This is a genomic window from Enterococcus sp. FSL R5-0957, assembly GCF_038008005.1.
GTDB lineage: Bacteria > Bacillota > Bacilli > Lactobacillales > Enterococcaceae > Enterococcus_B > Enterococcus_B faecium.
This window is the reverse complement of sequence record NZ_JBBOYG010000001.1, coordinates 1,642,557-1,692,500: the sequence shown is the minus strand read 5'-3', so window position 1 is coordinate 1,692,500 and position 49,944 is coordinate 1,642,557. Positions and strand designations below refer to the sequence as shown.

47 protein-coding genes, 2 tRNA genes and 3 pseudogenes (1 of these 52 cut by a window edge) are annotated in these 49,944 nt (G+C 37.1%); 34 read left to right on the top strand and 18 right to left on the bottom strand.

The features are described 5' to 3' along the window. From MKX69_RS08160 to MKX69_RS08120, 9 genes are all read left to right on the top strand, one after another. A tRNA-Gln gene (locus MKX69_RS08160) sits at positions 1-30 on the top strand; it begins 42 nt to the left of the window's first position. A gap of 17 nt (positions 31-47) precedes the next feature. After that, positions 48-132 (top strand) — tRNA-Leu (locus MKX69_RS08155). 254 nt (positions 133-386) lie between these two features. After that, a complete protein-coding gene (locus MKX69_RS08150; protein WP_025478811.1) occupies positions 387-1,262 on the top strand; it encodes a PRD domain-containing protein in 876 nt (291 codons plus the stop codon). 103 nt (positions 1,263-1,365) lie between these two features. Beyond that, positions 1,366-2,130, top strand: a complete 765-nt coding sequence (locus MKX69_RS08145; protein ID WP_341009729.1) for a carbohydrate deacetylase — start codon at positions 1,366-1,368, stop codon at positions 2,128-2,130. Next, positions 2,117-3,559, top strand: a complete 1,443-nt coding sequence (locus tag MKX69_RS08140) for a PTS transporter subunit EIIC (protein ID WP_341009727.1) — start codon at positions 2,117-2,119, stop codon at positions 3,557-3,559. Before MKX69_RS08145 ends, MKX69_RS08140 begins: the two co-directional genes overlap by 14 nt. A 13-nt stretch (positions 3,560-3,572) precedes the next feature. Beyond that, positions 3,573-4,901 (top strand): family 4 glycosyl hydrolase, encoded by a 1,329-nt coding sequence (locus tag MKX69_RS08135; RefSeq protein WP_445666852.1) that lies wholly within the window; start codon positions 3,573-3,575, stop codon positions 4,899-4,901. 12 nt (positions 4,902-4,913) lie between these two features. After that, complete coding sequence (locus MKX69_RS08130) at positions 4,914-5,372, top strand: PTS glucose transporter subunit IIA (protein ID WP_002288815.1); 459 nt, start codon at positions 4,914-4,916, stop codon at positions 5,370-5,372. Positions 5,373-5,663: 291 nt separating this feature from the next. After that, on the top strand, positions 5,664-6,965 hold the full coding sequence (locus MKX69_RS08125; RefSeq protein WP_002318967.1) for a PTS sugar transporter subunit IIC: 1,302 nt from the start codon (positions 5,664-5,666) through the stop codon (positions 6,963-6,965). A 26-nt stretch (positions 6,966-6,991) separates the two neighbouring features. After that, positions 6,992-7,252, top strand: a complete 261-nt coding sequence (locus MKX69_RS08120) for a diacylglycerol kinase (protein WP_341009721.1) — start codon at positions 6,992-6,994, stop codon at positions 7,250-7,252. 998 nt (positions 7,253-8,250) lie between these two features. Here the strand turns inward: MKX69_RS08120 and MKX69_RS08115 are convergent. Then, positions 8,251-9,486 (bottom strand): annotated as a pseudogene (locus MKX69_RS08115) (glycosyltransferase). A gap of 574 nt (positions 9,487-10,060) precedes the next feature. On the opposite strand from MKX69_RS08115, the gene MKX69_RS08110 reads away from it, so the two are divergent. After that, complete coding sequence (locus MKX69_RS08110) at positions 10,061-10,888, top strand: helix-turn-helix domain-containing protein (RefSeq protein WP_002288821.1); 828 nt, start codon at positions 10,061-10,063, stop codon at positions 10,886-10,888. A 272-nt stretch (positions 10,889-11,160) separates the two neighbouring features. Here the strand turns inward: MKX69_RS08110 and MKX69_RS08105 are convergent, their stop codons facing one another. Beyond that, positions 11,161-11,931 (bottom strand): DeoR/GlpR family DNA-binding transcription regulator, encoded by a 771-nt coding sequence (locus tag MKX69_RS08105; protein WP_002288823.1) that lies wholly within the window; start codon positions 11,929-11,931, stop codon positions 11,161-11,163. A gap of 217 nt (positions 11,932-12,148) precedes the next feature. Here MKX69_RS08105 and ulaG point away from each other — a divergent pair, with 217 nt between their 5' ends. The 8 genes from ulaG to MKX69_RS08065 all read left to right on the top strand — a co-directional run bounded on the left by ulaG (position 12,149) and on the right by MKX69_RS08065 (position 18,426). Continuing rightward, on the top strand, positions 12,149-13,216 hold the full coding sequence (gene ulaG, locus MKX69_RS08100) for an L-ascorbate 6-phosphate lactonase (protein WP_341009718.1): 1,068 nt from the start codon (positions 12,149-12,151) through the stop codon (positions 13,214-13,216). A 17-nt stretch (positions 13,217-13,233) separates the two neighbouring features. Then, positions 13,234-13,695: a PTS sugar transporter subunit IIA gene (locus MKX69_RS08095; protein WP_002307029.1), complete on the top strand. Its 462-nt coding sequence runs from the start codon at positions 13,234-13,236 to the stop codon at positions 13,693-13,695. 19 nt (positions 13,696-13,714) lie between these two features. Continuing rightward, positions 13,715-15,199, top strand: a complete 1,485-nt coding sequence (locus tag MKX69_RS08090; RefSeq protein ID WP_341009715.1) for a PTS ascorbate transporter subunit IIC — start codon at positions 13,715-13,717, stop codon at positions 15,197-15,199. A 42-nt stretch (positions 15,200-15,241) separates the two neighbouring features. Beyond that, entirely contained in the window at positions 15,242-15,541 is a 300-nt protein-coding gene (locus MKX69_RS08085) for a PTS sugar transporter subunit IIB (protein WP_002299656.1), read from the top strand. A gap of 14 nt (positions 15,542-15,555) precedes the next feature. Continuing rightward, a complete protein-coding gene (locus MKX69_RS08080) occupies positions 15,556-16,194 on the top strand; it encodes a 3-keto-L-gulonate-6-phosphate decarboxylase UlaD (RefSeq protein ID WP_341009712.1) in 639 nt (212 codons plus the stop codon). 4 nt (positions 16,195-16,198) lie between these two features. Then, positions 16,199-17,059, top strand: coding sequence for an L-ribulose-5-phosphate 3-epimerase (locus MKX69_RS08075; RefSeq protein WP_341009710.1), 861 nt, complete (start codon positions 16,199-16,201; stop codon positions 17,057-17,059). Beyond that, a complete protein-coding gene (locus tag MKX69_RS08070) occupies positions 17,049-17,759 on the top strand; it encodes an L-ribulose-5-phosphate 4-epimerase (RefSeq protein ID WP_341009708.1) in 711 nt (236 codons plus the stop codon). The genes MKX69_RS08075 and MKX69_RS08070 overlap by 11 nt, the downstream gene beginning before the upstream one ends. A 232-nt stretch (positions 17,760-17,991) precedes the next feature. Continuing rightward, positions 17,992-18,426, top strand: a complete 435-nt coding sequence (locus MKX69_RS08065) for a GNAT family N-acetyltransferase (protein ID WP_341009706.1) — start codon at positions 17,992-17,994, stop codon at positions 18,424-18,426. Between the two features lie 96 nt (positions 18,427-18,522). Here the strand turns inward: MKX69_RS08065 and MKX69_RS08060 are convergent. The 4 genes and pseudogenes from MKX69_RS08060 to MKX69_RS08045 form a co-directional block, all read right to left on the bottom strand. Further along, positions 18,523-18,823, bottom strand: a pseudogene (locus tag MKX69_RS08060) (hypothetical protein). Positions 18,824-18,878: 55 nt separating this feature from the next. Next, a complete protein-coding gene (locus MKX69_RS08055; RefSeq protein WP_341009704.1) occupies positions 18,879-19,064 on the bottom strand; it encodes a hypothetical protein in 186 nt (61 codons plus the stop codon). 28 nt (positions 19,065-19,092) lie between these two features. Further along, entirely contained in the window at positions 19,093-19,287 is a 195-nt protein-coding gene (locus MKX69_RS08050; protein ID WP_002289063.1) for a hypothetical protein, read from the bottom strand. A 77-nt stretch (positions 19,288-19,364) separates the two neighbouring features. Further along, complete coding sequence (locus tag MKX69_RS08045) at positions 19,365-20,324, bottom strand: IS30 family transposase (RefSeq protein ID WP_000222573.1); 960 nt, start codon at positions 20,322-20,324, stop codon at positions 19,365-19,367. 170 nt (positions 20,325-20,494) lie between these two features. On the opposite strand from MKX69_RS08045, the gene MKX69_RS08040 reads away from it, so the two are divergent. From MKX69_RS08040 to MKX69_RS08010, 7 genes are all read left to right on the top strand, one after another. After that, positions 20,495-21,787, top strand: a complete 1,293-nt coding sequence (locus tag MKX69_RS08040; protein WP_000122610.1) for an ISL3-like element IS1251 family transposase — start codon at positions 20,495-20,497, stop codon at positions 21,785-21,787. Positions 21,788-22,039: 252 nt separating this feature from the next. Beyond that, a complete protein-coding gene (locus tag MKX69_RS08035) occupies positions 22,040-22,933 on the top strand; it encodes an IS30 family transposase (protein ID WP_341009701.1) in 894 nt (297 codons plus the stop codon). Between the two features lie 172 nt (positions 22,934-23,105). Continuing rightward, a complete protein-coding gene (locus MKX69_RS08030) occupies positions 23,106-23,564 on the top strand; it encodes a PTS sugar transporter subunit IIA (protein WP_341009699.1) in 459 nt (152 codons plus the stop codon). A gap of 12 nt (positions 23,565-23,576) precedes the next feature. Further along, the gene (locus MKX69_RS08025) at positions 23,577-23,876 is read left to right on the top strand and encodes a PTS sugar transporter subunit IIB (RefSeq protein WP_002288285.1); all 300 of its coding nucleotides are present in this window, start codon (positions 23,577-23,579) and stop codon (positions 23,874-23,876) included. Between the two features lie 72 nt (positions 23,877-23,948). Continuing rightward, positions 23,949-25,310: a PTS galactitol transporter subunit IIC gene (locus MKX69_RS08020; protein WP_341009697.1), complete on the top strand. Its 1,362-nt coding sequence runs from the start codon at positions 23,949-23,951 to the stop codon at positions 25,308-25,310. A 21-nt stretch (positions 25,311-25,331) separates the two neighbouring features. Beyond that, entirely contained in the window at positions 25,332-25,592 is a 261-nt protein-coding gene (locus MKX69_RS08015) for a hypothetical protein (protein WP_002288318.1), read from the top strand. A gap of 13 nt (positions 25,593-25,605) precedes the next feature. Beyond that, complete coding sequence (locus MKX69_RS08010; RefSeq protein WP_341009694.1) at positions 25,606-26,358, top strand: class II aldolase/adducin family protein; 753 nt, start codon at positions 25,606-25,608, stop codon at positions 26,356-26,358. A 93-nt stretch (positions 26,359-26,451) separates the two neighbouring features. Here the strand turns inward: MKX69_RS08010 and MKX69_RS08005 are convergent. From MKX69_RS08005 to celB, 4 genes and pseudogenes are all read right to left on the bottom strand, one after another. Further along, a pseudogene (locus tag MKX69_RS08005) lies at positions 26,452-27,057 on the bottom strand (alpha/beta hydrolase). 55 nt (positions 27,058-27,112) lie between these two features. Next, the gene (locus tag MKX69_RS08000; RefSeq protein WP_341009692.1) at positions 27,113-28,087 is read right to left on the bottom strand and encodes a ring-cleaving dioxygenase; all 975 of its coding nucleotides are present in this window, start codon (positions 28,085-28,087) and stop codon (positions 27,113-27,115) included. 303 nt (positions 28,088-28,390) lie between these two features. Beyond that, on the bottom strand, positions 28,391-29,110 hold the full coding sequence (locus MKX69_RS07995) for a GntR family transcriptional regulator (RefSeq protein ID WP_002294363.1): 720 nt from the start codon (positions 29,108-29,110) through the stop codon (positions 28,391-28,393). A 126-nt stretch (positions 29,111-29,236) separates the two neighbouring features. Beyond that, positions 29,237-30,508 (bottom strand): PTS cellobiose transporter subunit IIC, encoded by a 1,272-nt coding sequence (gene celB, locus MKX69_RS07990; RefSeq protein ID WP_002294365.1) that lies wholly within the window; start codon positions 30,506-30,508, stop codon positions 29,237-29,239. 151 nt (positions 30,509-30,659) lie between these two features. Here celB and MKX69_RS07985 point away from each other — a divergent pair, with 151 nt between their 5' ends. The 4 genes from MKX69_RS07985 (at position 30,660) to MKX69_RS07970 (ending at position 33,802) form a co-directional block, all read left to right on the top strand. After that, the gene (locus MKX69_RS07985) at positions 30,660-32,057 is read left to right on the top strand and encodes a glycoside hydrolase family 1 protein (RefSeq protein ID WP_341009689.1); all 1,398 of its coding nucleotides are present in this window, start codon (positions 30,660-30,662) and stop codon (positions 32,055-32,057) included. 80 nt (positions 32,058-32,137) lie between these two features. Further along, entirely contained in the window at positions 32,138-32,578 is a 441-nt protein-coding gene (locus MKX69_RS07980; RefSeq protein WP_002289467.1) for a universal stress protein, read from the top strand. Positions 32,579-32,725: 147 nt separating this feature from the next. After that, entirely contained in the window at positions 32,726-33,052 is a 327-nt protein-coding gene (locus tag MKX69_RS07975) for a PadR family transcriptional regulator (RefSeq protein ID WP_002289468.1), read from the top strand. After that, on the top strand, positions 33,053-33,802 hold the full coding sequence (locus MKX69_RS07970; protein ID WP_341009686.1) for a permease prefix domain 1-containing protein: 750 nt from the start codon (positions 33,053-33,055) through the stop codon (positions 33,800-33,802). A 79-nt stretch (positions 33,803-33,881) separates the two neighbouring features. Here the strand turns inward: MKX69_RS07970 and MKX69_RS07965 are convergent, their stop codons facing one another. Both MKX69_RS07965 and MKX69_RS07960 read right to left on the bottom strand, forming a co-directional pair. After that, positions 33,882-34,337, bottom strand: coding sequence for a Spx/MgsR family RNA polymerase-binding regulatory protein (locus tag MKX69_RS07965; protein ID WP_002289471.1), 456 nt, complete (start codon positions 34,335-34,337; stop codon positions 33,882-33,884). A 426-nt stretch (positions 34,338-34,763) separates the two neighbouring features. Beyond that, the gene (locus MKX69_RS07960) at positions 34,764-35,039 is read right to left on the bottom strand and encodes a hypothetical protein (protein ID WP_341009685.1); all 276 of its coding nucleotides are present in this window, start codon (positions 35,037-35,039) and stop codon (positions 34,764-34,766) included. Positions 35,040-35,332: 293 nt separating this feature from the next. Here MKX69_RS07960 and thiD point away from each other — a divergent pair, with 293 nt between their 5' ends. Beyond that, positions 35,333-36,148, top strand: a complete 816-nt coding sequence (gene thiD / locus MKX69_RS07955; RefSeq protein WP_341009683.1) for a bifunctional hydroxymethylpyrimidine kinase/phosphomethylpyrimidine kinase — start codon at positions 35,333-35,335, stop codon at positions 36,146-36,148. 204 nt (positions 36,149-36,352) lie between these two features. Here the strand turns inward: thiD and cls are convergent, their stop codons facing one another. Continuing rightward, positions 36,353-37,804 carry a cardiolipin synthase gene (gene cls / locus MKX69_RS07950; RefSeq protein WP_341009681.1) on the bottom strand — a complete coding sequence of 484 codons (1,452 nt, stop codon included), beginning with the start codon at positions 37,802-37,804 and terminating at the stop codon, positions 36,353-36,355. 340 nt (positions 37,805-38,144) lie between these two features. Between cls and MKX69_RS07945 the strand changes: the two genes are divergently transcribed. Together MKX69_RS07945 and MKX69_RS07940 are read left to right on the top strand one after the other, a co-directional pair. Next, a complete protein-coding gene (locus tag MKX69_RS07945) occupies positions 38,145-40,811 on the top strand; it encodes a cation-translocating P-type ATPase (protein WP_341009680.1) in 2,667 nt (888 codons plus the stop codon). 362 nt (positions 40,812-41,173) lie between these two features. Beyond that, a complete protein-coding gene (locus MKX69_RS07940; protein WP_341009678.1) occupies positions 41,174-41,926 on the top strand; it encodes a class I SAM-dependent methyltransferase in 753 nt (250 codons plus the stop codon). A gap of 21 nt (positions 41,927-41,947) precedes the next feature. Here MKX69_RS07940 and MKX69_RS07935 read toward each other — a convergent pair whose 3' ends face one another. Then, positions 41,948-43,102, bottom strand: coding sequence for a hydroxymethylglutaryl-CoA synthase (locus MKX69_RS07935; RefSeq protein WP_341009675.1), 1,155 nt, complete (start codon positions 43,100-43,102; stop codon positions 41,948-41,950). Positions 43,103-43,286: 184 nt separating this feature from the next. On the opposite strand from MKX69_RS07935, the gene MKX69_RS07930 reads away from it, so the two are divergent. Next, positions 43,287-45,728: a hydroxymethylglutaryl-CoA reductase, degradative gene (locus MKX69_RS07930; protein WP_341009672.1), complete on the top strand. Its 2,442-nt coding sequence runs from the start codon at positions 43,287-43,289 to the stop codon at positions 45,726-45,728. Positions 45,729-46,056: 328 nt separating this feature from the next. On the opposite strand, the gene MKX69_RS07925 is transcribed toward MKX69_RS07930, so the two are convergent. The 3 genes from MKX69_RS07925 to MKX69_RS07915 all read right to left on the bottom strand — a co-directional run bounded on the left by MKX69_RS07925 (position 46,057) and on the right by MKX69_RS07915 (position 48,029). Further along, on the bottom strand, positions 46,057-46,761 hold the full coding sequence (locus MKX69_RS07925; RefSeq protein ID WP_341009670.1) for a hypothetical protein: 705 nt from the start codon (positions 46,759-46,761) through the stop codon (positions 46,057-46,059). A 154-nt stretch (positions 46,762-46,915) separates the two neighbouring features. Next, a complete protein-coding gene (locus MKX69_RS07920) occupies positions 46,916-47,161 on the bottom strand; it encodes a hypothetical protein (protein ID WP_002289275.1) in 246 nt (81 codons plus the stop codon). 16 nt (positions 47,162-47,177) lie between these two features. Next, positions 47,178-48,029: an aldo/keto reductase gene (locus MKX69_RS07915; protein ID WP_002319269.1), complete on the bottom strand. Its 852-nt coding sequence runs from the start codon at positions 48,027-48,029 to the stop codon at positions 47,178-47,180. 165 nt (positions 48,030-48,194) lie between these two features. On the opposite strand from MKX69_RS07915, the gene MKX69_RS07910 reads away from it, so the two are divergent. Then, positions 48,195-49,199 carry a nucleoid-associated protein gene (locus MKX69_RS07910; protein WP_341009669.1) on the top strand — a complete coding sequence of 335 codons (1,005 nt, stop codon included), beginning with the start codon at positions 48,195-48,197 and terminating at the stop codon, positions 49,197-49,199. A gap of 240 nt (positions 49,200-49,439) precedes the next feature. On the opposite strand, the gene MKX69_RS07905 is transcribed toward MKX69_RS07910, so the two are convergent. Continuing rightward, complete coding sequence (locus MKX69_RS07905; RefSeq protein WP_002323408.1) at positions 49,440-49,796, bottom strand: YxeA family protein; 357 nt, start codon at positions 49,794-49,796, stop codon at positions 49,440-49,442. Positions 49,797-49,944: the final 148 nt, after the last annotated feature.

Genomic DNA, 49,944 nt, shown 5'->3' with positions numbered 1-49,944 from the left:
CATGCGTTGGTTCGAATCCAGCTACCCCAGTTATTATTTTTAAATTTGCCGGCGTGGCGGAATTGGCAGACGCGCTGGACTCAAAATCCAGTGTCCGTTGAGGACGTGCCGGTTCGACCCCGGCCGCCGGTATAATTATCAATATAGCAACTTTCTTATAGAGAGTTGCTATATTTTTTTTGTTTTTATGTAATTACCTCCAAATCAATTCGATACAAGTATTATCATAAAACGAGTAAAAAAGATATTGATAACGCTTTTATTATGTGTTAAACTATTTTTGTAAATTATGTAGGGTGCTACTATTCAATTAGGCACGACCTAAGAAAGGGTTCTTTCTTAGGTCGTTTTTTGTCTTTAAAAATTGTTTGGAGACAAAAATATGTATGAAGGAGTCTGCAAGTTGTTTTGTTTTATCATATAGAGGAGGTGAATTAACGGTGTATGTGATGAAAAAGCTGAATCATAATGCTGTATTGATCGATGACGATGGAATAGAAAAAATTGCGATGGGGAAAGGGATTGGCTTTTCTGCTAAAGTGAGTAAGCCATTTGATGTTGAGGATGCTGACAAATTATTTGTATTAGATTCTAAAGAAAAGATCAAACGATTCAGTGAGATAGTCTCGCAGATTCCAATCGAATTTATGGATTTTGCGGAAGAAGTGATTGAACTGATAACAGCTAGGATCTCCTCTCCATTAGATTCAAATATCTATATTACATTGACAGATCATATTTATTTTGCTATTCAACGAAAAAGAGAAGATAGAGATGTCACAGCAATTATGTTGCCAGAAATGAGATTCCTTTATCCAAATGAATATGATATAGCAATAGAAGTGGTCGAGCGAATCAATCATCGATATCAAACCGAGTTAGGGTCAAATGAAGTAGGATTCATCACTATGCATATCATTAATGCTGAGCTAGGAGAGCCTAATAGTTTAAAGAGCTTAAAAATAGTAGAAATGACGACCACGATTTTGTCCCATCTAGAAAAATCCTATTCAAACGTTTATGATAAAGAATCACTGACTTATCATCGCTTAATGGTTCATATCAAATTCCTGGTTAAACGCTTGATTTATCAGGAAGAAACGCCAGTAGAAAATATTGGTTTTTTTACTGAAACATTTAAACATAGCAAAGCGTATTGTACAGCACTAAAGATTAAAGATATCATCGAACAGCCATTTCAACTTGCCATTCAAGAAAATGAAATCATCTATTTGGCAATTCATCTAGCACGAATCTATTAAAATAAGGGCGTAACTATCTATAGGCGCAACCAAATGACACATAGTAAATGGACTATGATTATTTGGTTGCGCCTATTTTAGTAGAAAAAAGAAGGAGAATGAAATGGGAAAAGTGATTTTTAATTCGGATGATTTTGGCTATAGCCATGGTGTGAATTATGGGATTATGGATGCTTATCAGCGAGGAATTTTGACATCAACTACATTGATGGCAAATATGCCGGGTTTCGAGCACGCTGTGAAACTAAGAAAGGAAATGCCTAGGCTAGGTGTAGGAGTCCATTTAACATTGACGTGTGGCAAACCACTTCTCAAAACTGTCGATACTCTTATCGAAAGCGGAGAGTTCAGATCCTTATCTTATTATCAGCATCCATTTAACATTGACAAAGATCAACTGTATCAGGAATGGAATGCTCAGATTCAAAAAATTTATCATGCGGGGATCATACCAACTCATTTAGACAGTCATCATCATACTCATACTTTGGATGAAAATCAGGAGGTAGTTGTTACATTAGCAAAAAAATATGATTTGCCGGTTCGGAGCAACTTTGAACGAAAAGATGAAGTTCGTCATGTCGATTATTTTGAGCCTTGTTTCGATGTCGTAGGAGAAACTGATGAAAAAAAACGACAAATCAATACGAGTGTGGAAGAATATTTGGCAAGTTTACTCATGATATTGAGAGAAGATAAAACGATCGAAGTCATGTGTCACGCAGCGTATTTGGATCAGGAATTGTTAAATGGTTCAAGTTTTGTGTATCCTCGTACCCACCAAGTCGAATTTTTAATTCATTCAGCATTTTCTCAAAAATTGAAAAATGATTCTTTGATTGAGTTAGTAACATATGAGGATATTTAATAGAGGAGGAATAAAAATGAATGTTAAATCAAATGTGCAGAAACTTGGAAGAGCGATGCTACTTCCAGTTGCAGCGATGCCATTTGTGGGATTGATCATGCGTTTATCAGCTGATGATATGCTGAGCATCCCAGTAATCGGTGCAGCTGGAAATGCCGTTTTTGGAAACTTGGATATCTTATTTGCTATAGGAGTTGCAATCGGTTTTGTCAAAAATAAGGACAAAGGAATACCTGCACTTACTGGTTTTTTAGCGATTGCTACCTTGAAAAAAGGCTTAGAAATTATGGACCCAGAAGTGAATATGGGGATTTTTGGTGGAATTATTTCCGGTTTAGTAGCGGCATGGACGTATAATCGCTTTAAAGAACAAAAATTACCAGTAGTTTTTTCTTATTTTGCGGGCGAAAAATTCCCATTGACTATGGTGATGATTCTACAAACAATCGCAGCTGTTTTTTTGGGCTTTATCTGGCCGCTCATCCAAATTGGGATTGATAATTTTGCAAAACTGCTCGTTGATATGGGGGCATTAGGTGTGGGGATATTTATGTTTTTGAATCGTTTGCTGATCCCCTTTGGACTGCACCATGTGTTGAATACGTATATTTATTACGATTTAGGAAGCTATACATCTCCTAGCAAGGAAGTTTTCAGAGGAGAGATGACACGCTTTATCAACGGAGATCCTCAGGCTGGACTGTTTTTATCAGGTTTTTTTGTAGTAATGATGTTTGGTATACCAGCTATATGTCTAGCTATCTATAAAGCAGCTTATAAAGAAAATAAAGAGATGGTCAAAGGAATCATGGGAAGCGGTGCAGGAACTTCATTTATTGCAAATATCACTGAGCCTGTTGAATTTAGTTTCATGTTTCTTTCTCCTATGTTGTACGTGATCCATGCACTTTTTGCCGGTTTAGCAGGGATTGTCTGTTACTTATTCAATATACGAATTGGTTTTACATTCGGAGCATGTATTGTTGATTATCTCATCAATTTTCGAATCGCTACCAATGCTATTTTGATTCTTCCAATCGGAATTTTCTTTTTTGCCTTGTATTACGTTACTTTTTATTATTTGATCAATAAGAGAAACATTCAGACATTAGGACGTGAAGCTAAGGCAGAGTTTGGCAATGAAGTAACCTTAGAAGAAACAGAGTTAGGGTTAGCAAGTAAAAATTATGAATATATGGCAACAAAAATGCTACAAGCGTTTGGAGGAAAAGCCAATATCCTGGATGTCTATAGTTGTAATACACGCCTACGGGTAGAGGTAGTGGATCCCACCATGGTCGAGGAACAGCGAATCAAGCAATTAGGGATAAGCGGGATCATTAAACCAACTGAAAAAAATTATCAAATTATCATCGGCTTAGAAGTGACTTATGTTATGGCAGAATTCAATAAATTATTAGAAGAATAGAAAGGAAAAGATGATGATGAAAAAACAGATTATCACTATAGCTGGAGGCGGGAGTACGTATACACCAGGAATCGTTCAAGCCATTTTGAACAATGAAAAACGGTTGCCATTATCTGAAATACGTTTATATGATATTGATGAAGAAAGAAATATGGATATGTACTTGATTGTTAAATTTATGCTGAAAAGAAAAGGTTTTTCAAATATTCGCATTCGTGCAACGGATGATCCAAAGCTTGCTTTTACAGGATGCGATTTTGTTTTCTCACAAATTCGTGTTGGAGGATTGGAGATGCGAGAAAAGGACGAAAAGATTCCACTTAAACATGGATTAGTAGGACAAGAAACGTGTGGACTCGGAGGATTTACTTATGGGATGCGCTCAATCAAAGGTTTATTGGAAATTGTCGATCATATACAAGACTATGCCCCCAAAGCATGGATTTTGAATTATACAAATCCAGAGTCGATCGTTTCTGAAGCTGTTCGTCGTAAATATCCGAATGTAAAAATGATTAATGCCTGTGATATGACTATTTCAATTGAAGAAACGATTGCAGTGAATTACGGTTATGATCGTAAGAATTGGATCGTTACGTATTATGGTTTAAACCACTTTGGCTGGTATACATCGATTTATGATAAAGAATTGCAACGAGAAATTATGCCAGAGATTATTGAAAAACTAATAACAAAAGAAATGCAAGTCGCCGATTTTAATATAGGAGACAAAACTTGGCAAAAAACCTTTCAAATGATGTCGGTCATCACGAAAAATTTTCCAAGTAATATCCCGAATAATTACTTAGAGTATTACTTATATCCTGATATGGTCGTTGAGCATACTGACAAAGAGTATACACGTGCTAATATGGTCATGGATGGACGAGAGAAAAATACCAAAGAAATGGCTGATAAAATACGCCGCGGTATTGTGGAAGAAGTATTGAACTTTAATTTTGGGGAGCATGGACAATATATCGTCGATATAGCTATTTCCTTGTTGAATGATGATCGTCGTCGCTTTATGCTAATCGTTCCTAATCAAGGGGCGATTCCGAATCTACGGTCAGATGCAGTTGTTGAAATACCGGCATATGTTGGTGCAACTGGTGTGGAGCCAATTACACTAAGAAAACCAATCAGTGATTTTCATAAAGGATTGATGGAGGCACAAGTTGCAGCAGAGAAGTTACTAGTAGATGCTTACTTTGAAGGTTCTTATCAAAAAGCTTTACAAGCATTTACATTGAATCAAACCGTACCAAATGCCAGAGTCGCAAAAAAAATACTAGATGAAATGATCAAAGTAAACAAAAAATATTGGCCAGCATTAAAGTAGAGGTGATAAAAAGTGCATTTCTTTAAAACAAGAAACATTCTAAAAGCTGTAGCTAGTGGTCAAATTATTCCATTAACAGCAGTAAAAGACGAGGTCTTTTCTTCAAAAATGATAGGAGTTGGATACGCTATAACGAATCATGATGGATATATCCATGCGCCAGTTAAAGGAATAATCGATAATATATTTCCTACCCGACATGCCATAACGATCGAAAGTGAATCTGGCAGAAAAATACTGATCCATATGGGTTTAGATACGGTTGAACTCGAAGGAAGTCCGTTTCAGATACGGGTTGAAAGTAACCAGGAGGTAAAAGAAGGGACACTGTTAGCTATTATAGATTTGAAGAAGTTGGAGCAAGCACAAAAAGATACGGTGATCATTGTAGTTTCTCCAGGCATTTTTGAAGGAAATTTATTAAAACAAAACCAAGAAGTAAAGATTAAAGATAGTTGTTTTGAATTTTAGTGTACGATGAAAAAAGTTAAATAGGGTGATATTTATGGGTGAATTTACAAAATTTTTTTGAAATGATATGTTTCAATCACTAGATTTAATCATTTTGATTTTTGTTAATTATCGAATTTTTTTGTTGCTCCTATGATTTAGAAAACTTATTTTCAGGATTCTTAAAAATAAATTTGATTATTTAAGAGAATATATTGAAATAAAATTTCTTAATTATATAATTAGTTATGAACATTCTTTGCGTTGTCATGCAATGAATGGTTCATATTTTATTGAAAAGGAGTGGTTTTAGTGGAAAAGCTGATGAAATGGGTCGAAGAGAAACTTGTCCCACCAATGGCAAAAATTGGTACACAGCGTCATTTATTAGCAATTCGTAATGGGGTTGTTTCAACATTGTCATTGATTTTGATTGGGACATTTTTTATGGTCTTTATCAATTTACCGTTTCCTGGATGGAATGAATTTATTGCCCCTTATTCGGCAACGATTGTTTTACCCTTTAGGATGACGATGGGATTGATGGCTATTTATGCAACTTTTGTTATGGGTTCGGATCTAGCTAAATCATATGGATTAGATAGTGTGACAGGTGGTATATTATCTTTAGGAACGTTCTTTATGTTACAAGTTCCTGTAAACGTTTTAACTCCTGAAGAGGCACCTCTTGGCTGGGTCTTACCTATGAGTTCTTTGGGAGCATCTGGGATGTTTGCGGGGATCTTATCTATGATTTTTGCAGTGGAAGTATATCGTTTCTTTAAAAATCGAAATATTACTATCAAAATGCCAGAACAAGTGCCACCTGCTGTTGCCCGTAGTTTTGAGGCATTGATTCCAGGTGCAGTCATTTTAACAATTACTTGGCTGATTCGAAGCGTCGCGGGCTTTGATGTAAACGCTGCCTTATTATCGTTATTCGAGCCTTTAACCAATATTTTAGGGAATAATTTGCTTGGTGTTTTACTACCAATGTTTTTGATCCATTTGTTGTGGTCATTTGGTATCCATGGCATGAGTATTGTAGGGGCTGTTGTTCGTCCAATGTGGCTGATCATGTTGGATGAGAATGCAAAGGCATTGGCAGATGGTACAGCTGCCACCCAATTACCCTATATCGCTCCTGAACAGTTTTATCAATGGACGGTAACAATTGGTGGTGCAGGAGCGACGATCGTGGTATCTGTTTTGTTTATATTCTTCTGTAAATCAAAATTCTTGAAAGAGGTTGGTCGTTTTTCTATTATTCCTGGTATCTTCAATATCAATGAGCCCATGATTTTTGGAGCTCCTATGATGTTGAATCCTTACATGTTCATCCCGTTTAACTTAGTTCCTTTAGTTTTGACTATTATCAGTTATTTTGCAGTCAAATTAGAAATGGTCAATAGATTTACTGTTTTGCCAACATGGACATTACCAGCTCCAATCGGCGGTTATCTTTCAGCAGGAAATGACTGGCGTGTTGTTATCTTGATCATGATCAACACATTGATAGCATTTATTATCTATTATCCATTTGTAAAAGCTTATGATAAAAAGATGCTGTCAGATGAACAAAGTCGTGGAGAAAACGAAGTCCAAACTGTCTAAGTTTGGTTTTTAGAAGGTGGGAAACAATGTATTGGCTGATTTTATTTTTTGTTTTTATCTTTTTATTAACGGCTAGTCACCTTATATTGAATATGCTAGCTACATATCATATTCAAATCAATCGATGGATTTGGGCACTGGCATCATTTTTGATCGTGATTCTTCCAAAGATCATTGTACCGCATATGAATGTTTTGTTTTCATGGGGGACATATGTACTTTGTGAAATTTTTGCTATCAATTTTATGATCGAGCAGCATAGGTGGTTTGTCACATCGAAGCTTTAAATGTTCTAAAAGTGGTTGTGACAGAAGTGGTTAGCTTCAAGAAATAAGAAGAAATTTACGAAAATTGCTTCTTAAATTTTTGTGAAATTTTGGCTTATTTTTCGTTTGGTTGAACTTATTACCGCAGATGCAAGCTTTTGACCACCGTTTATTCGGAATATGGGACTGTGACAAGACTTTTGTCACAGCCCTTTTTTACATAAAGATTATTATTGTTTTAACTGTTTTGGCAGAAAGAAGGAGGCAAAAATGAAAATTTTATCAGCAATGGATTTAGAATTAGTAGATCTACTACCAAAGTGATCAAGTCAAATATAGATTTGGGAGCTTACAACCATATAGTAGGGGCTGCAGTATGGTGTATGAATGGTAATATGTATGATGAGAGTGTTTATTCAAATCATGAAACGTGTATAGAAATAATTGCGCTGGGAATAGCAATCAGTCATGGTGAACGTGACTTTTAGTGTATCGTTGCTGACGACATAGAACATTCTGACATGATCTACTCAATATGTGGGGATTGCTGGCAGTTTATATAGGAGTATGCATCGGATTGCGAGATCATTGTCTCAACAGAAGAGGGAGGTTGATTATCAAAGATAAAGTGGTAAATCCTACATTTGATTTAGTAATTGTTGAGGGGACTAGCGGCACAAATCTCTACAAAGCGATGCTTCTAGATCTATATGACACATTTTAAGAAAATGTATTTGCCTAATTATTATGGTCTTTCTTTTGAAGAAACGTTGAGATGATCCAACCAGAGAAAGGTGTCAAAGAATTTGACTAAGAATAAATGGCAGACGCTACCTATGCTCATTTGGATAGCGTCAGATCTTTTATTTTAAGGATGATTTTGTGTTTTTTAGACACCGTAATTTAAGTAACTCTAACTTTTCAATCCACTATTTACTTTTTTTGTATTTTCACTGTCGGGGTCTCGAATAGCGAAATTACTGATGAGTCTCTATTAAAAAAGCTTTTTCTACTTGAAACTATATTGGGTGGTTGCTCAGGAAGGTTTCGATTTCTTGAATTGCTTGTTGTGGACCATTTATTGGAAAAACGGCTTGCAGCGTGCGTGCCTGCTGACGAATCTTGGGTGAAGAAACTTCGCGCAGAGCAATCTACAGTTTTCTTTCAGTCACTGGTTTTGTGAGGGCGATTGCGTTTCCGTATTTTACACAATAGTCAATATTACAGCTTTGCTCAAATTGCATCCCCACACCGATAAACGGTTTGCCGGATTCACAGGCAGTTTGGACGGTCCCTTCCCCGCCGTGGATAAAAGAAAAATCAATGAATTCATGCAAAAGATGACTAGACAGATATTCTGTTATTAAAAGATCTTCTGAGTCAGATTGAATGTCATCAAGCAGATAGTCAATAGGTGCAATAACCGCTAGATCCGGTTGTTTTTGTAAGAAGAACAAAATTTTGCGTAACATACGCGGATTGCCTGAACTACCCATTGCGAAATAGATAATACGTTTTCTTTCTTGTTGCTTTCGCTGTATAAAAGTTAGCACTTCTCCAGGCAAGGAAGTACTGAGCTTAGCAAAAATTGGACCAACGATTCGATAATTTTCCGGCAACTGTTCTTCTTCCAAAAATAGTTTAGGCGTTGTGATGAGATTTAGATCAGCATCCATCATTTGTAAACTTGTTTTTGGTAAAGGAAGCATTTCTCTTTGTGCAGCGTGTTTGAAGGCATTGGGGATCCATCGGGTATTTACTATACGCTTTTTTGTCCAGTGCCAAAGGGGATTGCTTAAAGGGCCGAAGAAACGTAACTCGTGGGGCATCAGCGCATGCTCTGATTGAAAAAAAGGTTCACTCAAAACATAGGGTTTAACATATACTAAAGGAATCTTTTTACTGCGGGCCGATAAAAAAATTGTCACATTCGAACCTGTTACAATCAGTCGAGGCTCAAACTTAGCAATCAGACTCTGTTCACTAGTGATACGAGAGGCAACCATTTCTTTGGTAAAAGGGTTTTTAAGTGTACGCAACTGGTCAAATTTTATGATTTGTTCTTCTTGTTTTTTCGTAAGGGTCGGCGCTAGTAAATGATACTCAAAGCCACTTTCTGTGATCAAAGGAGCAAAAGTTTTAGAAAAGCCAAAAAATACACAGTAATAACGGTCTTTCATAGCTTTGGTAACCTCAATCATTCGTGTTGTCTCAGCTAAATTGAATACTGCAGGAGCAAAAAGAATTGTCTTCATGAAATCCTCCTTATTGGAATGAGTCTATCCCTTCGTTTCTTACTAGTATACTAAAAAACACAGCGTTCGAGTAGCCTATGTATATTTTGAATATTAAACTGTCTCTCGCTGTTTTCACAACTTCTAAATTTAAATTTTGTAATCAAGTTGAAACTCCAATTTTCAAAAAAACACGCAACAATTTTTTGATCGATTTATATGTTGTGCCAGATAAATACGAGAAGTTGTGTCATTAAAAATAAACATGATGATTGAGAACATAAAAAAATAAAATAATTATATTAATTGATAGGTGTGCTGTCGTCATTATACACACGTAAGAAAGAAATAGTTATGTTTAAAAATATTCTTAGACTTTCTCGCCATGACAATTTTCACTATGTGTTATAACTGTAAACGATAATTATTCAGATAACACAAAAAGAAATCAAGGAGCAGATACGCCAGTTGTTTAATTTGAATATTATTTTAAAATTAAAATTTTTATTCTGTTCTAAACATTTTTGGTTGTTTAGAACTTTTTTTTGTGTATGATATAAAGGAGAAATAATTTTTTAAAGGGAAGGAAATTGTTTTGATTAAAGTAGATGGAGCATTACTAAAAGAATACCGAAAGAAAAAGGGGTTAACACAAGTACAATTAGCAGAAGGCATTTGTGAACAAGCAACTGTCAGCAATATCGAAAACAAGAATATGTCGCCAGGCATCAATATCTTAAGTGCGCTTTGCAAAAAGCTGAATGTCGAGATCTCCGATATATTAGTAGAAACAGAAGAAGACAAAATCAGGAAAAAAATAAATGAGATTCAATCATTGAATTCTGTATCAAAATACCAAGAATCTTATAAAATTTTACAAACGATCGATCAGGAAAAAGTAAGTAATTCTGATCTTTTAAATCAAATTTTATTTTATCAAGGACTGCTTGATCATCTTTATGCGAAAAAACCAGATGCAGCATTATTTTATTTTAATCAAGTGTTGGAACAAACGACCGAAACAGATATCCATCACTTACAAGCAGCTGCAAACGTGGCAATGATCTACTTGTCAAAAGGAGAATTAGATTTTGCGAAAGTTTATGTGGAGCGTACACTTAAAATATTGAGTGAGACTGATTTTGATAATCTGATGGTCTGCATTGTATATTATGATATCGCCACCTATTACCGTAAAATCGAGGATTATGATAAAGCAATCCAATTATGTGAGAAGGGTATTGAGTATAATAAGAAACATAAATCGACTTATGCATTGGAATACTTGCTTTATGAAATTGCTTCTTGCCATAAGCAATTAGGAGAAGACGATTATTTAGAAAGATATATGGACGCAAAAAAAATAGCGCGTTTCAACGGAAATGATTACGCGGTAAAGGTGATTGAAAACGACCTGAAATAAAGTGGTTGTGAAATCAGTGTTCTGATTTGAATACCGTTTATTCGAAAAAAAGAGGTGTGACTTTTGTCATACCTCCTTTTTTCGATATTGTTTGATTCCTATTTAGGCAACATATAACGGTTATAAAAGAAGCAATAGATTATGATGGTATCGATTGGATGGATACATCTTGGGATTCCTTTATCAATTTGAGCGTAGCGTATTTTTCATTTATCGATAAATTTGTTATTCATTTTTTTGATAATCCTATTTACATATTTACGTCCTGGTTCTTAAAATGAATCTACTTGAATGGTTTTTATCCCCGTATTTCTGATCTCCTCTAATACTTTTTCAGAGCAAAATTTATCAGTGATCAAATAATCAAAGACTGAAATATCAGCAATCTTGAACTTTGATGTCAGTCCGATTTTTCGATGATCAGCGACTAAAATCTTACATTTGATTGTCTTGTTGACCATCATTTCGTTGATCGTTGATTCATTTAATATCTTTGTTGTGACCCCATGTACTACATCGACTCCACTACAGCCAATGATACAAATGTCTGCATTGACTGAAGAAATCGTATTTAATGCGATGTCGCCCACTAGTGCTTCTTTTGGAAAGCGCATCTCTCCACCAGTTAAAATATAACTACAATTATCTTTGTGCGGAGAGTAATTGATTTTCACGTTGTTTGTAATGACTGTCAAATGGTTAGATTGAAGAAAATCCAGTGTTTTCAACGCAGTCGAGCTAGAATTGATAAACAGCGTATCATAATCGTTAATGTATTTACTAGCTTCTCTGGCAATCGCTTGTTTAATCCTTTCAGGACCAGATTGATCAAAATCAGTCTGGTTTTTGTAATTATAAGAACAATAACCGTAATTGCGTATGATCTCGTTTTTTTCTTCTAATAAATTTAAATCTCTTCGTATCGTACTAATAGATACATCAAGGGATTCAGCTAATTCGAAAGTTGATAGTTGTTCAGTCTGCTGAAGCAGTTCCAAAATTTCTTTTTGACGTTTTTCAATATTGACAAGTGAGTTTTTCATGACTTTTGCCTCCTGAGGGACATCTTGATCCATGGATTTATTTGACTAGTTGTTCATTTAAACATTCATATCTGTCTTTATTATACTGAAACAATCATTGATTGCTGAAAGAAAATCATATAAAAAATAAACGGTCATATAAAAGGGTTCTCATGGATGCTGATACACATTAATATTTACTTGTAAGTTGGAACAACGATATGGGGGGAGCAAGCAAATGAGTAAAACTGTCAATGAAGTAACAAAAGAAAAGTGGTTAGTAGAAACATTTCCTGAGTGGGGCACATACTTGAATGAAGAAATCGAAACAGAAGTAGTGGATCCTGGAACTTTTGCTATGTGGTGGCTAGGCTGTACGGGAATTTGGCTGAAAAGTCATGAAGGAACGAATATTTTATGTGATCTATGGTGTGGGACGGGAAAACGTAGTCATGGGAATGGCATGATGAAAAAAGGCCATCAGATGATGCGTATGAGTGGCGTTCAAAATATGCAGCCTAATTTACGTACTCAGCCTTTCGTAATCGATCCTTTTGCGATAAAAAATGTAGACGCTTTAATCGTTACACATATCCATTCCGATCATCTAGATATCCATACAGCCGCAGCAGTTCATCAAAATTGTCCTGAAGCAACATTCATTGGGCCAAAAGAAGTGGTTCGCACGTGGCAAAAATGGGGGATCCCTGAAGAAAAAACGATTATCGTGAAACCAGGTGATGCAGTCAAAATCAAAGACATCAATGTAGTAGCTTTAGAAGCGTTTGATCGGACAGCATTGGTCACTTGTGAAGATCCAGAAGAGGTATTAAAAGGAAAAATGCCTCAGGAGATGGATCAAATTGCAGTAAACTATTTATTCGAAACATCAGGAGGGAATCTTTATCATGCAGGAGATTCACATTACTCCAATTTATTTGCCAAACATGGTAATGAACACAAAATCGATGTCTGTTTAGGGGCCTATGGTGAAAATCCACGCGGTATAACAGACAAAGTTACTTCTGTTGATATGCTGCGCATGGCGGAGTCATTGAACGCAAAAGTAGTGATTCCTGTCCACTACGATATTTGGTCTAATTTTATGGCTGATCCAAAAGAGATCACTGAAATTTGGAAATTCAAAAAGGATCGCCTGAAGTATGGATTTAAACCTTATATCTGGCAAGTAGGCGGGAAATTCATCTATCCGACAAACAAAGATGATCTTGAGTTTAATTTTTATCGAGGATTTGAAGATGTCTTCTCGATTGAAAATGATACACCGTTTCCGTCGTTTTTATAAGAAAGAAGGGGAGTTTCTTGCTGAAATACTTTTTTGACCATCAATTGATTCATTACCCAGATAAAGAAATCACGGATTGGCGTGAAGCTATCGCCGAAAGCTGTCTTGTATTGATCGATAAGGAAATTATTGATGAAACGTATGTGGAGGAGATCATCCATTGTGTAGAAAAATATGGGCCTTATATTGTGATTGCACCTCAAGTAGCCATGCCACATTCTTCAGAAAAAAGTGATGGTGTTTTTGGAACAGCTATTTCATTTACCAAGTTGAAACAGCCAGTCCGTTTTGAAAGTGAAGATGAGAATGAGGAGAAAACGGCTAGTTTGTTTTTTACACTCGCAGCAAAAGATCCAGAAGAACATCTAGAAAATATCCAAAAATTATCCGAATTATTAATGACAGATGGATTGGTTGAGCGTCTCATCTCTACGAACTCCATCGATGACTACCAAGTTGTGATGGCGGAATATAATTAATTGATAGAGGAGAAAAAAGATGGGGGAATTTTTGTTAAGCATTTGGACGTATTTTGCAACAAATATCTTGACGCAGCCAGCGTACCTGATTGGTTTTATCGTGTTATTAGGCTATATTTTGCTGAAACGCCCGCTTCATGAATGCATCGCTGGATTCTTAAAGGCAACGGTCGGTTACTTTATTTTGACTGTTGGCTCTGGTGGTTTGGTCAATAATTTTCGGCCAATCTTGGTTGGACTAAAGGAACGGTTCAATTTGGATGCCATGGTTACAGATCCTTATTTTGGACAAAATGCTGTGGATGCTGGATTAATGGAGACATTTGGCCGTACCTTTGGAGATGTGATGATTTTATTACTGATTGCATTTGTTTTAAATATCTTATTAGTCCGTTTTCAGAAATATACGAAACTGCGTTCCGTTTTCACTACCGGAAACGTTCAGGTTCAACAAGCAGCTACCGCTTTTTGGATTTTACTGTTTTGCTTTCCTGATCTAGGTAGGATACAAGTATTGATTTTTATGGGACTGATTTTAGGTTGTTATTGGGCAGTAGCTTCTAACTTAACAGTAGGAATCACGCAGGAATTGACAGAAGGTGCCGGATTTGCAGTGGCACATCAGCAAATGTTCGGAATCTTTATATTTGCAAAATTAGCTGAGTGGATGAAAAAGCGGGATGAAAAGAAAAATAGATCAATCAAGCAAGACAAAAAAATCGAAGATATCAAATTACCAGGATTCTTGTCGATTTTCAATGAGAATATGGTTGCTAATTCGTTACTCATGCTATTTTTCTTTGGGATCATTCTGATTGTACTAGGCAAAGATTATTTGATTCAAGCGCAATTCATGCAAGAAGGGCAGAGTTTCTTATTCTACATTATGACGACTTCTTTAAATTTTGCGGTATATCTGGCGATCTTGCAATTAGGTGTTCGGACATTCGTCGATGAACTAACTCAATCTTTCCAAGGAATCTCAAACACGATTTTACCAGGAGCTGTTCCAGGAATTGACGTAGCTGCTACTTTTGGCTTTGGTTCGCCAAATGCTGTAACGATTGGGTTCTTGTTTGGTGCTTTGGGACAGTTTTTGATGATTGGTTTACTGATTTTATTGAAATCACCAACGATCGTCATAGCCGGTTTCATTCCGTTGTTCTTTGATAATGCCGTTATAGCAGTTTATGCCAATAACCGAGGTGGATTCAAAGCCGCTTGCCTGTTCCCGTTTCTTTCAGGAATCATACAAGTAGGCGGTTCAGCATTATTCGCTACATGGATTGGGATGTCAACATATGGTGGTTATATCGGGATGTTCGACTGGGCAACAGCTTGGCCATTGTTTACAGTAATCATGAAAGTCCTAGGTTATGCTGGAATTGCCGTAGTTGTCATTGGTTTATTGGCTATTCCGCAGTTACAATATCGGAAAAATCCTGAGGGTTATTTTTTGATTGTAGAAGACTATGACACATATGCAGAAAAGCAGAGAGTATAAAAGAAAATCTGATTAGACAACACTCATAATGGAGGGATTAAGATGAGAATTTTAGTATCGTGTGCAAATGGATCAGGAACAAGCTTGATGATGATGAGAAGTGTGGAAAAAGCAATGAAAGAACTAAACGTACCAATTACCAAAATCCATCATTGTGCCATTTCAGAGGGAAAAAGTTCAGCTGGCCAATACGATGTAGTTTTTACGCCAGTCAATTTTTTGAATATGTTTACTCAGGCAGAGAAAAAAGGAGTTACAGTTATCGGTATCAAAAATGTGATGTCAGCCAAAGAAATCAGTGAAAAATTTGCTGAAACAAAGTGGTACCAAAAAAACAAGTAAAGGAAGGAACTAAGATGAGCAGGCCGAATTTGCAAATTGCGTTAGATCACAATGACTTAGAACATGCATTAGGAGATGTTATGAAAGTTGGTGATGTAGTAGATATTATTGAAGTGGGCACAATTCTTTGCTTACAGGAAGGACAAAAAACGATTCGCTGTATTCGCAGTATGTTCCCAGATAAAAAACTAGTCGCTGATACGAAATGTGCAGACGCTGGAGGAACAGTGGCGAGTAATGTTGCAAAAGCAGGAGCAGACTGGATGACAGTCATTTGTTGTGCAACGATTCCAACTATGGAGGCAGCACAAAAAGAAATAGGTGAATTGCAAGTAGAACTCTACGGCAATTGGACTTTTGAACAAGCCATGGATTGGCATAACATCGGTATCCGGCAGGTAATCTACCATCAAAGCCGTGATGCGCTGTTATCTGGTGAAACTTGGGGTGAAAAAGATTTATCGAAGATCAAAAAACTGATTGAACTAGGCTTTAATGTTTCTGTAACTGGTGGATTAAATCCACACACATTACACTTATTTGAAGGGATCGATGTGTATACCTTTATCACTGGTCGTGGTATTACAGCAGCAAATGATCCGATGAAGGCCGCACAAAACTTCAAAGATGAGATCATTCGTATCTGGGGGTAAGGAAATGGCTCAAATTGGGATTTATGAAAAAGCGTTACCCAAAGATATTTCATGGAAAGAACGTTTTTCCCTTGTAAAAGAAATGGACTTCGATTTTATCGAGATGTCGATTGATGAGACGGATGAGCGGTTAGCACGATTAGATTGGTCTGAAGAAAAGATAGCTGAGCTGAGAGAAGAGATGTTCAGCTCCGGTGTACGTATCCATTCGATTTGTTTAAGTGCGCATCGGCGATTTCCGTTTGGTTCTGCTGATCCAGAAAAGAAAAAAGCAGCGAAACAACTAATGAAAAAAGCAATCCATTTGGCGCATAATCTAAGCGTCAAAGTAATCCAAATAGCTGGATACGATGTTTATTATGAAGAGAAATCAATGAATTCCAGAGAAGACTTTATCGAAGGAATAAAAGAAAGCGTAAAGGAATCTTCTAAATATGGCATCATTCTTTCCGTGGAAATCATGGATGATCCATTTATGAACTCCATTTCAAAATTTTTAGAAATCAAAGAACAGATTCATTCACCTTTTCTACAAGTATATCCAGACCTAGGCAATTTGTCCGCATGGTCGGAAAATAATCCGGCTCGAGAACTTGAGAAAGGGATCGATTATATCACTGCTATCCACTTAAAAGATACTTACCCTGTAACAAAAGAATATTCAGGCCAGTTTCGTGATGTTCCTTTTGGTAGCGGTTGTGTTGATTTTCTTGGATTATTAAGACATTTGAAACGTCTAGATTATGATGGAACATTTCTGATTGAAATGTGGAGTGAAAAAAGCCAAGACTTTCGAAGAGAAATCCAGCAGGCAAAAGACTACTTAAGTTCTAAATTGAAGGAGGCTGGCTATGATGTCTTGTGAAGAAAAAATTGCAGCAATGAAGCAACGTGTCCTTGAAGCAAATCTGGCATTGCCGCGATACGGATTAGTCAAATTGACTTGGGGCAATGTGAGTGAAGTGGACCGTGAGCTAGGAGTCATCATCATTAAGCCAAGCGGTGTCAGATATGAATGCATGCAAGCAGATCAAATGGTGGTAACAGATTTGTCGGGAAATATAATAGAAGAAGACAGCTTAAAACCATCTTCAGATCTCCCCACACATGTTGTTTTGTATCAAACTTTTGAAGATATAACTGCTATTACTCATACTCATTCCACGCACTCCGTCATGTGGGCGCAAGCAGGACGCGATTTGCCAGCTTATGGCACGACTCATGCTGATGCTTTTTATGGTAAGGTTCCTTGTACACGCCAATTAACGAAAGAAGAAGTAAGAGAAACTTACGAAGTTCATACAGGGAATGTGATTGTCGAGACGTTTAAGGAAAGAAAATTAGATCCAAACGAAGTCCCTGGAGTACTTGTCTATGGACATGGACCGTTCACATGGGGGGATTCACCTATGAAAGCAGTAGAAAACAGTTTGATCTTAGATGAAATTTGTCTGATGGCCAAAGAAAACGAGCTGATCAACCCCAATATATGTGAAATCCCGCAATATTTACTAGATAAACATTATTTTCGCAAACATGGAAAGTATGCATACTACGGGCAATAGAGATGCTAGGGTAAGGGTAGAAAATTAAAAGATAACACTTGATAGAGAGAAACAGAGGTTGTGAAGAAAATTTATCACAACCTTTTTTATTTATCAAAAAGGATGCATTCTAAAAGGAAAGAGGAATTTTAAGGAATCGAGAGAATCTTTACAGGAGAGTTATATGTGATAGATTAAATAGTTAAAGAATTGTATTATTAGAGGGAGAATTGTATAAGAAAGGAAGAAAAAAATGAATATTGATTCCCTTATGATCGATGAGATTTCTGAATTATATAAGAGCGTTGGTTGGACGAATTACACAAAAGACACTGCAAGGTTAGCTAGAGCATTTGAACAATCTGAATCTCTGATAAAGCGTAATGGGGAAGGGAAGATTATCGGAATCGTTCGTTGGATCACTGATTTTGCGACGATCGCATTTATTCAAGATATCCTCATTCATCCGAGGTATCAGCGCCAAGGAATAGGCAAAGTGCTTTTGAATGAAGCTTTGGAGAAGATCACTAGTTATGGACCAGTCCAAATCGAATTATTGACAGATGATACTGAGAAAAAAAAAAAATTTTATGAATCAGTAGGATTTGTTCAAGTAAAGGAAATGGGTGGTATTTCTTATGTCATAGATACTAGAAGAAAAAAGGTGCTTTTTGGTAATGACAAATAACATATAATAACGTACAAAAGAAAAAATTCTAGCTTAGTTCTTTAGAAAAACAAGAGGATAGACTTAGTATCACTCAATCTATCCTCCAATGCTCAGCTATTTTATTTTTTTACTCACCTCTTTATCAAATACAATTTTTTGCAAATTCGAACTAATATAAAAAATGAACACATGATTTTTTTTTTAAAGCAAATGCTATGCGATAATTTTTTTTATTAATTTTGACTTTCATCTCGTATATTCCTTTTGCCGAACGAGTACGCACTGGCTTTATACGAAAAAAATTATGCTCCAAATACTCTGTCACTTTGTGGGAAATTGCTTCTTTATACATGAAATGTTCTTCTTGTGGAAATTGCTTAAGTAGTTCACTATCAAATTCAACAGTATAATCCATGTTTTATTTCCTTTCTATACTGATACATTATAAAAATAAACAATTTTATAAGTCTCTATATTTCATGATGAATGACAAGTATATTTGATTCATCTTGATATAGCTCTACGAAATCTCCAATTCCAGGATACATATTGAAATAATCATATGGTATACAAACATTTATTTTTTTTTCAATTGTCAACACTGCGTCTTCTTCTTCTAATTCTATAATCTTAGCAATTTGTACGTCGCTTTTCATGTGTGATCTTCCTTTCTATACATTGGATTTACTTTTCGATGATATCTACAACAGCTTTGCCACAAGTCAGTTCTTTTTCTAGCTCGTTCTTTATTTTTATGGCACATGGTTTGGAAAAAGGAGCAGCTTCTTTCCATGAACCAAGTAAAGGATATTCGTTACTGATACCTTTCACATATTGTTTGTTTTTGACGCCTTTTGTTTTTACTTCTACATAATACATTTGATCCTCTTCTTTCGGCTCTATACTTTTTGATGTTGGTGGATGACACCAGCATCTTTTTTATTTTCTCTTAATTGTCAAATTAAGTTAGACAAATCATCAATACTTACGTAACTCAAAAATACTTCCAAAGGTGTTCGATAATTCAGTGATTTTCTAGGAATATTATTTCGTTTCGATGCGACAGATTGAATAAAAGATTCATCTACTGAATTGAAATCCATAGATTTCAATAAACCATCTCTACGTAACAATCCGTTAGAATTCTCGTTTAGGCCTCTTTGAGACGGCGTTCCTGGATCAGCGAAATAAATGGCAATATCATTGGCATTACTGATCTGTTTCCAATTTGAAAATTCCTTTCCACAATCAAAAGTGATGGATTTGAATAGATTTTTCGGTACAGATTCAAACCAATGATTTAATTTGTTTTCAATATCAATCGCTTGTCTACCACACGGTTTCAATGTGATGATAACTTTTGATAATCGCTCAACTAAGGTAATTACAGCACTTTTATGTTTCAAACCTACGATAGTGTCACCTTCAAGGTGACCAAACTCATTTGAGAATTGGCTATAATCTTTTTCACGTTCATGAATAGAGCGACGGAAAGCTTGTTTTCCACGTCTTTCTTGATGTCCATTTGGTTTACGCTTGCCTTTCATCGGTAAGTCAGAAGGATTAAATAGCCCCTTTTTGAACATACGATAAATGGTACGAGCAGAACAACGAATAGGAAACGCTGCACGACCAACAATCACATCGGGTGTCCATCCTTGAACAACCTTTCTTTGAATATATTCTGATTGTTCCTCAGGTAAAACAAGCGGGCGTCTACCACAGTTTGATTTGTTTTTCTTATACTGTTGATAGTACTCTAAGGCTGATTTTCCTTGCTTGAAGAACAGGTATACTTTATGGATCGTTTGTCTTGAACGATTCAAGCAATGCGCAGTTTTCGCAACAGATTGATTTATTTTGAAATAAGACTCTATCATTACAAGTTCATCCGTTGTAAGATGGGTATAGGTCATTTGTACTCACTCCTTATAATTCTTTGGACGGAACTATTTTGAGTGTAGCACAAATGACTTTTTTAGTTGTCTAGCTTAATTTTACAATCGGCGTTCCAAAACATATAGAAAAGACACCTTGAAATCCTTTAGAATTAATTTGGCGAACCAACCCAAAAGGAGGAATCAAGATGTCTTACACTCACCTTATCAAAGAAACATTAGATATTCTAGACTTATCAGTTACTTTTAACGAAAATTGTCTCACAAAAGAAAAATACAAAGGGCAAATCTGTCATATTTATCGTGGAAACTTGATTTATACAGCCCAAGAATGCATCCACTGTAAACACCAGATTGCTTCAGATATTGTGCGTTGGGGTACAACAACCGTCCGGTTGTTAATGAACGATGTTTCTGAATACCGTACCTACCTCGAATTGAAAAAGCAACGCTTCAAATGCAAAGCTTGTCAGCGGACCTTTGTCGCAGATACTTCTGTTGCGAAAAAACACTGTTTCATCAGTGAGAAAGTCCGCTGGTCTGTCGTGACTCGTCTGAAAAAAAATACCTCAATGACAGAGATCGCCGCTCAGAAAAATCTATCGGTCTCTTCTGTTTACCGTATTATGAAGCGATTTTATCGTCCGTTGAATCCTTTTCGGACACCGTTACCTAAGGTACTTTGTTTTGATGAATTCAAATCAGTTCGGGGTGTTTCAGGTGCTATGAGTTTCATCATGATGGATGGACAAACACAGCGCTTATTGGACATTGTCGAGAACCGACAACTGCCTTTTTTAAAACGTTATTTTAGTCATTTTTCACGAGAAATTCGTGAAGCGGTCGAATGGATCGTGATTGATATGTACGCTCCTTATGTATCGCTCGTTAAAAAGCTGTTTCCAAAAGCACAGCTGATTATTGACCGGTTTCACATCGTCCAACATATTGGTCGTACCTTTCGCAATCATCGAATCAAAGAAACGAACCAACTATTAAAAAGCAAAGAACAAAAACACTATCAATTAGGTAAGCAATTAAAAAGATACTGGAAACTTCTTCAAAAAGATGAACGCAAGCTTGATTATACTCGACGCCTTTGGCGACCTGGCTTCAAAGCTCATTTAACAGAGACCGATATTGTGGATCGCTTACTGAAAGGGAGCCCTGCTTTGCGTGTAGGCTATCAGTTATATCAAGACTTTCTTTACGCTGTAAAGGAACGAGACTACGTATCGTTTGAAGAACTACTTACCAATAATATCATGCTTCCCGAAGGCTATCAGACGACCTTGAGAACGTTCCAGAAATTTCTGCCACAAATCAAAAATGCTTTACAACAAAGTTATTCAAATGGCCCACTTGAATGTCTGAACAACCATATCAAAGTGTTAAAACGAAATGCATATGGCTTTCGTAGCTTTTATAATTTCAAATTGCGCATCATGATTCGTCATGGCAACGCATTGATTTTCAACTAAAAAAGATCAAGAGGAACTGATCCACTTGATCTCCAATTATTCTAAGATTTCTCTTTACCAACATCATTTGACAAAGAGCCCTTCTTTCTTGCTGTTTTTAGTTAATATTCAAATATATGTAAGTGAAAATGATTATGTATCTATATCTTTATGATACGCGAATTGTAAAATTAAGTTAGAAAAATAAAAAGGCATTTATGGTACACTCAAATTGTATTTCCGACGAAAGAAAACAAAGGAGTGTAACCATAAATGACCTACAAACATCTTACCATAGACGAACTGACAATGATAGAATCATATTATCTTCAACATAATAAGCCGGTTGAAATCGCTAACCGAATGGGACGTGCTATACAAACTATTTATAATGTAGTCAATAAGTTCAAGCAAGGTAAGACTGCTCTTGATTATTGGCACCAGTATAAAGAAAATAAGAAAAAATGTGGTAGAAAAGTCATTCAATTACCTGCTCATGAAGTAGATTACATTAAAGAGAAAGTCACTCTTGGTTGGACGCCTGACGTCATTATCGGGCGAAAAGAAAGACCTGTTTCATGCGGTATGAGAACACTTTATCGTTTATTTTCTAAAGGAATATTTGATATTGACACACTACCGATGAAAGGTAAAAGAAAACCCAATGGCCATCAGGAAAAACGGGGAAAACAACAGTATCAGCGCTCAATCCATGATCGACCTGATAATTATCCTGATTTCAATTTAGTTGAAAGATTATCTAAAGTCATTATCACGATTAAACCCAACGGCCGTAAGGCATTAGATATTGAAACTGCCCTTAATCAATGGTTTTCTCGCTTCCCTAAAAACTTCTTTAAATCTATTACGTTTGACTGTGGAAAAGAATTTTCTAACTGGAAAGCCATTAGTAACCAACATGATATTGATATATATTTTGCGGACCCTGGAACACCTTCTCAACGCCCATTAAACGAGAATTCTAACGGGATTCTGCGTCGTAATGGACTGCCGAAATCAATGGATTTTAGAGAAGTGAATCAGACATTTATTTCCAGTGTCAGCAATCAACGTAATCATATTCCAAGAAAATCATTGAATTACAGAACACCAATCGAAATATTTTTGAGCTATGTACAAGAAGCATTTTATTCTAGCTTAATTTGACAAATCATATAGATAAACGATTTTATTTTCAAGTAGATCAAATTTAACAAAATAAATTTCTTTTGAAAGCGTTTACAAAACAAACTAACAGAAATATAATGTTCTTGTAAAACAAATATGAACTTAGTAGAACAATAAATTAACAAACTTAATCAAAAAGGAGGAAGTTGGAATGAAATATAAAGAGATGTTCGTTCCTAGTTTGATTCAATTAGCGGTAGAAGTAAAAAATAAAGAAGAAGCTTTTTTAATCGCTGCACAACGATTAGAAAAAATGGGGTACGTCAATGAGAATTATTTGAATGGACTGATTGCAAGAGAAAGAGAATTTCCTACTGGATTGATTACTAAGTATTTAAATATCGCGCTGCCACATTCGGAATGTGAATATGTCGAAAAGCCATTTGTTTTTGTTATGCAGCTGAAGATCCCAATTTATTTTTATCAAATGGGGGATAATCAGGAAATGACTGTAGAAAATCTATTTTTTTTAGGAATCAAAGAACCAAAAGAACAAGTAGGATTACTTCAAGCGTTTATGAATTTATTCATGGATGAAACATTCGTGGAAAATTATAAGAAACAAGAAACACCGCAAAACATATACGAACTTATTACAAATTATATTTAGGAGGAAGAAAAAATGAAAAATCGGCTAATTGTCGCATGTGGAAGTGGAGTAGCAACGAGTCAGACAATCGCTAGTAAGATCCAAAGTATGTTAGAGGATGACGGCATCGCATTTCCTGTAGAAGCAGTTGATTACAAATCGATTCAAAATGAGCTTCTAACTGCTGGAATCTATGTGTATGTCGCACAACCTGATGAGGAAGTACTTGAACAAGCAAAAGATTTGGGTATTGAAGTATTTCCAGGAATTCCATTTTTAACTGGAATGGGTGTAGAACCTATTTATGACAGTATCAAAGAGTTAGTACAGTAAAGGAGGATTGTTGGATAAAAAAGTTGGTTCATAGTTTTATTTACTATATTTCGAAAGAAAGAAGGTTTATTTATGGAAGTTTTCCAAACCATTATCAATTATGTTTTGAACTTAGGATCAGCCATTTTTGTTCCCCTGATTATTTTGATACTTGGATTGTTGGCAGGGATGAAATTAAAAAAAGCATTCATGTCTGCTTTGACTTTAGGGATTGCTTTTAGCGGAATGTCTATGGTCATTGGCTATATGTCTAACGCAGTAAGTCCAGCATCAGAAGCATTAGCTAAAAATACGGGAATCAGTTTGCCTGCACTTGATCTTGGTTGGACAGGTGCAGCAAGCATCACATGGTCGTGGAGTTATGCTTTTATATTTTTTACAGTAACGATTGGGGTCAATTTTGTACTGTTACTTTTTAATTGGACGAAGACGTTAAATGTTGATATGTGGAATGTTTGGGGGAAAGCTTTAACTGCTTATTTAGTTTATTATGTTTCCGGTAGTTTGGCTGCAGGCTTTCTTACTGCAATGGTCCAAGTTATATTGGAATTAAAGCTTGGTGATATGTTTCAAAAACATATACAAGATCTCACAGGGATTCCATTAGTAACAGTGACTCATTTTATGACATCTGCCGCTGTCTTGTTGCTGCCTTTCAATATGATCATGGATAAAATTCCTGCTTTAAATAAACGAGCGGATACGAATGCATTGAAGAAGAAAATTGGGATCTTCTCTGAAAACTCTGTAATGGGATTCATTATTGGATTGGGGCTTGGCTTTGCTGCTGCGTATGGCGTTTCAGGTTCTCTTAATCTAGCGATCCAAACAGCTACAGCATTAAGTTTGTTTCCTATGATCTCTAAAATGTTCATGCAATCTTTGTCTCCTCTAGCAGACGCTATGTCAGAATTTATGAAAAAGCGGTTTAAGGATCGTGAAGTATATATCGGATTGGACTGGCCGATATTAGCTGGTCGTTCAGAAATTTGGGTTACTGCTATTTTACTTGTTCCTGTGTTTATTGGTTATGCCATTATTTTGCCAGGAAACCAAGTATTGCCATTAGCAGGGATTATCAACTATTCGATTGCGGTCGGCGGATTACTTTTAACAGGAGGAAACTTGGCTCGTATGCTGATCTTGGGAATCATCACTATGCCTATTTATTTGTACGGGGCCACTTACCTTGCGCCAATACTCAGTGATTTAGCAGAAAAAAGCGGAGCAGTCGAGGAAATCAAGAAAGGACAGTTGATCACATGGTCATCCATAGAAGGGCCGGAGTTCAGGGTTTTATTTGCGGAGGCATTTAATAGGAATATTCTCGCTATTGTAGGATGCGTGATTTTTCTAGGACTGTTTGTTCTACTTTATAAATATATGATAAAAGCGAAAGTACCGAGTGAACGTTATGCTGAACTACAAAAATAGCATTGAAATGGTGGAAAAGTAATGAAAAGAGAAGAGACAGATAAAATAAAATGGACAGTCGCTCTTTGTGGTACACTTCTGCTATTTTTATATGGACTCTTTACTCAGAATATCATCATCAATCTATTGGTCATTTTTTTCGCACTAGTGATCTATAAATATGGAAATCACGTTTTATTCAGAGAGTACGATGAAAAAAGAAAACGGAAAATAGAAGAATCAATGAAAATAAAAGAAGCTACCAAAGAAATATTGAGAGAAAAAAGTTTTATAAAAAGATAATGGAGGGGTCATTATGTCAGACGGACGTATGTTATTTGAGAGAGAACGACAGGACATGGCACGTATCGTAAGAGTGATTTTCGAAAGGAAAAACACAAATGTCGCAGGAGGGAATTTTTCCTTTAAAACCACTGATGATCAAGGGAAAGACTACATCATCATGACGCCGACCATGATGTCAGAAGCCTATCTAGGAGAGATTTCTCCTGCACAGGTTCTAGTAGTAGAACCAAGAACGCGTAGAATCGTTGACGGTGTCGGTCATTTAACTCGGGAGATCAATATGCATGAAGCGATGTACGATACTAATCCAGCTATCAAAGCTGTCCTACATGCTCATGCGCCTAATGCAATGTTCTGGGCGACTACTGGGTTGCCTATGCCTAATTTGACAGAAGCCACAGCTAAAGTAAAAGAGATTCCTGTCATGGACTTTGAGCCTAATTGCTCTGAAGAACTTGCTGAATTGACAAGCGACTATGTAAAAAAACAGCATCTCGAATTACCGCATATGTTGCTGCTCAACTCTCATGGCGTATTGATCAACACAGGTGGAGAATCAGGAATCGAAGCTATCCATAAAGCACTGCAAATCCTTGATACAGTTGAATGGAATGCAGAAATTGCCTACAAGCAGACGATTTTTCAAGCATTAGGGATTACTGACGGTTTTTATTCAAAAGGTGAGAAAATCGGGGTATTGGAAGAGTTGAAACATAAAACGGCTATTTATAATAAATCTGTTATTGCAGCTGGTGGAGACTAACCTATCTGACACAAAAAACTACGACTTTCACAAAATCTGATCCAGATCGATATCTGCTTCAGGTTGTATTATGTAAGTCGTAGTTCTTTTCTTTTATTTAGTTAAGAGGTGGTCTGTCCATTCCCTCGCTTGCTCGATTTCGTCCATCGTCAACTGATGACCTGTTACAGTTAGCTGAATAGTCACATTTGCTTGGCGTGTTTCGAATTAATCGGCCAATTCTTTAAAGGAAGCAAGGGAAACGATTGGATCGTTATCACCATAAGAAAGCCAGACGGTTTTATCCTCTAATGTGGAACGGCTTTGATGAACACCTAGAGACATCGGATGGAAAAACAACCCTTTATTTAGCTCGGTCTCACGCTCCAATAATAAATGAGCAGCGATGTTTGCGCCATTTGAATAGCCGACAAGCAGCCAATCACTTAACGGTATCTGTTCTTTTTCGCTGATTTCTTTGATTTTTTCATGGAGTTTATCTGTTTCTTTTTCCAAACTGTCCAGGTCGAATTGATTCAATCCATTACGCTTGAAAAAACGATTCATCCCATCTTCTTGGACCGTGCCACGAAAAGAAAGCAATGTACTGTTTGGTGCAAGAAAGTGAGCGATATCCAGTAAAGAATGTTCATCGCCACCTGTGCCATGAAGTAAGATCAAATGCTTGCCACTTGTTCCTTTTTCAAAAATGTAGGTCATTTTGTTCCCTCTTTTCTGTTTCTATAGATGCAAAAAATGAAGTAGCATGAAGAGATTATTCACGTTTTTTATTTGCATCACTTGTATCGAAAGGACGGACATAGGCTTCAATGGCTTCACGACGTTCTTCTAAGAATGGAGGAAGAGATAGTTTTTCTCCTGCTGATTCTGCTGGTTCATCTTCAAGGAATCCAGGACCATCAGTTGCTAATTCAAACAGTACGTGATGAGCGGCTAGGAAGTACTCAGATTGGAAATAGAAACGATCGACGAAACCAGAATTTGGCAATTCAATCTTATTGATTACTTGAATCCAGTATTCCAATGCTTCTTTGTCTGCTACACGCAATGCTAAGTGATGGATATTTCCAAATCCTTCGATTGCTTTTGGCAAGTCTGTCCGTTGTTCAATAATGATGCTTGCACCATTTCCGCCTTCACCGATTTCAAATAAGTAGAAATCTCCTGAATGGTCTGTTTCTTTGAATCCTAAGATTTTTTCAAGAATCAAGCGGATATGCTCTAATTGACTGACACGGACAAAGACAGGTCCAAGTCCTGTGATCGCAAACTCTGTCGGTACATTGCTGTTTTTCCAAGGAATGCCAGCTGCTACACCTTGATTATTTTCGTCAGAGATCAATTGATAATACTGATTATCGAAATCTTCAAATTCGATATATTTTTTGCCGAAACGTTCATTGATTGCTGAATGAGTAACGTCATATTTTTCAAAACGTTCCAACCAAAAGTCTAATGCAGCGTCACTTGGCACACGGAAAGAAGCACGAGAGATCGTATCTGTTCCTTTTTTTCCTTTTGGCTGATTTGGAAAATCAAAGAAAGTCATATCTGTTCCTGGCGCACCAGTATCGTCTGTAAAGTAAAGATGGTAAGTTTCGATGTCATCTTGGTTAACTGTTTTTTTGATTAAGCGCATTCCTAAAATATCTGTAAAAAAGCGGTAGATTTTTGTTGCGCTAGATGTCATTGCTGTGACGTGGTGAATTCCTCTGATTTGTGTATCCATGATAAATTTCCTCCTACTAACTTACAAAAAGTAAGTAGTTGATTTAGACATAGTATAGAGGGTGCATCTCTATTTTGCAATTAATTTGTCTTCTAAAGTATCAGGAAGGAATCAAGAATGGAAAAGAGGAGGGACGGATCAATAAAATAAAAAGACTTACGACTAGCTGTATCGATTTCAAAAAAACTAGCTTTAAAAAGCTAACTTTAGAATCATTACGGGTGGTCATAAGTCTTTTTATGCTGAGTTATTTTTTCATTTGTCACGTTCTCTTGGTAAACGGCTTTTTCACAACCTCTTCATTTAAGTTGAACGCACATCCAGCACAGAATAGTTCCGAACATCAAATCGGTTTCGGCTGGAAGAATATTCAATCGGCTGTCCATCTTTGAGATAGACGACTTGCTGAACTTCCAGTACAGGATCGTTTTCTGCACAGTTCAAATATTGCTGATCATATTCATCACTTTTATCTGCAGAAATAGCACGATAAGCCCCTGCAAAATGGACATTCAATTCTTGATGAAGATGATCATAGATAGAGGCTAACAAATGTTCTTTTTTTAAACCCGGCACAAGATGGACTGGCATAAAGGTATGCTCTAAAACATATGGCTCGCCATCTAAGATCCTTAACCGGTGAATATTGTAGACAGGTTGCTCGGCATCGATCATCAATCGTTCTTGGATATATTGATTAGGGAATTCAACATCAAAATGAATGATTTGACTCTTCAAAGAACGATGTCTGCGTTTCATTTGGAGACTCAAACCTTCATACTCGTTAGCGGGCGATGTGTCTTTTTGCATAAATGGATGATTCAAGATTTTCGTTCCTGATCCTCGCTGCGAATAGACAAGTCCTTCCATTGCTAAGATATTGATGGCTTTTTTGATTGTCATCCGGCTCGCACCAAATTCTTTGACCAAGTCCACTTGATTAGGCAAAAAACTATCGGGAGGATACTCTTTTGAACGGATACGTTCTCTTAAAATATTTGCGATTTCTTCGTATTTTGGCACGTTATTCACCTCTTCTAGAGTATAACGAAAGATTATGCTTCCGACAACTCGAAGTAGCATCTGGAACATTGTTTATTCGAAAAAAGAGGTCGTGACAAGTTTTTGTCACAACCCCTTAATGATCTATTAAGCAATATCTAAATCTGGTTGTTTATCTAGTACTTTCAGGAATGGGTACCAGATAAAGGCAACGATGACAAAGTCGATGACTTGCAGCATACCACCAAGCCATGAATTTGTTGCTAAGACACCGCTTGCAATGATTGGCACAGTCCATGGAACAGAGACGCCAGTTGGTGCAGGGACAAGTCCAGCAGCCATTACCAAATAATTGAACGTCGTTACGATTAGAGGTGCCACAACCCAAGGAATAAGGATTGTTGCATTCAATACGATCGGTAGACCGAAGATCGCTGGTTCATTTACATTGAAAATACCAGGTGCTAAAGCTAATCGTCCAACATCACGATACTGTTTCTTTTTAAGAACAAAGGCCATCAATAAAACGACAGCTAAAGTCATTCCAGAGCCACCAATACCAACAGTGAAGGTTTCCATGAATGGTTTTGTGATGATGTGTGGTAATTCTTTTCCATGTTGATAAGCTTCTAAGTTATCAAGCATCAGTGTATTCCAAATCGGGTCCATTACAGAGTTGACGATGATTTGTCCGTGAAGTCCGAAGAACCATAAGAATTGGACAAAGAACAAAGCAATCAATGTTGCAGGTAAACTACTTCCCAAACCAGTTAATGGTTTTTGGATCACTTCATAAACGACGTCATGTAAGTTAGCATTGAAAATACCAGTCATCACAGCATTGATTACTAAGAAAATAGTTAGTGTCACTACAGCAGGGATCAAAGCGGCAAATGATTTTGTTACTGCAGGCGGAACTCCATCAGGCATTTTGATCTGCCAGCCGCGTTTCGTGATTCTGCAGTAGATTTCTCCAGCCAAGAAAGCAGCGATCATTCCAATGAACATTCCTTTTGCGCCAAGACGATCAAGTGAAAGCACACCAGTCACATCTTCACCGCCAGCGGTTTTCATTGCAAAAGGCGTAAGAATCAAGAAGCTGGCAAAAGACACGGCACCACCGAAAATACCTTCAACGTCATAAGATTTTGATAAATAATAGCCGATACCAAAAGTAACAAAAACCGACATGATGCTCATTGTTGCATTTTGCCCGTTACCGAATAAGTTCGATAAAGTTCCCTTTGTTGCGTCACTGAAAAAAGGCAAGTTATTGATAACGACAACGATCGAACCGAACATCGTTAAAGGGAAGGAAAGCATGAAAGCATCCCGCAGCACTGTAAGGTAACGATTTTGCCCTAATAAATTAGCTAAGGGCATGATTTTCTCAGAAAGCTTGTCCATAAAACCGTTCATTTTTATTCACCTCAAATTTATTTGCAATCGATTACATACAAAGTATAACGCCAAAAATTTTAAATGTCTAGTCATTTTCATAAAAAGTATTGATTTATTTTTTAGGGTTCGTTATGATTACGGTATCAAGAAAAAAGAGAGGAAGTAAAAAATGAAAACCTACACATTCCCAGAAAATTTTTGGTTGGGTTCTGCTGCTAGCGGACCGCAAACAGAAGGAAGAGTAAGTGATGATGGTAAAGGAGAAAATATTTGGGATCATTGGTATGAATTAGAGCCTGAAAAATTCTTCGATCAAGTAGGACCTGAAAAAACTTCGCAAGTTTACACAAAATACAAAGAAGATGTTCAGTTAATGAAAGAAACTGGCCATAACACATTTCGTACATCTATCCAATGGAGTCGTTTGATTCCAGAAGGGACAGGTGAAATCAATCAAAAAGCTGTTTCTTTTTATCGAGATTATTTTACTGAATTGCTGGATAATGGTATTGAACCTTTTGTGAACCTTTACCATTTCGATATGCCACTACCACTGCAAGAAAAAGGCGGATGGTTATCAAGAGAAACGGTCGACGCTTATGTTTCTTATGCAGCAGCGTGCTTTGAACTGTTTGGAGATCTGGTCAAAAAATGGTTTACTCATAATGAACCAATCGTACCTGTAGAAGGAGGCTACTTGTATCAATTCCACTATCCAAATCATATCAATATGAAAGAAGCGGTCCAAGTAGGCTATCATGAGAATCTAGCAAGCGCAAAGGCAATCAAAGCCTACCATGAAGGCGGACATGATGGTGAGATCGGAATCATCTTGAATCTGACACCAAGCTATCCGAGAGATGAAACGAACCCAGAAGATGTAAAAGCGGCGAAGATCGCTGACGCATTCTTCAACCGATCATTCCTTGACCCTGCAGTGAAAGGAGAGTTTCCACAAGAGTTGATCGAAATTGTCAAAGAATTGGCTATAATGCCAGAGATCCATGAAGGAGACCTAGAACTCATCCGTGAAAACACGATTGACCTGCTAGGAATCAATTACTATCAGCCTCGTCGAATCAAAGCAAAAGAAACTCCAATCAATCACGAACATAGCCCCATGCCAGATGATTATTTTGATAATTACGACATGCCCAATAAAAAAATGAATCCATATCGTGGATGGGAAATTTACGAAAAAGGAATCTATGATATTTTAACGAATACAAGAGAAAACTATGGTAATATCAAATGTTATATTTCTGAAAATGGGATGGGGGTCGAAGGAGAAGAACGATTTGTTAACAGCGAAGGAATTATTGAAGATGATTACCGGATCGAGTTTGTTACGGATCATTTGAAATACGTCCATCAAGCAATCCAAGAAGGAACCAATTGTGTGGGTTACCACATGTGGACATGTATGGACAACTGGTCTTGGACAAATGCTTATAAGAATCGCTATGGCTTTATCGCTGTTGATTTGGCACAAGACGGTAAACGGACGATCAAAAAATCAGGTTGCTGGTTTAAAACGGTCTCTGAAAAAAACGGATTTGATGCCTGATATTTTTTGATAAAACGTTCACAAATTGTTTGTTCTAACACTGTAATCGTGCTACACTAACAGTGAAGGAGGCGTTTACAATGGTAGATACTTATCGTAATATTTTAGTAGCAATTGATGGTTCTGAAAAGGCAGAAAAAGCATTTCTTGAGGCAATTACGATTGCCAAACGAAATCAGGCAACGTTGCACATCCTGTATGTCAATGAAGTAACAGGCAATTACTTTGGTGATTTTGCATTTGTTACAACAAGCCTTCAGGAAGAATTGGATGAGGTTGCGGAAAACCAGATGAAAGAACATCGAAACTTGGCAATTGAAAAAGGCCTGACAGATATCGAGACATATGTTCTTTACGGTTATCCAAAGACACTGATTGCTAATTTCCATGAATCGAAAGAACCAATCGATCTGATTGTCATGGGGGCGACAGGTCTGAATGCGGTAGAACGTGCACTAGTAGGTTCCACTACTTCCTATGTAGTCAACCACGCATCATGTAACGTCATGGTTGTAAAATAAATAAATTAAGGGAACAGAAAGCAAAAAAGCATAACGCTTCTTTTGCTTTCTGTTCCCTTTATTTTTTTGTAAAAAACTACTTTACCTGATGAAGTAATCATGCTATTCTAATTACAACGACAGATGGAGTAATATGGAGGAAAGAAAATGATTTCAAGTGATGGAATACGCGGATACAATGATGCGATTATTTTATCGATCCTTAACAAAAACGATTCTTATGGATATGAAATTTCTAAAACGATTCGTGAGAGGACAAATGATTCCTATGTGATCAAAGAGACAACACTTTACTCCGTTTTTGCCCGTTTAGAAAAGAACCAACTGATTGTTTCATATCCTGGAGAAGTGACTCATGGAAAAAAGCGGACATATTATAAAATCACTGAAATAGGGCGTAATCTTTTAGAAGAAAAAAAGCAAGAGTGGCTGACGACGAAAGACGTAGTCGATCAATTTTTGGAGGGAAATTAAATGGATACAATCCGTAATTATTTAGACAGTCTTTTTATCGGAGTACCTCAAAGTACCGAGATAGATAAGCTGAAAACTGATTTGTTGGCAAATATAGAAGACCATTATCATGAATTGATGGGAGAAGGAAAAAATGAACAGGAGGCCATCGGTACAGTAATTTCGACATTTGGTTCAATCGATGAATTATTAGAAGAACTAGATGTCGAAAAAAAACATCAAGCTGACGAGACGGAAACAAACACAGCTTCTATTTATTTAAGCGAAGCAGAAAACTACTGGAAAGAATACAGAGCGGCAAGTCTCCAAGTGGCATCAGGTGTTCTATTCATTAGCTTATCTTTTGCAAGTATTTTTTTCTTTTGTTCAGCAGGATATGTGTTCATGGGTATTTCTTGTCTGATTTTCGGTATAGCATTAGCTGTCGGTTTTTTTATTGCTTCTGGTATGAAAATCACACGTTTAAATCACTTTTTGCACCATCGGAAAATACCTGAAAAAGTATTAGCAGAAGCAAAAGAAAAAGAAGAAGAGTATCAGCGAAGTTTTGGCTTCTCACTGATTGCAGGAATCGGATTATGTATTTTTTCACTTTTCCCACTTTTGGCTTCTTTAATGTGGTATATGGATGGTAGTATCGGTGCCTCTATATTTTTTGTTACGGTAGGAACGGGTGTCTTCTTGATCATTTATGGCAGTCTGGTCCGTCATTCTTATCGTCAATTCACTCAAAGTGCTTATTACTGGTGAATGTATTCAGATTTGTAAAAATATTCTATTTATCCGGCGTAGAAAAAAAGACTGTGACACGCTTTTGTCACAGTCTTTTTTATATATAATAATTTAAAAATTCATCATCTAAATCCGTAGAATTTTCTAGATTGCTTACCCATGTAAAATCGTTATAGACAGATTTCAGTTGACTTCTGCGCCATTGTACAGGGATAAAAAGACGCATGCTATCTTCATTGAATCCGACTAATAATTTCTTTCCGTCAGTAATGATGGGGCGTTGTAACAAAGTAAAATGCGAGACGATCAGATCGACAAGCTCTGAGGTCGTACATTGGTCGATTTGATCCTTTAAATTTTTGTAATCGATTGAACGTTTAGCTAATAAATCGTCAAATCCGTTTTCTGTTAATGACAATAAATAAAATATCTCTTTCCTTGTTAAAGGCTGTTTAGGTGTGAAAATTCGTTCTCTGTAAGGCATTTGATGGTCTTTCAGCCAGTTTGCCATCAGATGGTAACTATGTGTGCGAGAAGAATAGATCGTAAGCATAAAAAAACTCCTTAAATAGTCCATTAATTTGTTAGATCTGTTGAGATAAATAATAGGTAAGGAGCTGTGCATAAGCATTGATCAAAACAACCCAAACATCATTAGAAATAACTTTCTAAAGTCTTAAACTTGCGACGAGAAACAACTAGACTAATAGAAAAAATGTCTTAGCCATTTGGCTTCCTGTTTGTTTTTTTGCTTATGCTGCAGCTCCTCGGGAAAGGGTTCTAACAATTTGAAGAAGGTTGATGATTGATCTAGTTTAAATTGTGTGAAATTTGAAATCTGGTGTTTTTACTAGATGAATCACCTAACAACTATGATTATAGCTTATAGAACTTCTGTTTTTTATTCGGTTTTGTTATAGTTGTTATAAAGTTTTATTTTATTACAGAACATTTTTAATTAATAAAGAACAGTTAGAAGTTAAAATTGCTGATTCACATAGAGTTTATGACTTCTTGGAAATTCTTTTTCAATCAGTTTTTTCATCTGTTTTTGAAATTCTTTTTTTTCAGTAAACATAAAGGTTTGGGCATCGTAACCTTCTTCATGCAGGAAATAGATCATTCCTTTTTCTGTGTTTTGCGTATAAGCTTTTATACTCCTGTCTTTTTTGAAAGAACAGATCGTATAGCCATCTATTTGGTCTGGTAGTCGTTTGATTTTCTTCAAAATGACTTTTTTATCCTCAAGTTTCATTTTTTTCACCTGACTTTATTTTTTTCATATGGAAATCATAGCGCCTTTGGTTATATGAAAACAAGAAGGATACTGAAATATATATAAATCAAATAGTGGTTATTTATTATTAGAATAGCGAATACAAATAAACGACCACTATTTTCTGATTTATTACAAATGTTTTTTCAAATAAATTTGATTACCAAGAAAAGGTAGTGGTATATTTACTGAGGGATACTTTGAAAAACATATGATAGAAACAGTAACAGCATTATGAAAAATCTTTTTATAAAAATGGAGGAATCGATTTGATGGAAGATCAGTATGTACAAGCAATGACGATCGCAGGATCAGATAGCGATGGAAGCGCAGGGATGCAAGCAGATATGCATACATTCTTTACAAGAAATGTTTACGGTGTTTCTGTCATGACCGCATGTGTTGCAGGTAATTCTTACGGAATCGGAGCAAGTGTGACATTGCCAACAGATTTTATCGACAAAGAATTTGAACTGATTGCGAAGGACTTTCAAATACGTGCAGCTAAAACAGGTATGCTAGCAGATTCAAAGTTGATTGAGACAGTTGTAAAAAATTACCAAAAATATGATTTTGGTCCATTAGTCGTGGATCCGGTAATCGTAACGAAACATGGAAATCTTTTACTAGAAGAATCTGCTTTGCAAAGCTTGAAAGAAAAGCTTGTCCCTTTGGCCGAAGTACTGACACCTAATTTTTATGAAGCAGAAAAGCTGACTGGACGGACATTAGCAGCTGAAGAAGATTTTGTGCAAGCAGCAAAAGAACTGCAAGATATGGGTGCAAAAAACGTTATGATCAAAGGACATCATGCTAAAGATGCGCAGCAAGAAACAATCAATGACTACGTATTGCTCGAATCAGGAAAATCATTTTGGTTAAATGCACCATTTTATCCTACCGACCGGATCAACGGAACTGGCGATTCGCTATCTGCATGTATTGCAGCTGAGTTAGCGAAAGGAAAAACAGTTGAACAAGCGATCCGATTGGCAAAAGACTATGTAAACCGTGCAATTCGTGAAGAAATAAACGTAGGGCACAAATATGGACCCATCAATCATTGGGCAGCTGGTGAATTAGAGTAAAAGAAAGAGGTCGTGAGCCTGCCGTCCAGCTCCAAGTCACAAGGAACAAGTTCAAAAAACAGCTTCTCATGTTTGTTGAATATTGTGACTTGTGACCGAGGAGTTGGCAGGAGAACACCGTTTGTTCGGAAGAAGGGACTGTGACAAGATTTTTGTCACAGTCCCTTTAACCTTAGTATATTTTTCTCTACTTGAATAAAAAAATTATAGGATTGGAGAAAATAATCGAGAAATTTGTTGCTTGAATAATAGCCAGTTAGACATTTCCTTGACTGTTTCAGTTGTCATGTATGAACAATGTGTCTCATCTTCTTTGAACTGAGTAGCAAGTTCTTCTAAAAACTCAGGATCGTAAATGACAGCACTTGTTTCAAAATTCAATCGGTAGCTACGAATATCTTGATTTGCTGAACCTACCATGCAGATTTCATCATCCATTATCAATGTTTTTGCATGGAGGAAGCCGTTCTCATAGACAAGGATTTGTACATTTTCCTTGATCAGCTGCCGAGCATAATATTGTGTTGCTCGATAAATAAAAGGATGATCCGGTTTGTTGGGAATCATGATTTTCACATCTACACCAGAGGCAGTTGCGATTTTTAAAGCAGCAATGACACTTTCATCAGGAACAAGGTAAGGTGTCTGTATCCAAACGCGTTTTTTAGCAGAAGTAATCAATTTGATAAATGAAAGCTTGATTTGTTCCCTTTCGTTATTCGGTCCGCTTGAAACAAGCTGGATGGATGTATCAGCAAGCTTAGATTCATCTCGATCTGCTTTTTTAAAGAAATAATTCAAATGATAGCCGACCTTTTTTTCTTCAGGTACCGAGACGTTCCAGTCTGTTAAGAAGCGAAGCTGGAGCAAAGAAGAAGCGGCACCGAAAATCCGTATATGCGTATCGCGCCAATAGCCGAATTTTTTTGTTGTATTTACATATTGATTGGCAATATTGAAGCCACCGGTATAACTAATCTTTCCATCGATCACAACGATTTTTCGGTGATCATGGTAATTCAATCGGAAACGAAGTAATGCCTTTTGTGAGGTAACAAATGTATGGACATGTCCACCATTTTTGATTAGACGATTGAAATCTTTTGCTTTTGTGCCATGAGAGCCAAATGCATCATATAATATTCGAACTTCCACGCCTTCTGCGGCTTTTTCTTCTAAAACATGTAAGACTTGCTGGCCGATATTATCTGTCACAAATGCGTAATATTCGATATGGATCGAATGTTTGGCTTTTTTTAGATCTTGAAGCAGTGAATCCAATTTCTCTTGTCCGTCTGTGAGAAGAGTGACAGAATTCATTCTTGTCAGCGGCATACGATTTAATGAAGAGAAGAAGTCAACAAATTGCTGTTTGTCTTTATCGCCCATGTCAGGATCGTAATGTTCAATGGTATCTCCTCTAAAAGACTGAAAGTTTTCTAATTCTTTCAAGTCACTTTGTCGGAGATAGAATTTTTTCTTATCCGTTAATCCACGTCCGAAAAATAAATATAATACAAAACCCACCCCAGGAAGGGCAAACAATACTAAGAGCCATGCCCAAATGGCTGCTACATCTCGGGGTTTGATCAAAATAGCCACCAAAGCAATAAGTGCATTTAATAGATAAAGGGCGGTTATAATACTAGATACCACAAAAATGTTCCTCCTTACATACAATAACATTAGTATAGCATGATAGAAGAAAGAAGCCTACCAAGGTGAATATACTTTTCACTCCTTTCATGAAAATGTAGGTAAATCGGGCTAAAGTAGTTGCTTTTTGTAGGTTAATAAGGTAGGATATTAGTACAGTTGAATATCTCCTTAGGGGAGTAACCGGCAACGTTTGTTGCGATAATATCAACAGTAAGTTAACCAAATGGTTTTCTGGTATTGTATGAAATGGTGAGACCTAAGACAAATGCGTATTTGTCTTAGGTCTCTTTTTTTTCAGACAGGACTAGGGCCAAGATCAAAAAATGGGGGATGAAATTTGGAAAACAAGGAACAAGCACAACAAGCGGTCTATAAAGAAACGATCGACTCGTTGATGCAGCAAACGCAGAGCTCAACCGATGGATTGAGCACCACGCAAGCGAAGGAAAAATTAGAAAGAGATGGCTTGAACCAGCTAAAAGAAAAGCCGAAGAAGCCAACTTGGAAATTGTTCTTAGAAACTTTCAAAGATGCAATGGTTATCGTATTGCTGATTGTCGCACTGATTCAGATGGTCATGGGTGACTACATCGAATTCTTAGTTATTTTTGCAGTATTGATGTTGAATTCTATAATCAGTGTTGTCCAAACAAAAAAAGCAGAAGGTTCTTTAGAAGCGTTGAAAAATCTTTCAGCGCCCGATGCTCGAGTGATTCGTGATGGTAAGGAAAAAACGATTCCGGCAAACGAACTTGTGGTAGGAGATATCGTGTTGTTAGACGCAGGCGATTATGTACCTGCTGATGGACGTTTACTAGATGCGGAATCATTAAAAGTAGATGAAGGTATGCTGACAGGAGAGTCGACTTCTGCAGAAAAAGAAGTAACGGATATCACAAGTACGGTACCAATCGGAGATCGTACAAATATGGTATTCAGTGGAACGATCGTAACTTACGGACGCGGTAAATTCTTAGTGACTTCAACTGGGAATAATACGGAGATCGGACAAGTTGCTGGCCTTTTGGAATCAACAACTGAGCAAGTCACTCCGTTACAACGAGGTCTGGATAAATTCAGTAAAAAACTAAGTTTGGCTATTTTGGCATTGTCTTTATTGATTTTAGGTATCCAACTGTTTCGTATTTATCTTGGAGAAGGTACAGGAGATATGACTGCAGATATCGTCAGCGCAGTGATGTTTGCCGTAGCCGTAGCCGTAGCTGCTATTCCAGAAGCATTACAGTCTATCGTAACAATCGTGTTATCTTTGGGAACGAATAAAATGGCAAAACGTCATGCCATTATTCGGAAGCTTCCAGCAGTTGAAACACTTGGTTCGACAAGTATCATCTGTACAGATAAGACTGGTACATTGACACAAAACAAAATGACAGTTGTTGACTACTTTTTAGGTAATGGCGATACTGGGGATTTCACAAATGACCCTTCAAAATGGACAGCTGACGAACGTCGCTTGATCGAAATCAGTGTTTTAGCGAATGATGCATCGATCAGTGAAGACGGTACTAAATTGGGCGACCCTACGGAAGTAGCGTTTATCGACTTTAGTGAAAAATTAAACCAGCCTTATCAGGAAATCCGAAACAACTACCCAAGACAAGCAGAACTTCCTTTCGATTCTGATCGAAAATTAATGTCTACTGGACACACGATCGATAACGAAAATTACTTATTTGTCAAAGGCGGACCAGATATCGTCTTCCAACGCAGTAAAAAAGTATTGCTAAATGGTGAAGTCGTTCCGATGACGGATGAATTGATGAAAAAATTCCAAGAGCAAAATGAAGCTTTTTCAACACGCGCACTACGTGTACTAGCTTTTGCTTACCGTCCACTTGATAATTTTGATTTATCATTTGAAGATGAAGACGATTTGATCCTTGTTGGTTTGCTTGCTATGATCGATCCTCCACGTGCTGAAGTGACTCAGGCGGTAACAGAAGCAAGAAGTGCAGGAATCAAAACAATCATGATTACTGGTGACCATAAAACTACAGCTGTGGCTATCGCCAAACAAATCGGTATTTTTGAAGAAGGAAACCTGGCTTTGACCGGGACGGAACTAGATGAATTGACAGAAGATCAACTAAACGAAGTTTTAGAAAAAGTCACTGTTTATGCACGTGTTTCACCTGAGAATAAAATTCGTATCGTTCGTGCTTGGCAAAATAAAGGTCATATCTCAGCTATGACAGGTGATGGTGTAAATGACGCACCAGCATTGAAACAAGCAGACATCGGAATTGCTATGGGAACGGGTACAGATGTGGCAAAAGATGCAGCAGCGATGGTATTGACGGATGATAACTTTGCTTCTATTGTCAGCGCAGTAGAAGTGGGACGTAATGTGTTTGATAATATCAAGAAAGCTATTTCTTATCTATTTGCAGGAAATTTAGGTGCGATCATTGCGATCATCTTTGCCTTAGTTGCTGACTGGTCCAATCCATTTACAGCATTACAACTGTTGTTCATCAATTTAGTCAATGATTCACTGCCAGCAATTGCATTAGGTACAGAAAAAGCTGAACCTGATACGATGAACCGCCCGCCAAGAGATCCAAATTCAGGAATCTTTACGGACAAAACATTGATTTCTGTAACGTATCGTGGTGTGCTGATTGGGATTGCTGTTATCTTTGCTCAATGGCTTGGCATGCAGCATTCACCTGAATTCGGTGTAGCCATGTCATTTTCAACATTGATTTGGTGTCGGACATTGCAAACATTCCCAGCACGTTCAAACACACAAACAGCTATCCAAGCAGGGTTCTTCTCTAACAGAAGTGTCTTACTAGCTGTAGTTGTATGTAGCGCGCTTTACTGCTTAACAATGATCCCAGGACTGAAAGAAGTCTTCTCTATCCCATCAGCATTTGGATTGACAGAAGTCTTTACATGTATGGGAATCGCACTTGTGACAATTGTTTTGATGGAAATCACTAAATTGATCATTGTACGAATACAAGGAAATAAATAAAACGAATCAACGAGGTTGTGAGCCTGCCGTTTAATTCTGAGTCACAAGGTGCAATTTCAACAAACAGCTTCTCATGTTTGTTGAAATTGCACCTTGTGACCGAAGAGTTGGCAGGAGAACACCGTTTAAGGAAGAAGTTGTAAAATCAGCATTTTGAGCTAATACTGAGGGTCATCTGATTGGACACTGTTTATTCGGAAAGAGGGACTTTGACACGACTTTGGTCACAGTCCCTTTTTTTATTTATGATAGACGGAAAGCCAATCATTTTATTATTCATCAAAAGAGATAGAATAGATAAAAGAGGAGAATAATTTATTCCGAAAAGTGAAAACATATAACAAAAAATTAGAGGAAATCAAATGAATGAAAAAGAATGGGATGAATTTGCTGAAGAATATTATGAAATCCAGCAAGAATCGCAAGTAACTATTACTGAAGATGTAAAAAATTATCTGAAAACGGAGAAAGTCCTGCCTGCTGAAACAGCAGCAGACGTTGCTGGAGGATCTGGCAGATTTCTTTACTTAGCAAAAGAAATTAATCGCTATGATTTGATCGATTTTTCTTCAGGAATGCTAGAAAATGCAAAAAAAGAAGCAGAAAAAAATGAGTTGCCAAATGTTTCCTTTATCAAACAGTCGTTAGAAGAATTTATCCAATCAAATGAGACATATGAAATGGTTTTTACAGCAGCAAATCCAGCATTGGTACATCTTATTCAATTAGAAAAATTGATGAAAAAGTCAAGCAAATGGTGCGTGATAATCAGAGTAGTGGAATCAATCGATGATGTTTTTTATCCTATCGAAAAGCAACTAGGAATGATAGAAGAAGATCCTAATACATCGCCAGTTGTAATGGATCAATTTGAAACATACTTAATTGATGAAGGATTCAAAGTGAAGAAAAAAGATTTTACTTATTTTACACAGGAATCAATTACTGAAGAATTGATGAAGCTATACTATGACGCGTACGCAAAAGATCCTGTTGTGACTAGGTACATTCGCAAACTGTTCAGTGAAAAACGAGAAATCCTTAGTACGACTAAGCTGACCTATAGACTGCTCCTTTGGTCCGCAGATAAAAAAAGAACCTTTCACGACTCGTGAAGGGTTCTTTTTATGATTTTATTATATTTTGTAGTAACGAATATCATTTTCGATCTTTGTAATCGAAAAAGGTACATCTGAAGTATATTCTGCACATTCTCCGTGTTCAGGAAGCGTCTCACTGAAAATCGTTTCATATTCGTCAACAGTGATCCGTGTTCGAGAATCTAGCATCTCTTGATGAGATTGTGCGAAGAGATATTCTTGATAGTTTTCTTCCAGATAACCTGTAAAAAATTCACTTACTGCACCAGAACCGTAGCTGAATAGACCGATGCGATCTCCTGGCTGTAGTGATTTCGAATTTTCCAGTAGAGAAGTTAGCCCCAGGTATAATGAACCAGTGTAAAGATTACCGATTCGTCGGCTGTAACGGATGCTTTCTTCATAGCGAGCCATAAGACGTTCCTGATTTTCTTCGTCTGTTTGGTCTAATACGCTTTGCAATGCCTTTTTTCCCATCTTAGTATACGGAATATGGAAAGCAATCGCCTGATAATCTTCGAGTCCTCGACCCGACAATTCTTTATGTCGATTCCAAACTTTTTGGAATGATTCGATATACGTAGAATTAGATAAAGGACCATCAACAACAGGAAATTCGCTATAATCTGGACGCCAGAAATCATAGATATCTTCTGTCAGAAATACGCTGTCGTCTTCAATCGATAAAATACGCGGGTTTTGATTGATCATCATCGCAACAGCACCGACACCTTGCGTCACTTCACCACCGCTTGCCAAGCCGTAACGAGCAATATCACTTGCTATGACTAGTACTTTTCGTTCTGGATGATTTTTGACATATTCTTTCGCCATGTGCAAAGCTGCGGTGCCACCGTAGCAAGCCTCTTTTACTTCAAAAGAACGAGCAAAAGATTGGATTTTCAGTAAATGGTGGATAATTACCGCACTCGCTTTTGAATGATCAATCCCGGATTCTGTTCCGACGATGACCATGTCGATTAGCTCACGGTCTTTTTCTGTTACGATTTTGCTGGCAGCATTTGCTCCTAGTGTAATGACGTCTTCATTTGCACGATTGACTGCCATTTGGTCTTGACCAATCCCTATATGGTATTTTGCAGGATCATCCCCACGGCTTTCTGCCAACTCTGTCATATCTAAATATAAATTAGGAATAAAAAAGGAAAGACGATCAATCCCTATTTTCATTTCAACACCTCTTTACTTATGATAAAAAACTTACTTTACTAAGGTATCATAAAAAGATTAAAAGAAATATAAAAAAGAGAATATTTAAGGATTGTTAAAATTTAATCTTAGAAAAAAACAACTGGAATAAGAGCTATTTGTTTTTACAGCAAAGAATGGTATATTTTTGTAGGAGGTGGCTTACTTGAAAGAAGTCGTTATGATAGATGCTGCAAGAACGCCGATAGGAAAGTATCGCGGAAGTTTAAGTCCATTTACTGCAGTTGAATTAGGCACACTTGTGACTAAAGGATTATTAGATAAAACAAAACTGAAAAAAGATAAAATCGATCAAGTAATATTCGGAAATGTCCTGCAAGCTGGTAATGGTCAAAATGTTGCCAGGCAGATTGCTTTGAACAGCGGTCTCCCTGTAGATGTCCCAGCAATGACGATCAATGAAGTTTGCGGATCTGGTATGAAAGCAGTGATCTTAGCACGCCAGCTGATCCAATTAGGTGAAGCAGAACTTGTGATAGCCGGCGGAACAGAGAGTATGTCTCAAGCACCTATGCTGAAACAGTATCAGTCAGAAACAAATGAATATGGTGAACCAATTTCCAGTATGGTCAACGACGGATTGACTGACGCATTTTCAAATGCACATATGGGATTAACCGCAGAGAAGGTTGCAACACAATTTTCTGTGAGCAGAGAAGAGCAGGATCGCTATGCCTTGTCGTCCCAGTTGAAAGCAGCACATGCTGTCGAAGCCGGTGTATTTTCTGAGGAAATCATCCCAGTCAAGATTTCTGATGAAGACGTGTTATCTGAGGATGAAGCAGTTCGTGGAAATAGTACATTGGAAAAACTGGGCACGTTACGTACAGTATTCTCAGAAGAAGGAACTGTAACAGCAGGAAATGCTTCCCCGTTGAATGACGGTGCCTCTGTGGTGATCCTTGCATCCAAAGAATACGCAGAAAATAATAATCTGCCTTATTTAGCAACCATCAAAGAAGTAGCGGAGGTCGGTATTGACCCAAGTATCATGGGAATCGCTCCAATCAAAGCCATTCAAAAATTGACAGATAGATCAGGAATGAATTTATCAACAATCGATCTTTTTGAGATCAATGAAGCATTTGCAGCTTCTTCTATCGTAGTTAGCCAAGAACTGCAGTTAGATGAAGAAAAGGTCAATATATATGGAGGAGCAATCGCATTAGGCCATCCAATTGGTGCAAGCGGTGCACGTATCTTGACTACATTAGCTTACGGATTGCTTCGTGAACAGAAGAGATACGGTATTGCTTCATTATGTATTGGTGGAGGTTTAGGCTTGGCAGTCTTGTTAGAAGCGAATATGGAGCAAACACATAAGGATGTGCAAAAAAAAAAGTTTTATCAGCTTACGCCATCTGAACGGCGCAGTCAATTAATAGAAAAAAATGTATTGACACAAGAAACTGCGTTGATTTTTCAGGAACAAACACTTTCTGAAGAGCTCTCCGATCACATGATCGAAAACCAAGTGAGTGAAGTGGAAATCCCAATGGGCATCGCGCAGAATTTTCAAATTAATGGCAAGAAAAAATGGATTCCGATGGCAACAGAGGAACCATCTGTCATTGCAGCTGCAAGTAATGGTGCAAAAATCTGTGGAAATATCTGCGCAGAAACACCTCAGCGGCTGATGCGAGGGCAAATCGTTCTATCAGGAAAATCGGAGTATCAAGCAGTGATCAATGCAGTTAATCATCGAAAAGAAGAGCTGATTCTTTGTGCAAATGAAAGTTATCCTTCAATCGTGAAACGCGGGGGCGGTGTTCAAGATATCTCTACTCGGGAATTCATGGGGAGTTTCCATGCATACTTATCTATTGATTTTTTAGTGGATGTAAAAGATGCAATGGGCGCTAACATGATCAACTCGATTCTTGAGAGTGTGGCAAACAAGTTACGGGAGTGGTTCCCTGAAAAAGAGATTCTATTCAGTATTTTAAGTAATTTTGCTACAGAATCATTGGCTTCTGCCTGTTGTGAAATCCCATTCGAACGCTTAGGGAGAAACAAAGAAATCGGTGAACAAATTGCCAAAAAAATCCAACAGGCAGGGGAATATGCGAAGCTTGACCCTTACCGTGCAGCAACGCACAACAAAGGGATCATGAATGGTATAGAAGCTGTAGTGGCAGCTACAGGAAATGATACACGTGCGGTTAGCGCTTCGATCCACGTCTACGCGGCAAGAAATGGATTATACCAAGGATTAACAGACTGGCAGATCAAAGGGGATAAACTAGTTGGAAAACTAACGGTGCCTTTGGCTGTTGCCACAGTAGGCGGAGCTTCCAATATCCTGCCAAAAGCAAAAGCATCTTTAGCTATGTTAGATATTGATTCAGCCAAGGAACTAGCACAAGTAATTGCTGCAGTAGGGTTAGCTCAAAACCTGGCTGCTTTGCGTGCATTAGTTACAGAAGGAATCCAAAAAGGCCACATGGGACTTCAAGCTCGTTCATTAGCGATCTCAATTGGGGCTATTGGTGAGGAAATCGAGCAAGTTGCGAAAAAATTACGTGAAGCAGAAAAGATGAACCAGCAGACAGCTATACAAATATTGGAAAAAATCCGGGAAAAATAAAAAAGCAATATCTTTAGAAGAATAAAGCAAGATTTACAGTTATTTTATTTACTGCAGATCTTGCTTTTTTCTCTATCAGAAAATATGTTTATTATTAGAATTTTTTATAGTTAAGGTTAGGCATCTTAAGAAATCAGGCAATTCCAAGATATCTTCAGGTAGAAGAGAAGTCGCCTAACATGTAGGATCATAGGTGATTTGTTGGACAGGTCAAGCTGATATTTGAGCCTGATGTTAGAAAGAATTTCTTTTTACTTGCTGTAGAAATTATTATATGACTAAAAAGGCTGGGATTTTAAATCCCAGCCTTTTATGACAAATAGAATTTTTATCGATCAGTAATCGCTGTCGCTGCAAATTGTTCGATCAAAGGAATCAAAGTCAATTTGACTTTGTATTTCCGTTCGAGTGCTTTTTCGATAACGAACTCATTTTCAGTAGTCATAGAAATAGTTGCTAATTTACGAGGTTCATCAGCATTTTTTTCATTAATAACTACTTCATGTTCATTTTGTTCTGTGTAAAATTTAGGATACTCAGCAACGGCTTTTGAAAAATCAGCAAAACTTAAAGCGGCATTCGTATCAGTTGAGCGTGTATTTTCAGTTGTGTCCGCTTTTGGTTTTTCCGTTTTTTCTTCTGGCACACTGACTGTTTTTTCTGTAACTGGTGTCGCAACAGCTTGCGCAGTTGGTTCATCGTTTTTCAATCGTTGATCATTCCAGTAAGACACGATTTCAATAAGAAGATTGTCACGGAATCGTTCGAAAATCCCGTTTTCTCCTGAACGAATTCTCTTTAATACAGTATTGAAGTTGTCATCGATTGGCACGTTGATCCGTGTATCTTCATTTGTTTTCCCAGCTAATCCGATCGTTAAGATTTGACGGTTTTTGGGATTAAGCATGACTTGTAACGGCAAACCATAACGTCGCAAGCTCTCTTCTTCTAGAGAACGGAATAATTGTCCTCTTACACCATCCAATGAAGGACGGAATTGATTTAATAATTTTTGTTTCTGTTTTTTCTTCATATGTTCTCTCCTTCACTCATACCCTTTCGATTATAAGAAAAAAACAGCCAAATGAAAAGGAGTAATGCAAAAAAACTTACGTATTTTCCCGTTTTTTGAAAGAAAAATAAAAAATGGAACGGATTATGTATATACATAATCCGTTCCAATCTTTCTATTTTTTCGGTATCAAGGCAAAAACAGGTAGTTCAGGTGAATAAATGACTTCATGTTCGTGCCAGGGTTTGACCATTAGCGAATGATCGAACCGTTTTTTCAGTTCTTCGATGATTTGATCATGTGTCCAGTTTCTTGCAGGAAAATGTTGGATTTTCTCTGCATCGATCAAAAAGACAAAATCGGAATGAAAAGTCTGGGTAACTTCTTCCGAGAGAGAATTCAAGCGTTCGATTGGATCCATAAAATCACCTTTCGAGTTAAAATTGGGTAGTATCTGGGTCTTTTGCTTTGCCGACTACACCATCTAACTGATCGATTTGTTTCATTTCTTCTTCTGTTAATTCAAAATCAAATAGTTCAGTATTTTCTTTGATTCTGCTTGGTGTCACTGACTTAGGAAGAGGAAGGAATTCGTGTTGCAGCGACCAACGCAAAGCAACTTGTGCAATCGTCTTGTCATGTGCTTCAGCGATTTGTTTCATTTCAGGCACATCGAAGATTTTACCAGTGCCTAATGGACTATATGCTTCGAGGATCATATCATGTTTTTTTGCATACTCAACTACAGTTGGCTGTAATTCGCCTGGTGCAAGGAAAACTTGATTGACCATCGGCATAATTTTTGCTGTTTTTGCTAGTGTATCTAGATGGTGGGGTAAGAAATTGCTCACACCGATTGCTTTGATTTTACCTGCTTCATACAGTTCTTCAAATGCTCGCCATGTATCTGCATTTGCTTGTTCCCAATTATCACGAAAAGCAACAGGGTTTGGCCAGTGGATCAAAAACAGATCTAAATAATCTGTTTGGAGCTTCTTCAATGATTCTTCAAAAGAAGACATCACAAGTTCATAGCTGTGGTTTGCATTCCATAATTTTGTTGTCAAGAATATCTCTTCTCTAGGAATTCCACTTTCCTTAATCGCTTGGCCGACACTTTCTTCATTCTTGTATCCTTGGGCAGTATCGATATGGCGATAACCTGCAGCCAGCGCTTCTTTAACAGAGGAAACAGCGACATCCCCATCAGGTGTTTGCCATGTGCCGAATCCTACTACCGGGATTTCGTAACCATTTGATAGACGATAAGTGCTTGTTAATGAATTCATACTTTCAGCTCCTTTTTTATTCGTTCAACTATAAGTGTAGCGCATTTTTCGAAAAAAAGAATCCATTTTGTTTCTACTCTTGAAATTTTTGTTTAAAAGAAAATGATTTTGATTCTGGTATTTTTGATTTTTTTTCCGTAAACTAAGACAGAAGGGAATGAGAAAATGGATATCTATTTAAAAAAAGCAATTCTGCATATTATTGACAGAGAAACTGGTTCTCCAGTCTTTTCACAAAAAGAGCTGGATCTGACAAAAGAATATATTCGTGATTTTCTTCAAAAGAAGATCCAAAAAATCTCTTCTGCTCAAACAAAAACTGGACAACTAGCAGAAGAAAGCATGATCGTTGAATCACTTAAAATCGCTCAAGAAAATTTTGTGGAAGCAAGTGAAGCAATCGTTCAGCGGTGGTTCGATATCTACCAAGAAAGTAAAGAAGCACCTAGTGCAGATGTATTTGTTGTTTTGTATGAATTAGATACAGTGATGTACTTATCTTTATTGAAAGTCAATTATCGTGAGGCTTACACTCACTTTGTTGAAGCAGACGAAGCAGGGATCGACAACCGCTTGATTTTGAATCGAGCAATTCTAGGGGCGAAAACACAAAAAGCAGATGAAGCATTCGCTGTGAATTTGACTGATTGGACCTACGAATTAATTGAAAAAAAATATGAGTTTTCTGGCAAAAAAGAGCTTTATTTTTCTGGAAGAGTGATCGAAAGTGTTCCTGCAGCTTCTTTAGAAGAAAATGTAAAAGTGATCCAAAAAGTAGCCAAGCATCTTGGAAAAAAATTTGAGACAGAAGAATTTGATATCATGGCTGATTTGAAAGAAGCTGTCTATGATACGATAGAAGAAAAAGGTCGGTTGGATCATGAGATGATTGCGGAAAAAGTCTTCAAGGAAAACATCACGGCAAAAATGGCTTTTAAAGAAGAAGTACAAGAGCAAGGATTTGTCCCAGGAGCACCTCCTGTAAAAGAAGTACAAGAAATTTCTGAGAAAAAATTTGGAAAACAAAAATTCAAGCTATCAAACGGGATCGAACTGATCGTACCAGTAGATGTATATCGCAACCCAGATTTGATTGAATTTGTGAATAATCCGGATGGTACGATATCCGTGATGATCAAAAATGTGGATGAAGTATTGAATCGTTTATAAAAATGACTAGAACATTAGGTGTTCAAGTACCAGTGATCAGTTAAATGAATTGTGTCAAGAGAAGGATCGGAAAAGACGAATATAACAAAAAAAGAGCGTGAGACAAAAGTAAAGAACACTTTTGTCTCACGCTCTAAACACGTATAAACGGCGGAAGCAGAGGCAACTCCTTCTTATTTCTTGGAGTTAAACGCTTCTGTCCCAGCCTCTTTTTATCTAATAAAATTTTAAGACCATTTACTAATTATCGATTTTTTCTGCCGCATTTTTAGGCACTTCAGAAGCCTTTATTTCTTCCCAGCTTAATACACCTTTACGAGGATTGACTTTGAGTTTAAGATACGCATTCATCTTTAATGGATGTTCTCTTTCTTCGCGAAGCGTCACCTGTTTTTTTTCACCATCTTTATTATAAGCCGCTTGCTTGTAGGTATAAGTCGTGAATTTCTCTCCGCTATCTGCTTGGGTAGCTGACATTTCGCCATTCGTCGTGATTTTTGTATAATAAGCTTCGCCGCCGTAAAAATAATGATAAGCTGCAAAACTTCCGCCGAGAAATATGCCTAAAACGACAAGTACGCCAATTAATTTTTTCATGTACTTCACCTCTTTCCTTATTATTAACGAAATAGAAGATTTCGTCTATTGAAAGTTGTTGGCAACAGCTGAATTTTAAACTTTTCCTCATTTTGTTCTTATTGCTTCAAAAGAAAGTTAAGGACTATCTTGAAGTTTTTCTCAAAAA

Coding starts and splice junctions, on each gene's coding strand:
- MKX69_RS08150 (WP_025478811.1), top strand. CDS start 387: ATGAAGGAGTCTGCAAGTTGTTTTGTTTTATCATATAGAGGAGGTGAA.
- MKX69_RS08145 (WP_341009729.1), top strand. CDS start 1,366: ATGGGAAAAGTGATTTTTAATTCGGATGATTTTGGCTATAGCCATGGT.
- MKX69_RS08140 (WP_341009727.1), top strand. CDS start 2,117: ATGAGGATATTTAATAGAGGAGGAATAAAAATGAATGTTAAATCAAAT.
- MKX69_RS08135 (WP_445666852.1), top strand. CDS start 3,573: ATGATGAAAAAACAGATTATCACTATAGCTGGAGGCGGGAGTACGTAT.
- MKX69_RS08120 (WP_341009721.1), top strand. CDS start 6,992: ATGTATTGGCTGATTTTATTTTTTGTTTTTATCTTTTTATTAACGGCT.
- MKX69_RS08105 (WP_002288823.1), bottom strand. CDS start 11,931: ATGAAAAACTCACTTGTCAATATTGAAAAACGTCAAAAAGAAATTTTG.
- ulaG (WP_341009718.1), top strand. CDS start 12,149: ATGAGTAAAACTGTCAATGAAGTAACAAAAGAAAAGTGGTTAGTAGAA.
- MKX69_RS08090 (WP_341009715.1), top strand. CDS start 13,715: ATGGGGGAATTTTTGTTAAGCATTTGGACGTATTTTGCAACAAATATC.
- MKX69_RS08085 (WP_002299656.1), top strand. CDS start 15,242: ATGAGAATTTTAGTATCGTGTGCAAATGGATCAGGAACAAGCTTGATG.
- MKX69_RS08080 (WP_341009712.1), top strand. CDS start 15,556: ATGAGCAGGCCGAATTTGCAAATTGCGTTAGATCACAATGACTTAGAA.
- MKX69_RS08075 (WP_341009710.1), top strand. CDS start 16,199: ATGGCTCAAATTGGGATTTATGAAAAAGCGTTACCCAAAGATATTTCA.
- MKX69_RS08070 (WP_341009708.1), top strand. CDS start 17,049: ATGTCTTGTGAAGAAAAAATTGCAGCAATGAAGCAACGTGTCCTTGAA.
- MKX69_RS08065 (WP_341009706.1), top strand. CDS start 17,992: ATGAATATTGATTCCCTTATGATCGATGAGATTTCTGAATTATATAAG.
- MKX69_RS08055 (WP_341009704.1), bottom strand. CDS start 19,064: ATGAAAAGCGACGTACAAATTGCTAAGATTATAGAATTAGAAGAAGAA.
- MKX69_RS08050 (WP_002289063.1), bottom strand. CDS start 19,287: ATGTATTATGTAGAAGTAAAAACAAAAGGCGTCAAAAACAAACAATAT.
- MKX69_RS08045 (WP_000222573.1), bottom strand. CDS start 20,324: ATGACCTATACCCATCTTACAACGGATGAACTTGTAATGATAGAGTCT.
- MKX69_RS08040 (WP_000122610.1), top strand. CDS start 20,495: ATGTCTTACACTCACCTTATCAAAGAAACATTAGATATTCTAGACTTA.
- MKX69_RS08035 (WP_341009701.1), top strand. CDS start 22,040: ATGACCTACAAACATCTTACCATAGACGAACTGACAATGATAGAATCA.
- MKX69_RS08030 (WP_341009699.1), top strand. CDS start 23,106: ATGAAATATAAAGAGATGTTCGTTCCTAGTTTGATTCAATTAGCGGTA.
- MKX69_RS08025 (WP_002288285.1), top strand. CDS start 23,577: ATGAAAAATCGGCTAATTGTCGCATGTGGAAGTGGAGTAGCAACGAGT.
- MKX69_RS08020 (WP_341009697.1), top strand. CDS start 23,949: ATGGAAGTTTTCCAAACCATTATCAATTATGTTTTGAACTTAGGATCA.
- MKX69_RS08015 (WP_002288318.1), top strand. CDS start 25,332: ATGAAAAGAGAAGAGACAGATAAAATAAAATGGACAGTCGCTCTTTGT.
- MKX69_RS08010 (WP_341009694.1), top strand. CDS start 25,606: ATGTCAGACGGACGTATGTTATTTGAGAGAGAACGACAGGACATGGCA.
- MKX69_RS08000 (WP_341009692.1), bottom strand. CDS start 28,087: ATGGATACACAAATCAGAGGAATTCACCACGTCACAGCAATGACATCT.
- celB (WP_002294365.1), bottom strand. CDS start 30,508: ATGAACGGTTTTATGGACAAGCTTTCTGAGAAAATCATGCCCTTAGCT.
- MKX69_RS07985 (WP_341009689.1), top strand. CDS start 30,660: ATGAAAACCTACACATTCCCAGAAAATTTTTGGTTGGGTTCTGCTGCT.
- MKX69_RS07980 (WP_002289467.1), top strand. CDS start 32,138: ATGGTAGATACTTATCGTAATATTTTAGTAGCAATTGATGGTTCTGAA.
- MKX69_RS07975 (WP_002289468.1), top strand. CDS start 32,726: ATGATTTCAAGTGATGGAATACGCGGATACAATGATGCGATTATTTTA.
- MKX69_RS07970 (WP_341009686.1), top strand. CDS start 33,053: ATGGATACAATCCGTAATTATTTAGACAGTCTTTTTATCGGAGTACCT.
- MKX69_RS07965 (WP_002289471.1), bottom strand. CDS start 34,337: ATGCTTACGATCTATTCTTCTCGCACACATAGTTACCATCTGATGGCA.
- MKX69_RS07960 (WP_341009685.1), bottom strand. CDS start 35,039: ATGAAACTTGAGGATAAAAAAGTCATTTTGAAGAAAATCAAACGACTA.
- thiD (WP_341009683.1), top strand. CDS start 35,333: ATGGAAGATCAGTATGTACAAGCAATGACGATCGCAGGATCAGATAGC.
- MKX69_RS07940 (WP_341009678.1), top strand. CDS start 41,174: ATGAATGAAAAAGAATGGGATGAATTTGCTGAAGAATATTATGAAATC.
- MKX69_RS07935 (WP_341009675.1), bottom strand. CDS start 43,102: ATGAAAATAGGGATTGATCGTCTTTCCTTTTTTATTCCTAATTTATAT.
- MKX69_RS07925 (WP_341009670.1), bottom strand. CDS start 46,761: ATGAAGAAAAAACAGAAACAAAAATTATTAAATCAATTCCGTCCTTCA.
- MKX69_RS07920 (WP_002289275.1), bottom strand. CDS start 47,161: ATGGATCCAATCGAACGCTTGAATTCTCTCTCGGAAGAAGTTACCCAG.
- MKX69_RS07915 (WP_002319269.1), bottom strand. CDS start 48,029: ATGAATTCATTAACAAGCACTTATCGTCTATCAAATGGTTACGAAATC.
- MKX69_RS07910 (WP_341009669.1), top strand. CDS start 48,195: ATGGATATCTATTTAAAAAAAGCAATTCTGCATATTATTGACAGAGAA.
- MKX69_RS07905 (WP_002323408.1), bottom strand. CDS start 49,796: ATGAAAAAATTAATTGGCGTACTTGTCGTTTTAGGCATATTTCTCGGC.